The sequence below is a fragment of the Brevundimonas sp. TWP2-3-4b1 genome (genome assembly GCF_049897665.1).
In the GTDB taxonomy this organism is placed as follows: Bacteria; Pseudomonadota; Alphaproteobacteria; order Caulobacterales; family Caulobacteraceae; genus Brevundimonas; species Brevundimonas subvibrioides_B.
The window spans coordinates 1-55,984 of record NZ_JAFCWQ010000014.1 but is presented as its reverse complement, the minus strand read 5'-3'; the positions used below and the strand labels follow the sequence as shown (position 1 = coordinate 55,984).

The 55,984-nt window shown below is 67.9% G+C and carries 54 protein-coding genes (1 of these 54 cut by a window edge); 29 read left to right on the top strand and 25 right to left on the bottom strand.

What is annotated here, in order from left to right; translation table 11 throughout:
• The 3 genes from rsmA to ACP7A5_RS11665 form a co-directional block, all read left to right on the top strand.
• Positions 1–243, top strand: partial view of a 16S rRNA (adenine(1518)-N(6)/adenine(1519)-N(6))-dimethyltransferase RsmA gene (gene rsmA, locus ACP7A5_RS11675; protein WP_426042075.1) — the 3' portion only. It extends 570 nt beyond the left edge of the window; only the last 243 of its 813 coding nucleotides appear in the window; the start codon falls outside the window, past its left edge; the stop codon is at positions 241–243.
• Positions 240–1,370 (top strand): pyridoxal phosphate-dependent aminotransferase, encoded by a 1,131-nt coding sequence (locus ACP7A5_RS11670; protein ID WP_426042074.1) that lies wholly within the window; start codon positions 240–242, stop codon positions 1,368–1,370. The genes rsmA and ACP7A5_RS11670 overlap by 4 nt, the downstream gene beginning before the upstream one ends.
• A 289-nt stretch (positions 1,371–1,659) precedes the next feature.
• Positions 1,660–2,190 (top strand): dihydrofolate reductase family protein, encoded by a 531-nt coding sequence (locus tag ACP7A5_RS11665; RefSeq protein WP_426042073.1) that lies wholly within the window; start codon positions 1,660–1,662, stop codon positions 2,188–2,190.
• 171 nt (positions 2,191–2,361) lie between these two features.
• On the opposite strand, the gene gmk is transcribed toward ACP7A5_RS11665, so the two are convergent.
• The 8 genes from gmk to fabD all read right to left on the bottom strand — a co-directional run bounded on the left by gmk (position 2,362) and on the right by fabD (position 9,007).
• The gene (gene gmk / locus ACP7A5_RS11660) at positions 2,362–3,003 is read right to left on the bottom strand and encodes a guanylate kinase (RefSeq protein ID WP_426042072.1); all 642 of its coding nucleotides are present in this window, start codon (positions 3,001–3,003) and stop codon (positions 2,362–2,364) included.
• Positions 2,993–3,859, bottom strand: coding sequence for a YicC/YloC family endoribonuclease (locus ACP7A5_RS11655; RefSeq protein ID WP_426042104.1), 867 nt, complete (start codon positions 3,857–3,859; stop codon positions 2,993–2,995). The genes gmk and ACP7A5_RS11655 overlap by 11 nt, the downstream gene beginning before the upstream one ends.
• A 29-nt stretch (positions 3,860–3,888) precedes the next feature.
• Positions 3,889–5,067: an endolytic transglycosylase MltG gene (gene mltG, locus ACP7A5_RS11650; protein ID WP_426042103.1), complete on the bottom strand. Its 1,179-nt coding sequence runs from the start codon at positions 5,065–5,067 to the stop codon at positions 3,889–3,891.
• Positions 5,068–5,114: 47 nt separating this feature from the next.
• Complete coding sequence (fabF, locus tag ACP7A5_RS11645) at positions 5,115–6,395, bottom strand: beta-ketoacyl-ACP synthase II (RefSeq protein ID WP_426042071.1); 1,281 nt, start codon at positions 6,393–6,395, stop codon at positions 5,115–5,117.
• A gap of 110 nt (positions 6,396–6,505) precedes the next feature.
• On the bottom strand, positions 6,506–6,745 hold the full coding sequence (locus ACP7A5_RS11640; RefSeq protein WP_013270001.1) for an acyl carrier protein: 240 nt from the start codon (positions 6,743–6,745) through the stop codon (positions 6,506–6,508).
• A gap of 202 nt (positions 6,746–6,947) precedes the next feature.
• Complete coding sequence (locus tag ACP7A5_RS11635; RefSeq protein ID WP_426042070.1) at positions 6,948–7,139, bottom strand: hypothetical protein; 192 nt, start codon at positions 7,137–7,139, stop codon at positions 6,948–6,950.
• Complete coding sequence (gene fabG / locus ACP7A5_RS11630; RefSeq protein ID WP_426042069.1) at positions 7,139–7,879, bottom strand: 3-oxoacyl-[acyl-carrier-protein] reductase; 741 nt, start codon at positions 7,877–7,879, stop codon at positions 7,139–7,141. Before fabG ends, ACP7A5_RS11635 begins: the two co-directional genes overlap by 1 nt.
• A 183-nt stretch (positions 7,880–8,062) precedes the next feature.
• The gene (fabD, locus tag ACP7A5_RS11625; RefSeq protein ID WP_426042068.1) at positions 8,063–9,007 is read right to left on the bottom strand and encodes an ACP S-malonyltransferase; all 945 of its coding nucleotides are present in this window, start codon (positions 9,005–9,007) and stop codon (positions 8,063–8,065) included.
• A gap of 183 nt (positions 9,008–9,190) precedes the next feature.
• On the opposite strand from fabD, the gene ACP7A5_RS11620 reads away from it, so the two are divergent.
• The 7 genes from ACP7A5_RS11620 (at position 9,191) to ACP7A5_RS11590 (ending at position 17,577) form a co-directional block, all read left to right on the top strand.
• Positions 9,191–11,227, top strand: a complete 2,037-nt coding sequence (locus ACP7A5_RS11620; protein WP_426042067.1) for a TonB-dependent receptor plug domain-containing protein — start codon at positions 9,191–9,193, stop codon at positions 11,225–11,227.
• A gap of 187 nt (positions 11,228–11,414) precedes the next feature.
• Complete coding sequence (rpsF, locus tag ACP7A5_RS11615) at positions 11,415–11,798, top strand: 30S ribosomal protein S6 (protein ID WP_303696101.1); 384 nt, start codon at positions 11,415–11,417, stop codon at positions 11,796–11,798.
• Between the two features lie 14 nt (positions 11,799–11,812).
• Complete coding sequence (gene rpsR, locus ACP7A5_RS11610) at positions 11,813–12,100, top strand: 30S ribosomal protein S18 (protein ID WP_303696100.1); 288 nt, start codon at positions 11,813–11,815, stop codon at positions 12,098–12,100.
• A gap of 1 nt (position 12,101) precedes the next feature.
• Positions 12,102–12,686 carry a 50S ribosomal protein L9 gene (gene rplI, locus ACP7A5_RS11605; RefSeq protein WP_426042066.1) on the top strand — a complete coding sequence of 195 codons (585 nt, stop codon included), beginning with the start codon at positions 12,102–12,104 and terminating at the stop codon, positions 12,684–12,686.
• A gap of 303 nt (positions 12,687–12,989) precedes the next feature.
• Entirely contained in the window at positions 12,990–15,452 is a 2,463-nt protein-coding gene (locus ACP7A5_RS11600) for a TonB-dependent receptor plug domain-containing protein (protein WP_426042065.1), read from the top strand.
• 125 nt (positions 15,453–15,577) lie between these two features.
• Positions 15,578–15,958, top strand: a complete 381-nt coding sequence (locus ACP7A5_RS11595; protein WP_426042064.1) for a hypothetical protein — start codon at positions 15,578–15,580, stop codon at positions 15,956–15,958.
• A 122-nt stretch (positions 15,959–16,080) separates the two neighbouring features.
• On the top strand, positions 16,081–17,577 hold the full coding sequence (locus tag ACP7A5_RS11590) for a replicative DNA helicase (RefSeq protein ID WP_426042063.1): 1,497 nt from the start codon (positions 16,081–16,083) through the stop codon (positions 17,575–17,577).
• Between the two features lie 197 nt (positions 17,578–17,774).
• On the opposite strand, the gene dksA is transcribed toward ACP7A5_RS11590, so the two are convergent.
• Both dksA and ACP7A5_RS11580 read right to left on the bottom strand, forming a co-directional pair.
• Entirely contained in the window at positions 17,775–18,209 is a 435-nt protein-coding gene (dksA, locus tag ACP7A5_RS11585; RefSeq protein ID WP_426042102.1) for an RNA polymerase-binding protein DksA, read from the bottom strand.
• 184 nt (positions 18,210–18,393) lie between these two features.
• The gene (locus ACP7A5_RS11580) at positions 18,394–18,819 is read right to left on the bottom strand and encodes a flagellar assembly protein FliX (protein WP_426042062.1); all 426 of its coding nucleotides are present in this window, start codon (positions 18,817–18,819) and stop codon (positions 18,394–18,396) included.
• Positions 18,820–19,052: 233 nt separating this feature from the next.
• Between ACP7A5_RS11580 and ACP7A5_RS11575 the strand changes: the two genes are divergently transcribed.
• The 5 genes from ACP7A5_RS11575 to uvrA all read left to right on the top strand — a co-directional run bounded on the left by ACP7A5_RS11575 (position 19,053) and on the right by uvrA (position 25,727).
• A complete protein-coding gene (locus ACP7A5_RS11575) occupies positions 19,053–20,108 on the top strand; it encodes a flagellar basal body P-ring protein FlgI (protein WP_426042101.1) in 1,056 nt (351 codons plus the stop codon).
• Positions 20,108–20,431: a rod-binding protein gene (locus tag ACP7A5_RS11570; RefSeq protein WP_426042061.1), complete on the top strand. Its 324-nt coding sequence runs from the start codon at positions 20,108–20,110 to the stop codon at positions 20,429–20,431. Before ACP7A5_RS11575 ends, ACP7A5_RS11570 begins: the two co-directional genes overlap by 1 nt.
• Entirely contained in the window at positions 20,428–20,868 is a 441-nt protein-coding gene (locus ACP7A5_RS11565; RefSeq protein WP_426042060.1) for a flagellar basal-body protein FlbY, read from the top strand. Before ACP7A5_RS11570 ends, ACP7A5_RS11565 begins: the two co-directional genes overlap by 4 nt.
• Positions 20,869–20,934: 66 nt before the next feature.
• Positions 20,935–22,539: an EAL domain-containing protein gene (locus ACP7A5_RS11560; RefSeq protein WP_426042059.1), complete on the top strand. Its 1,605-nt coding sequence runs from the start codon at positions 20,935–20,937 to the stop codon at positions 22,537–22,539.
• Positions 22,540–22,781: 242 nt separating this feature from the next.
• Complete coding sequence (gene uvrA / locus ACP7A5_RS11555; protein ID WP_426042058.1) at positions 22,782–25,727, top strand: excinuclease ABC subunit UvrA; 2,946 nt, start codon at positions 22,782–22,784, stop codon at positions 25,725–25,727.
• Here the strand turns inward: uvrA and ACP7A5_RS11550 are convergent.
• The 5 genes from ACP7A5_RS11550 to ACP7A5_RS11530 all read right to left on the bottom strand — a co-directional run bounded on the left by ACP7A5_RS11550 (position 25,724) and on the right by ACP7A5_RS11530 (position 30,952).
• Positions 25,724–27,139 (bottom strand): nitrilase-related carbon-nitrogen hydrolase, encoded by a 1,416-nt coding sequence (locus ACP7A5_RS11550; RefSeq protein ID WP_426042057.1) that lies wholly within the window; start codon positions 27,137–27,139, stop codon positions 25,724–25,726. The two genes, uvrA and ACP7A5_RS11550, sit on opposite strands and share 4 nt — an antisense overlap.
• Before the next feature lie 123 nt (positions 27,140–27,262).
• A complete protein-coding gene (locus ACP7A5_RS11545) occupies positions 27,263–28,198 on the bottom strand; it encodes a CPBP family intramembrane glutamic endopeptidase (protein WP_426042056.1) in 936 nt (311 codons plus the stop codon).
• Between the two features lie 76 nt (positions 28,199–28,274).
• A complete protein-coding gene (locus ACP7A5_RS11540) occupies positions 28,275–29,162 on the bottom strand; it encodes a hypothetical protein (RefSeq protein ID WP_426042055.1) in 888 nt (295 codons plus the stop codon).
• A 19-nt stretch (positions 29,163–29,181) separates the two neighbouring features.
• On the bottom strand, positions 29,182–30,132 hold the full coding sequence (locus tag ACP7A5_RS11535; RefSeq protein ID WP_426042054.1) for a hypothetical protein: 951 nt from the start codon (positions 30,130–30,132) through the stop codon (positions 29,182–29,184).
• Between the two features lie 13 nt (positions 30,133–30,145).
• Positions 30,146–30,952, bottom strand: a complete 807-nt coding sequence (locus tag ACP7A5_RS11530; RefSeq protein ID WP_426042053.1) for a hypothetical protein — start codon at positions 30,950–30,952, stop codon at positions 30,146–30,148.
• Positions 30,953–31,051: 99 nt separating this feature from the next.
• Here ACP7A5_RS11530 and trmFO point away from each other — a divergent pair, with 99 nt between their 5' ends.
• Positions 31,052–32,437: a methylenetetrahydrofolate--tRNA-(uracil(54)-C(5))-methyltransferase (FADH(2)-oxidizing) TrmFO gene (gene trmFO, locus ACP7A5_RS11525; protein ID WP_426042052.1), complete on the top strand. Its 1,386-nt coding sequence runs from the start codon at positions 31,052–31,054 to the stop codon at positions 32,435–32,437.
• A 3-nt stretch (positions 32,438–32,440) separates the two neighbouring features.
• Positions 32,441–33,310 carry an oxygenase MpaB family protein gene (locus ACP7A5_RS11520; protein ID WP_426042051.1) on the top strand — a complete coding sequence of 290 codons (870 nt, stop codon included), beginning with the start codon at positions 32,441–32,443 and terminating at the stop codon, positions 33,308–33,310.
• A gap of 4 nt (positions 33,311–33,314) precedes the next feature.
• Here the strand turns inward: ACP7A5_RS11520 and ACP7A5_RS11515 are convergent, their stop codons facing one another.
• Together ACP7A5_RS11515 and fni are read right to left on the bottom strand one after the other, a co-directional pair.
• Positions 33,315–33,473, bottom strand: a complete 159-nt coding sequence (locus tag ACP7A5_RS11515) for a hypothetical protein (RefSeq protein WP_426042050.1) — start codon at positions 33,471–33,473, stop codon at positions 33,315–33,317.
• A 96-nt stretch (positions 33,474–33,569) separates the two neighbouring features.
• A complete protein-coding gene (gene fni, locus ACP7A5_RS11510; RefSeq protein ID WP_426042049.1) occupies positions 33,570–34,592 on the bottom strand; it encodes a type 2 isopentenyl-diphosphate Delta-isomerase in 1,023 nt (340 codons plus the stop codon).
• A gap of 200 nt (positions 34,593–34,792) precedes the next feature.
• On the opposite strand from fni, the gene ACP7A5_RS11505 reads away from it, so the two are divergent.
• Entirely contained in the window at positions 34,793–35,290 is a 498-nt protein-coding gene (locus ACP7A5_RS11505) for a sterol desaturase family protein (protein WP_426042048.1), read from the top strand.
• Positions 35,287–36,003, top strand: coding sequence for a fatty acid desaturase (locus ACP7A5_RS11500; protein WP_426042047.1), 717 nt, complete (start codon positions 35,287–35,289; stop codon positions 36,001–36,003). The genes ACP7A5_RS11505 and ACP7A5_RS11500 overlap by 4 nt, the downstream gene beginning before the upstream one ends.
• Here ACP7A5_RS11500 and ACP7A5_RS11495 read toward each other — a convergent pair.
• From ACP7A5_RS11495 to ACP7A5_RS11480, 4 genes are all read right to left on the bottom strand, one after another.
• Entirely contained in the window at positions 36,000–36,938 is a 939-nt protein-coding gene (locus tag ACP7A5_RS11495; protein WP_426042046.1) for a phytoene/squalene synthase family protein, read from the bottom strand. The genes ACP7A5_RS11500 and ACP7A5_RS11495 overlap by 4 nt on opposite strands.
• Positions 36,935–38,437 carry a phytoene desaturase gene (locus ACP7A5_RS11490; protein WP_426042045.1) on the bottom strand — a complete coding sequence of 501 codons (1,503 nt, stop codon included), beginning with the start codon at positions 38,435–38,437 and terminating at the stop codon, positions 36,935–36,937. The genes ACP7A5_RS11495 and ACP7A5_RS11490 overlap by 4 nt, the downstream gene beginning before the upstream one ends.
• Positions 38,434–39,600 (bottom strand): lycopene beta-cyclase CrtY, encoded by a 1,167-nt coding sequence (gene crtY, locus ACP7A5_RS11485; RefSeq protein ID WP_426042044.1) that lies wholly within the window; start codon positions 39,598–39,600, stop codon positions 38,434–38,436. Before crtY ends, ACP7A5_RS11490 begins: the two co-directional genes overlap by 4 nt.
• A gap of 180 nt (positions 39,601–39,780) precedes the next feature.
• A complete protein-coding gene (locus ACP7A5_RS11480; RefSeq protein ID WP_426042043.1) occupies positions 39,781–41,652 on the bottom strand; it encodes a PPC domain-containing protein in 1,872 nt (623 codons plus the stop codon).
• A gap of 97 nt (positions 41,653–41,749) precedes the next feature.
• On the opposite strand from ACP7A5_RS11480, the gene ACP7A5_RS11475 reads away from it, so the two are divergent.
• The 5 genes from ACP7A5_RS11475 to ACP7A5_RS11455 all read left to right on the top strand — a co-directional run bounded on the left by ACP7A5_RS11475 (position 41,750) and on the right by ACP7A5_RS11455 (position 45,715).
• Positions 41,750–42,673 (top strand): bifunctional methylenetetrahydrofolate dehydrogenase/methenyltetrahydrofolate cyclohydrolase, encoded by a 924-nt coding sequence (locus ACP7A5_RS11475; RefSeq protein ID WP_426042042.1) that lies wholly within the window; start codon positions 41,750–41,752, stop codon positions 42,671–42,673.
• Positions 42,674–42,741: 68 nt separating this feature from the next.
• Positions 42,742–43,419: a LemA family protein gene (locus ACP7A5_RS11470; protein ID WP_426042041.1), complete on the top strand. Its 678-nt coding sequence runs from the start codon at positions 42,742–42,744 to the stop codon at positions 43,417–43,419.
• The gene (locus ACP7A5_RS11465) at positions 43,416–44,240 is read left to right on the top strand and encodes a TPM domain-containing protein (RefSeq protein ID WP_426042040.1); all 825 of its coding nucleotides are present in this window, start codon (positions 43,416–43,418) and stop codon (positions 44,238–44,240) included. The genes ACP7A5_RS11470 and ACP7A5_RS11465 overlap by 4 nt, the downstream gene beginning before the upstream one ends.
• On the top strand, positions 44,240–44,926 hold the full coding sequence (locus ACP7A5_RS11460; RefSeq protein ID WP_426042039.1) for a TPM domain-containing protein: 687 nt from the start codon (positions 44,240–44,242) through the stop codon (positions 44,924–44,926). The genes ACP7A5_RS11465 and ACP7A5_RS11460 overlap by 1 nt, the downstream gene beginning before the upstream one ends.
• A 51-nt stretch (positions 44,927–44,977) precedes the next feature.
• Complete coding sequence (locus ACP7A5_RS11455) at positions 44,978–45,715, top strand: endonuclease/exonuclease/phosphatase family protein (protein WP_426042038.1); 738 nt, start codon at positions 44,978–44,980, stop codon at positions 45,713–45,715.
• On the opposite strand, the gene ACP7A5_RS11450 is transcribed toward ACP7A5_RS11455, so the two are convergent.
• Positions 45,700–47,163 carry a phospholipase D-like domain-containing protein gene (locus tag ACP7A5_RS11450; RefSeq protein ID WP_426042037.1) on the bottom strand — a complete coding sequence of 488 codons (1,464 nt, stop codon included), beginning with the start codon at positions 47,161–47,163 and terminating at the stop codon, positions 45,700–45,702. The two genes, ACP7A5_RS11455 and ACP7A5_RS11450, sit on opposite strands and share 16 nt — an antisense overlap.
• A gap of 167 nt (positions 47,164–47,330) precedes the next feature.
• Here ACP7A5_RS11450 and ACP7A5_RS11445 point away from each other — a divergent pair, with 167 nt between their 5' ends.
• The 3 genes from ACP7A5_RS11445 (at position 47,331) to ACP7A5_RS11435 (ending at position 50,941) form a co-directional block, all read left to right on the top strand.
• Positions 47,331–47,513 carry a hypothetical protein gene (locus ACP7A5_RS11445; RefSeq protein ID WP_426042036.1) on the top strand — a complete coding sequence of 61 codons (183 nt, stop codon included), beginning with the start codon at positions 47,331–47,333 and terminating at the stop codon, positions 47,511–47,513.
• Positions 47,514–47,661: 148 nt separating this feature from the next.
• A complete protein-coding gene (locus ACP7A5_RS11440) occupies positions 47,662–50,229 on the top strand; it encodes a tipN (protein WP_426042035.1) in 2,568 nt (855 codons plus the stop codon).
• A gap of 115 nt (positions 50,230–50,344) precedes the next feature.
• Complete coding sequence (locus tag ACP7A5_RS11435) at positions 50,345–50,941, top strand: hypothetical protein (protein WP_426042034.1); 597 nt, start codon at positions 50,345–50,347, stop codon at positions 50,939–50,941.
• On the opposite strand, the gene ACP7A5_RS11430 is transcribed toward ACP7A5_RS11435, so the two are convergent.
• Positions 50,938–52,095: an MFS transporter gene (locus tag ACP7A5_RS11430; protein ID WP_426042033.1), complete on the bottom strand. Its 1,158-nt coding sequence runs from the start codon at positions 52,093–52,095 to the stop codon at positions 50,938–50,940. The two genes, ACP7A5_RS11435 and ACP7A5_RS11430, sit on opposite strands and share 4 nt — an antisense overlap.
• A gap of 49 nt (positions 52,096–52,144) precedes the next feature.
• Between ACP7A5_RS11430 and ACP7A5_RS11425 the strand changes: the two genes are divergently transcribed.
• Entirely contained in the window at positions 52,145–52,513 is a 369-nt protein-coding gene (locus ACP7A5_RS11425; RefSeq protein WP_426042032.1) for a DUF423 domain-containing protein, read from the top strand.
• A 28-nt stretch (positions 52,514–52,541) separates the two neighbouring features.
• The gene (gene pip, locus ACP7A5_RS11420) at positions 52,542–53,516 is read left to right on the top strand and encodes a prolyl aminopeptidase (RefSeq protein ID WP_426042031.1); all 975 of its coding nucleotides are present in this window, start codon (positions 52,542–52,544) and stop codon (positions 53,514–53,516) included.
• Positions 53,517–53,678: 162 nt separating this feature from the next.
• Here the strand turns inward: pip and rodA are convergent, their stop codons facing one another.
• Together rodA and ACP7A5_RS11410 are read right to left on the bottom strand one after the other, a co-directional pair.
• Positions 53,679–54,836 carry a rod shape-determining protein RodA gene (gene rodA / locus ACP7A5_RS11415; RefSeq protein ID WP_426042030.1) on the bottom strand — a complete coding sequence of 386 codons (1,158 nt, stop codon included), beginning with the start codon at positions 54,834–54,836 and terminating at the stop codon, positions 53,679–53,681.
• Positions 54,833–55,984, bottom strand: a 1,152-nt coding sequence (locus ACP7A5_RS11410; RefSeq protein WP_426042029.1) for a penicillin-binding transpeptidase domain-containing protein, incomplete at its 5' end; no start/stop codon positions are given. The genes ACP7A5_RS11410 and rodA, both read right to left, overlap by 4 nt.

Genomic DNA, 55,984 nt, shown 5'->3' with positions numbered 1-55,984 from the left:
AAGGTCGCCTCGGCCGTCGTCCATGTCGTGCCTCGCGCCGACCGGCCCGACGTCGCGACCCTGAAGCGGCTGGAGCGGATCACGGCCGCCGCCTTCGGCCAGCGCAGGAAGATGCTGCGCTCCAGCCTGAAACAGCTGGGTGGCGGCGCCCTGTGCGAAGCCGCCGGGATCGACCCGGACGCCCGCGCCGAAGTCATCGACATCGCGGGCTTCCTTCGCCTCGCCGGAGCCCTCCAGTCGTGAGTGAGATCGAACCCTTCCGCGCCATCGCCATCAGCCGTCTGGCCCATGCCCTGAAGGCCGAGGGGCGGTCGGTGATCCACATGGAGTTCGGCCAGCCCTCGACCGGCGCCCCGCCCGCCGCCATCGCCGAGGCGCACCGCGTGCTCGACGCCGACAGCATGGGCTATTGGGAAAGCGCGCCGCTGAAGGCCCGCATCGCCCGGCTGTACGACGAGCGATATGGGGTCAGCGTCTCGCCCGACCAGCTGCTGCTGACCAACGGGGCCTCGCCGGCCCTGGTCCTGGGTCTGTCGTCGCGGTTCGCGCCCGGCGACCGGATCGCCATGGCCCGGCCCGGCTATGTCGCCTACCGCAACACGGTGAAGGCCCTGCGGATGGTCCCGGTGGAGATCGCCTGCGGACCCGACGAACACTACCAGCTGACCGCCGCCGCGCTTGATGCGCTGGAGCCTGCGCCCGCCGGGGTGATCATCGCCAGCCCGGCCAACCCGACGGGATCGGTGATCGCGGCCGAGGAACTGACCGCCATCGCCGAGGTCTGTGCGCGCAAGGGGATCCAGATCCTGTCCGACGAGATCTACCACGGCCTCAGCTACGTCGGGCCCCAGCCGTCGCTGCTGCAGTTCGCGCCCGGGGCCATGGTGATCAACAGCTTCTCCAAATACTGGAGCATGGCCGGGTGGCGGCTGGGCTGGCTGCTGGTCCCGCACGACCATATCGAGCGGGCCCGCGCCTACATCGGCAACCTGTTCCTGACCCCGCCGTCGCTGAGCCAGCACGCGGGCCTGGTCGCGATGGACCAGCACGCGGTGCTAGAGGGCCATATCGAGACCTATGCCCGCAACCGCGCCCTGATGCTGGAGGCCCTGCCGGCTCTGGGCCTGAAGTCGATCGCCCCGCCCGACGGCGCCTTCTACATCTGGGCCGACATCGGCCACCTGACCGACGACAGCGTGGCCTTCTGCGAGCAGCTTCTGAGAGACACCGGCGTGGCCACGGCGCCCGGCGTGGACTTCGATCCCGTCGACGGCCACCGCTTCATGCGCTCCAGCTTCGCCGTCTCGACGCCGGAGATCGAGGAGGCCCTGCGCCGCGTCACGCCGTGGTTCGAGGACCGGTCCGCCTGACGGCGAATTGCACTCCGAAAAAAACACAGTGCAAAAGTGCAAATCATTTAGTTACAATATGTTGTCTCACGTTTCTTACTTGCACAGTGCAAGAAATCTGGACTCTCCGCTCCTCTCGACGCCGCCTGCCCGCCCCATCCTGTCAAAGACCAAGGCCTGAGATGGCGAGGCGGACCGACGAGAGCAAGCTGTTGGTGTGAATTATTTCCTAGTTCGGCCGTGCCGCAGGCGCCGGCATGGACTCCGGTAAGCCTCGGGCTAATCTTTCGCCGCGCAGGGAGAGGGCGAGATGGCGAAGCTGATCTATGGTTTGAACCAGTCCCTGGACGGTTACGTGGACCACGAGCGCTTCGAGCCCGACGCCGTCCTGTTCCGCCACTTCATCGAGCACATGACCCGGGTGACGGGCAGCCTCTACGGCGGCCGGATGTACGAGATCATGCGCTACTGGGACGAGAATCAGCCCGGGTGGGACGATGCCGAGCGGGACTACGCCGGGGCCTGGCGCGACACCCCGAAATGGGTCGCGTCCCGGTCGCACACGTCGGTCGGTCCGAACGCGACGCTGCTGAAGGGCGACCTGGAGACGGCGATCCGCACGCTGAAGGCGGAACAGGACGGAGAGATCGCGGTCGCCGGACCGGCCCTGGCCGCGATCCTGATGCCGATGGGGCTGATCGACGCGTATCAGATCTATCTGCACCCGGTCGTGCTGGGCGACGGCACGCCCTTCTTCAAGGACGCCCGGCCGCCGCTGCGGCTCGTGGGAAACCAACCGATCGGCGAGTCGGTGGTCCGGCTGACCTACGTCCCGGCCTGATGGGGAAGGCTTCAGTCGCAGCCTTTTTCACCGTGCACCCCGGCGAAGGCCGGGGTCCAGATCACAGACCTGGTCGCCGGGATTTCGCACCGAGCATGGCAGGCAGGTCGGAGTTCGCCATCTGGACCCCGGCCTTCGCCGGGGTGCACGGAAAGAGAAAGGCGAGAGGCCCTAGACGGCCTCGGCCAGCAGGGCCGACTGGTAGTCGGCGACCCAGATGTTGCGGAACCGGCGGCTGCGTTCGGAGTGATAGATGTGGGCCAGCTCCGCATAGGAGCGGTCGAAGTCGTCGTTGACGAAGACGTAGTCGAAATCCGTGCAGTGCTCGATCTCGCCCTTGGCGTTGGCGATGCGGCGCTCGATGACGTCGTCGGCGTCCTGCGACCGGGTCACCAGACGGCGCTTCAGCTCTTCAAGGCTGGGCGGCAGGATGAAGACCCTCACGGCGTCTTCCGGGCACTTCGTCGCGATATCGCGCGCGCCCTGCCAGTCAATGTCGAACAGCACGTCACGACCTTCGGCGAGGGCCTTGTCGATCGGCGCGCGCGGGCTGCCGTAGCGCGAGCCGTGGACGTCGGCCCATTCCAGGAAGGCGTCGGCGTCGATCAGGCTCTGGAAGTCTTCCGGCGAGACGAAGTGATAGTCGCGGTCGGCCACCTCGCCCGGGCGGATGCCGCGCGTGGTCATCGAGACCGACAGCTCCAGCCCGCCATGGTCGGCCATCAGCCGCCGGCACAGCGACGTCTTGCCGGCCCCCGAGGGGCTGGCGACGATCAGGAGGACGCCCCGACGGGGCGTGCGTTCATTCGACATTCTGTACTTGCTCTCGAAGCTGTTCGATGACCGCTTTCAGGTCCAGGCCTGTGGCGGTCAGCGCGGTCGTAGCCGATTTCGAACAGAGGGTGTTCGCCTCGCGCATGAACTCCTGCATCAGGAAGTCCAATTTGCGGCCCGAGGGCGGTTGATCCAGCAGGGCGCGAGCGGAGGCGACGTGTGCGGTCAGCCGGTCCAGTTCTTCGCGCACGTCCGCTTTCGTCGCGAGCGCGGCGGCCTCCAGCACGATCCGGTCTTCAAGCCCCGGCGCGTCGAGCGCCAGTTCGGCCATGCGGCGGGCGAAGCGTTCGCGGACGGCTTCCGTCTGGGCGGCGGCCCCGGTCTCGGCCGTGGCGACGAGGCTCTCGATGCGGGAGACGAAGTCCTCGATCACGGGCCGCAACTGGGCGCCCTCGCGCTCGCGGGAGATCTTCAGCGCATCGAGCGCCTGTTCGACGGTGGCGGCCATGGCGGCCTCGATCGGGGCGCGCGCCTCGGGATCTTCAGCCTCCTCGTCGATATCCAGCACACCGCGCAGGGCCAGCAGGCCGTCGGCGGACGGCGGCGTCGCCCCCTCCTCCGCCAGCTGGTTGGCGAGCTGAAAATATCGGGCCAGAACGGCCTCGTTGACCTTGAAGGCCGAGGCGTCGCCCTGCGCGCGGCGCGCCTGGATGCCGATCGTGACCTGGCCCCGGCTCAGACGCGCCTGACCGGCCGCCTTGGCGAGCCGCTCGAGGTTGTCGAAGCCATTCGGGCCCCGGAAGCGGACCTCCAGATTGCGACCGTTGACCGAGCGCGCCTCGACCGACCAGGTCCAGCCGTCGAGGGCGCCGTCGGCCCGGCCGAAGCCGGTCATTCCGGACAGGATGGGGCCTGACGACACGCTCACGGTCCGTTCGCCGGAACCGGCGGTGTGGTCGCAGGGGGCGTGGGACGCAGGGTCCGCGACGGCGTCACCGTTCCGGGCGCCTGCATGGTGATCACGGCCTCGCCGGTCACGGTGGGCGGGGCCACCGCCGCGCCTTCCGGCGCGCCCTGTCCGGGCGGCGGGGCGCCGGGAACCGCGCCGGGCGGCAGGGTCTCGGCCGGCGGGGCCTTGCCCGCCTCGATCGCCCGCCAGCGCGACACGTTCATCAGATGCTCTTCATAGGTCCGGGCGAAGGCGTGGCCGCCCGTCCCGTCAGCGACGAAGAACAGGTCCTGCGTCGCCGGCGGATTGAGCACCGCCTCCAGCGCCTGACGCCCTGGATTGGCGATCGGCGTCGGCGGCAGGCCGTCGATCAGATAGGTGTTCCAGCCCGTGTCGCGCTGCAGCTCCGACAGACGGATGCCGCGTCCCAGCGGACGGCCTTTGGTGATGCCGTAGATGATGGTGGGGTCGCTCTCCAGACGCATGCCGAGACGCAGCCGGTTCGAAAACACGGCCGCCACGCGGGGCCGCTCGCGGGCCAGCCCGGTCTCCTTCTCCACAACAGACGCCAGGATCACGGCCTCCTCGGGGGTGCGGACCACCGTATTCGGGCTGCGGGTGGCCCAGAGGCGGGCGAGGTTGTCGGCGGCGTCGCGCTGCATGCGCGCGATCACCGAGGCCCGCGTCTCGCCGCGCGAGACCTCATAGGTGTCGGCCCACAGGGAGCCTTCCTCAGGCACTTCGTCGATGGTCCCGGTCAGGATCGCCTCGGCATTCAGGATGTCCACCGCCTGAGCCGAGGACCAGCCCTCGGGGATGGTCACGAAATGGCGCACCACCCGCCCGTCGGTCAGCAGGCCGATGACGGCCTTCAGCGAGGCGCGGGCCGGCACTTCGTACTCGCCGGCGCGCAGTCGACGATCCGCCCCGGTCAGGGTGGCGGCGGCCTTGAACATGTCGACGGACCGGATCACGCCGGCGCGCTTCAGCGTCGCGGCGATGGCCGAGACGCCCGACCCGGACGGGAGGGTGACCACCGTCGTGTCGCCTTCGCGCGCCGTCGGTCCGGGCGCGTAATAGACGCTCCACCCCCAGCCCAGAGCCGCGATCAGGAACAGGCTGAAGGTCGCGGACGCCGCCAGCAGCGCCGCCATCAGACCCGGCCGTTGCCGCTTCGGCGCCCCCCCGGCGTTCGCCACGGTCAGGCCACCTTGCGGAAGATGATGGAGGCGTTGGTGCCGCCGAATCCGAAGCTGTTGGACATGGCCACATCGATCTCCATCGGCTTGCCCCTGTGTGGCACGAGATCGATGGCGGTTTCGTGTTCCGGGTCATCGAGGTTGATCGTCGGCGGCGCGATCTGGTCGCGGATGGCCAGGATGCTGAACACCGCCTCGATGGCCCCGGCGGCGCCGAGCAGGTGGCCGGTCATCGACTTGGTCGAGGACATGGCCATGTCCTTGGCGTGATCGCCGACCAGCCGCTCGACCGCGCGCAGCTCGATCCAGTCGGCCATGGTCGAGGTGCCGTGGGCATTGACGTAGTCGATGTCCTCGACCGCGATCCCGGCCCGTTTCACCGCCGCCTTCATGGCGCGATAGGCGCCGTCGCCGTCCTCGGACGGGGCGGTGATGTGCCAGGCGTCGCCCGACATGCCGTAGCCGATGACCTCGGCGTAGATCTTCGCGCCGCGCGCCCTGGCGTGTTCGTATTCCTCGAGGATGACGACCCCGGCGCCCTCGCCCATGACGAAGCCTGCATGACCCCGGTCATAGGGGCGCGAGGCCTTCTCCGGCGTGTCGTTATAGGCGGTGCAGAGGGCCTTGCAGGCGAGGAAGCCGGCGATACCGAGCGGCACGATGGAGCTCTCGGCCCCGCCCGCCACCATCACATCGGCATCGTCCAGCATGATCATCCGCGCCGCGTCGCCAATAGCGTGCACGCCGGAGGCGCAGGCCGTCACGACGGCGTGGTTCGGCCCCTTCAGGCCGTGGCGGATCGAAATCTGGCCGCTGGCCAGGTTGATCAGGGCCGAGGGGATGAAGAAGGGGCTGACCCGGCGCGGACCGGATTCGGCCAGGATCGCCGCGCTTTCGGCGATGGGACCCAGGCCGCCTATGCCGGCCCCCATGATGACGCCGGTGCGTTCCTTGTCCTCGTCCGTGTCGGGATGCCAATTGGCGTCGTTCAGAGCTTCGTCGGCCGCTGCGATGCCGAACAGGATGAAGTCGTCGACCCGCTTCCGTTCCTTGGGCGTCATGATCGCGTCGGGATCAAAGCTGCCGGGGATGTCGGGCCCGCCCCCGCCGCGACCGTCCACGCTCGGAACCTCGCCCGCGATGGTGCAGCCGAAGCCCTCGGTATCGAAGGCCGTGATCTGTCGGATGCCGGAACGGCCCTCGAGGATGCCTTTCCAGCTCAAATCGACCCCGTTGCCCAGGGGCGTGACAAGGCCGAGACCGGTAACGACGACGCGACGCATGATGTCGGGCTCCAGCTCCGCGAATCCTGAATCAGAAACAGTAATGGCCGCCGGGCCTCTCCGCTAGGAGGGCCGGGCGGCCATTGACTGCCGGCTGAGCCGACCGAGGCTTAGGCCGCGGTCTTCTCGTCGATGAACTTCACCGCGTCGCCGACGGTCTGAATGTGTTCGGCGGCGTCGTCGGGGATCTCGATATCGAACTCTTCTTCGAAGGCCATGACCAATTCGACGTTGTCGAGCGAGTCAGCGCCCAGGTCGTCGATGAAGCTGGCCTTTTCGGTGACCTTGTCCGGATCGGCGTCCAGGTGGTCGATGACGATCTTGCGGACGCGTTCCAGGGTGTCGGACATGTGTGTCTCTGCCTTCTAGAGCCGCCGGAGCGGCGTATGGTGGTCTTGCCGTCTCACGACGGCTCCGCTTGCGCAAGAGGCAACGCCTCACTGGCCCAACCGGTTGCCCGGCCTTTAGCACACCCCTCGGCGAGGGAAATAGGTGTGAACTCTCATTGATGGGCGATCGCGCGGTCGCGCGACCTGAGCCCGAGGGCTTTGATCAGCGGCGGAGGTTGACCCACCACGCCAGGGCGCTGCCCGCCACGGCCATAGGCGCGCCGTATGCCGCCCAGATGATCTGGCCGGTCATGAAACTGCCCGGCAGGATGTTCAGTCCCTGCAACACCCAGATGACGCCGACCAGCAGCAGCGGACCGCTGAGGATGGTGGCGAGGTAGCGCAGCGCGATCATCAGATCATCGCCATGCCGCCGTTCACGTGCAGCGTCTGCCCCGTGACATAGGCGGCTTCGTCGGACGACAGATAGACGGCGGCGGCGGCGATCTCGTCGCCCGTGCCCAGACGCCCGGCCGGGATGTTGCGCAGGATGCCCTCACGCTGCTGCTCGTTCAGCACGTCGGTCATCGGCGAGGTGATGAAGCCCGGGGCGATGCAGTTCACAGTGATGCCGCGGCTGCCGACCTCCTGGGCCAGGGATTTGGAAAAGCCGATCATCCCGGCCTTGGACGCCGCATAGTTGGTCTGGCCGGCGTTTCCGGTGACGCCGACCACAGAGGTGATGCCGATGATCCGGCCCGAACGGCGCTTCATCATCCCCTTCATGACGGCGCGCGACAGGCGGAAATAACTCTCCAGATTGACGGTGAGGACGGACTGGAAATCCTCATCCTTCATCCGCATCAGCAGGCCGTCCCTGGTGATGCCCGCGTTGGCGACCAGGATATCGAGAGGAGCACCCGCCACGGCCTCCGCCGCCGCCACGAGGCCATCGACCGAGGTCGGTTCCGACAGGTTCGCGGCCGAGAAGGTCGCACGGTCCCCAAGCTCCGCCGCCAGTTGCGCCAGAGCGGCCTCGCGCGTGCCGGACAGCACGACGGTGGCCCCCTGCGCGTGCAGGGCGCGGGCCACGGCTCCGCCAATACCGCCCGTAGCGCCGGTGACGAGGGCGGTCTTGCCTGTGAGGTCGAACATTTGAGTCTCCCTGTCCCTTCTCCCCCTGCGGGAGAAGGTGGCCCGGAGGGCCGGATGAGGGGTCACGCGGACCTCTCCGTTTGGGTTTCGAGGGATCACTGGAAAGACCAGCGTGACCCCTCATTCGTCAGCCCCCGATCAAGTCGGAGGGCTGCCACCTTCTCCCGCAAGGGGAGAAGGAAATCAAAGCGACTTCGCGAAAGCCTCGATGTCTTCGGGGCTGTTGAGCGCCAGGCTCTCGGCGTCCGGCGCGATGCGCTTGGCCATGCCGGTCAGGACCTTGCCGGAGCCGATCTCGACGAAACGGGTCACGCCCCCTTCGGTCGCCATCCACTCCATAGACTCGCGCCAACGGACGCGACCGGTGACCTGTTCGACCAGCAGGCGACGGATCGCAGCGGCGTCGGTTTCAGGCCGGGCGGTGATGTTGGCCACGAGCGGCACGACGGGAGAGACCAGCGAGGCCGCCGCCAGGGCGGTCGCCATCTCGTCGGCGGCGGGCTGCATCAGCGGACAGTGGAAGGGCGCCGAGACGTTCAGCGGGATGGCCCGCGCGCCCAGTTCCTTGGCCTTTTCGATGGCGCGATCGACGGCGGCCTTCTCGCCCGAGATGACGACATTTCCGTTGTTGTTGTCGTTGGCGACGACGCAGACCCCGACCTCGGCGCCCGCCGCAGCGGCGGCTTCGGCCAATGCGAGGTCGGTTTTCGGCCCGATGAGGGAGGCCATGGCCCCCTGCCCCACGGGCACGGCGCGCTGCATGGCCTGGCCGCGCAGTTTCAACAGGCGGGCGGTGTCGGTCAGCGACAGGGCGCCCGCCGCCGCCAAGGCCGAATATTCGCCCAGCGAATGGCCGGCGACGAAGGCGGCGCGATCCACGGAGACGCCGAACTCCTTGTCCAGCACCCGCATGACGGCCAGGGACACGGCCATCAGGGCCGGCTGGGCGTTCTCGGTCAGGGTCAGCTGGTCCTCGGGTCCGTTGCGCATCAGGCCGGACAGATCCTGTCCCAGGGCCTGATCGATCTCGGCGAACACGTCCCGCGCCGATCCGAAGGCGTCGGCCAGCGCCGCCCCCATGCCGACCGCCTGGCTGCCTTGTCCGGGGAACAGGAGGGCGAGGGTCATCGATAGGGTCCGTGGTCAGTGTGAGAAGTGCGGAGGGGTAGGCCAACCGGTCCACCGGCTCAAGACCGACGACAACCTGCAAGCGTCGCCGTTGATCGGACACAATCGCCATCAACCTAGAGTTCAGGCTGAGATTCCTGGGGGCGTTGCATGACTGTTGGACGAAAGAGCGCGTGCGCGCTGGTGGGTGCAGCCGTCCTGGCCTTTACCCCTGGCGTCCCGAGCACCGCCCAGGCTCAGGCCGCCGCAGCCACCGCCGATCCCAACGTCACCGCCTATCCAGCAGCCTTCTTCACCGAGTTCCGGCCCATCACGGCCCTGGACATGACCGGGCGCATTCCGGGTTTCCAGTTTGACGGTGGCACGTCGGGCCGAGGCTTCGCCGGAACCGTCGGCAACATCCTGATCGACGGCGAACGCCCGCCGGTCCGCAGCGATTCCCTTCAGTCCATCCTGTCTCGTATACCGGCCGCCCAGGTCGTTCGCATCGACATCGTTCGAGCGGGCGCCGGCGGTATCGACATGCAGGGCAAGGCGGTCGTGGCCAACGTGATCCGCAGCCCTGACGGCGGCGTGTCCGGCTCCGTTTCCGCCAGCGTTACGAACAACACCCAAGGCCGCCTCCAGCCCAATCTGAACCTGCAAGCCCGCCGCCAGTGGGACGGCCGATCGCTGGAAGCCTCGCTCAGCGCCTATCAGGGATCGGGCGACGACGAGGGCATCCGCGAGCGTCGATCGCCGACCGGCGAACTGTTGCTGCTCGCCCGTAGTCAGGGTGTCTTCGACTTCCACGGCGTCTCGGGCACGACCGTCTACGAAGGGCCGTTCGCCGGCGGGCGCATCCGCCTGAACGGCCTCATCGACGTCAATGGCAGCGGCTATGAGGGCAGCGACCTGCTGATCGTCCCATCCGGTCGTGAAACCTCCCTGTCGGACAGCGCCCAGACCAAGGGGGAGATCGGTCTGCGCTGGACCCGCAGCCTGCCCCTTGGCATGACGCTGGAGGTTCTCGGCTCGCAACAGCTGATCGACAACGACAGCACAGGTTCCTACGAGACCCCCGAATTCACCTCCGCCACGGTCAGCGATGGCAGGCGTGGGGAAAGCATCGGTTCGGGCTCTCTGAAATTCGCCTCGCTCGCCACTCCCTACGGCTCGATCGACTTCGAAGCCGGGTCCGAGATCGCCTTCAACTTCGTCGAGAGCGGCACGGCCTATCGGTTCGACGGCTTGCCCCTGCTGCTTCCGGGCGACGACACGCGGGTCGAGGAACTGCGCAGCGAGAGCTTTGTCTCCGGCGTCTGGACGCCGCGCGATAATCTCAGCGTCACCGGCGCGCTCCGGTACGAACGGTCCCGCATCACCGCGACCGGCAGCGCGGGCGCGGCCGAAACCGACCTCAACTTCCTGAAGCCCCGCCTGAACATCGCCTGGACGCCCGCCGCCGGGCACCAGTTGGCCTTCAAGCTGGAACGCAATGTCGATCAGCTCTCCTTCGGCGCGTTCCAGGCCTCCGCCGCCTTCTCGACCGGCGTCTTCGGGCGCGGAAACCCGGACATCCGTCCGGCCCAGATCTGGCTGACCCAGGCGCGCTATGAGCGGGTTTTCGGTCGCCAAGGGTCCTTCGTCGCCGAACTGACGCACGAGGCCTTCGACGACCTCCTGGGCCAGGTCGTCATTCTGGAAACCCCGCCCGGCGAGACCATGCCGCGTCTGTACAACATCACCCGAAACGTCGGCACGGCGAGGCGCGAGACGGCCAAATTCACCGGTCGCCTGCCGCTGGACAGCTACGGCATGGGCGGCGGGGTCGCCTCGGCGTCGCTTCAGCTTCGCCAGTCCGAGACGGTGGACCCCGTCACGTTCGTGGATCGCCGCCTATCCAACGAACAGCCCGTGGTCGTGAGCCTGGGACTTGGCCAGAATCTGGTCAGCCAGCGCATCAACTGGAGCCTCAACGCGTCCAGCGGCCAGTCCACGCGCAACTACGGTCCGCGCGCCCTGGTGCGGTCCCGCAGCCAGCCCAGCTTCAGCGCGGGCCTGAGTTGGCGACCCGATGATCGTCTCAGTCTCAGCGGCGGGCTGAACGTGTCCGGCGGTTCGGAGGGCGCGTTCATCTTCTTTGCCACGCCCCGCGATCGTGGCGTGCCCGTCTATTCCGAAACCTCGCGCTCCGAAGGCACGATCAGCGCCTATGTCAGCGCGCGCAGGAGCTTCTGAGCCACGCAGGCCTTCGTCCTTGCCCGATCGCCCCTTTTCCCCTATACGCGCCCGCTTTCCAGGGCTTCGGTCCTGTCGCGGAACACCAAAGGGTTCGGGAAGTCATCCCGGCCGCCGCTGCAGGATCCATCGTGGTTCGGACTTACCCGGTCCGTCCGCGCCGACGCCCTACAAGGGAGACTGCACTATGGCTCTTTACGAGCACACGGTCATGTCGCGCCAGGATATCAGCGCGCAACAGGCCGAAGCCCTCAACGACACCATCAAGGACCTCATCGTGGCCGGCGGCGGATCCGTCGCCAAGATCGAGTACTGGGGCCTGCGCAACCTGACCTACCGGGTCAAGAAGAACCGCAAGGCTCACTATTCCCTGCTGGCCATCGACTGCCCGCCCCCCGCCATGGCCGAAGTCGAGCGTCAGCTCGGCATCAACGAGGACGTGCTGCGCTGGCTGACGGTCAAGGTCGAGGAACTCGATCTGGAACTGTCGCCCCTGCTGGCCCGCCGCGAGCGTGAGCGCGAGCGTGACCGCGAGCGTACGCCGCGTGAAGACGCCGAAGTGGCCGCGTAAGGAGATCTGGACCCATGACTGACACCACCTCCCCCTCCGCCAACGTTCCCGGCACCCCTGCCGGCTCGGGCGGCTCCGGCCGTCGTCCCTTCTATCGTCGTCGCAAGGTCTGCCCGTTCTCGGGCGAAGGCGCGCCGAAGATCGACTACAAGGACGTCAAGCTGCTGCAGCGCTACATTTCCGAACGCGGCAAGATCGTGCCTTCGCGCATCACCGCCGTGTCCCAGATCAAGCAGCGCGAACTGGCCAAGGCCATCAAGCGCGCCCGCTATCTGGCCCTCCTGCCTTACGTGGTGAAATAAGATGAAGGTCGTTCTGCTCGAACGCGTCGAGAACCTCGGCGCCATCGGCGACGTCGTCACTGTCAAGGACGGTTTCGCCCGTAACTTCCTCCTGCCCCGCGAGAAGGCGCTCCGCGCCACCTCGAAGAACCTGGAGAAGTTCGAACTGGACCGCGTCGCCATCGAGGCGCGCAACGAACGCAACAAGACCGACGCCGGCGCGATCGCCTCGAAGATCGACGGCCAGGTCTATGTGATGATCCGTCAGGCCGGCGAAACCGGCCAGCTGTACGGTTCGGTCGGCGGCCGCGACGTCATGGAGGCCATCCAGGCCGAGGGCGGCAAGGTCGAACGTTCGCAGATCGTGCTCAACACCCCGATCAAGACCCTGGGGATGCACGTCGTGCCGGTTCGCCTGCACGCCGAGGTCTCCGCCACGGTCACGATCAACGTCGCGCGCTCGGCTGATGAAGCCGAACGTCAGGCCAAGGGCGAGGACGTGATCAAGTCGGCCTACGAGGAGGACCGCACCGCGGCCGCCGAACAGGCTCGCGACATGGTCGAGGGCGGCGCCGGTCAACAGGACGGTCTCGGCTCCGAGGCCTGATCCTGAAGATCGGTTCGTCGAGCCGATAGAGACGCTAAAGGGCGTGTCCTCCGGGCACGCCCTTTTTGCTGCAAGCGAACCGAACTATGTCAAAATTGCAACGAGGGCAGTCGCTTGCATTAACACACGCTTGACCACGCAGCCCGACGCACCCAGCTTGCATTATAGGGGGCGTCCGCGCTGGTCCGCGCAATATTCTTGCGTAGCCGGTCGGCCGATAACCACGCGGCGGTCAACGCCGGACATCCGACCACATCTTGCGCGCCACGCGTCCCGCGTCGGCCCCATCTCGTCAGGCTCGTCATGCACCTCAGAATTTCCCGCTCCGTCCTTCTCGGCTTCAGCTCCGCGACGACCCTGCTCGCCTGCCCGATCGCGGCGATGGCCCAGACGGCGCCTCAGGACGCGACTGCGGTCGACGAGATCATCGTCACCGGCACGCGCACCGTGGGCCGCACGCGTCTCGACTCGGTCGCCCCGGTCGATGTGATCTCCGGCGAGGTCCTGACGCGCCAGGGTGCCGGCACCGAGCTGGCTGCGGCGCTCGCCGCCACCGCCCCGGCCATCAACTTCCCCCGTCCCGCCATCTCGGACGGTTCGGACCACGTCCGCCCGGCGACGCTGCGGGGCCTCGCCCCCGACCAGACCCTGGTCCTGATCAACGGCCAGCGCGGCCACGTCGCCGCCCTGGTCAACGTCAACGGCAACCTCGGTCGCGGATCGACCGCGTTCGATCTGAACACCATCCCGGCGATCACCCTCGGCAGCGTCGAAGTCCTGCGTGACGGCGCCTCGGCCCAGTACGGCGCCGACGCCATCGCCGGCGTCATCAACCTGCGTCTTCGCGAGGCCAACTCCGGCGGCGGCCTGACGGCCGTCTACGGCGTCTATGACACCAAGTTCGATACCGCCCGCGGCTCGCACGACCGCCATGACGGCGAGCAGGTCTCCCTCGCAGGCTGGATCGGCCTGCCTCTGGGCGAAGACGGCTTCCTGACCATCTCCGGTGAAGTGCAGGAACGTGATCCCACCAACCGCTCCGACTTCGCTGCTCCGGGGAGCGTCTCCAACGGCTCGTCCACCACGGTCATCGGCCGATTCGGCGATCCGAAGACGAGCGCCCAGTCAATCTGGTTCAACGCCGGCAACACCCTGGCCAATGGCTGGGAAGCCTACGCCTTCGGCGGCTACCAGCACCGCGATTCCGAGGCCGCCGCCACGGCCCGCGCCTTCAACAACGCCAACAACGTCCTGGCCATCTACCCGACCGGCTTCCTGCCGGTGATCGCCGCCGGGATCGACGACTACAACCTGTTCGGCGGCTTCAAGGGCGAGGCCGCCGGCATCGATTGGGACTTCTCGGTCGGCTACGGCAGCAACGAGTTGGACTACAACGTTCTCAACACCGTCAACGCCTCCTACGGCGCAGCGTCCAAGACCTCGTTCGACGCCGGCGGTCTGGCCTATGACCAGGTGACCCTCTCGATCGACGGTGTGAAGCAGGTCGAGGCCAACCTGTTCGAACCGCTGAACGTCGCGTTCGGCGTCGAATATCGCCGCGAGTCGTTTGACGTGCACGCCGGTGAGCCGCAGTCCTACAACAAGGGCCCGCTCAACGCAGGCGCAGGCGCCCAGGGCTTCCCGGGCTTCCAGCCGTCCAACGTCGTCAATGAAGAGCGTAGCAACGTCAGCGCCTACATCGACCTCGAAGGCCGTCTGTCCGAGTCGGTCACCATCGGCGCCGCCGCACGTTACGAGGATTATTCCGACTTCGGCGACACCCTGACCGGCAAGCTGTCAGCCCGCTGGGACGCCAACGAGCATTTCGCCCTGCGCGGCGCGATCTCGACCGGCTTCAAGGCTCCGGCCCTGCAGCAGCAGTTCTTCAGCTACGTCGCCACCAACCTGGTCACCACTGTGGTCGGCGGCGTGCCCGTCACTTCCCTGGTCCAGGCCGGCTCGTTCCGGGTCAACGACCCGGTCGCCATCGCCCTCGGCTCGGCGCCGCTGCAGCCGGAACACTCGGCCAATTTCTCGGCCGGCTTCGTTCTGCGGAACGGCGGGTTCGAGCTGACGGTCGACGCCTACCGGATCGATATCGAGGACCGGATCATCTACTCCGAGACGCTCGGCCTGACCCGTCCCAGCCAGTCGGCGGCGACCACCAGCGCCACCCTGGCCCTGCTGGCGCCCTTCGGCGTGACCGGCGCACGCTTCTTCCTGAACGGCGTCAACACCTCGACCAACGGCGTGGACGTCGTGGCCCGCTACCGCACCAACCAGGACTTCGGTCAGTTCACCTTCACGGGCGCCGCGAACTTCAACGCGACCGAGATCACGGACCTGGCCTCGATTCCCTCGACCGTCGCCATTCCAACCTCGCCGGGCTATCTGTTCGACCGCGCCAACCAGCTATCGTTCACGGACGGCACGCCGAAGCGCAAGGTCGTCGGCAGCGTCGACTGGAGTCTGGGTGACTTCTCGGCCACGGCGCGCGCGACCTATTACGGCAGCGTCCTGATCGCCAACAACACATCGACCCTGGACTATCAGGCCGGCGACGCGACCCTGATCGATCTGGAAGGCCGCTACACCTTCCCGATGGGCGTCACGGCCGCCGTAGGTGTCAACAACCTGACGGACGAGTATCCGAACTTCACGCCGTCCGCGAACAACGGCGGCACGGGTTCAGTGGGCTTCCCCGGCTTCTCGCCCTACGGCTTCAACGGCCGCTTCCTGTTCGCCCGCGTGAGCTACAACTTTTAGCGGCCTCTCCACAACGAGGGCTGGAACGGCGCGGGGAGCGATCCTCGCGCCGTTTGTCGTTGGGACGTCATGATTTGGCCACTACCGCACGGCGAACTGCAGAGCTCAAACTGGAGGGGGTCCGCATGAAATCCGTCGTCGCCGCCGCGTTTGTGGCGTGCACCCTGCTGTGCGCCGGTTCGGTGAACGCGCAGGCCAGAAACCTCGACGTCTTCGTCACCGAAGCCAATCGTGTGCCGCTGAACCCGACCTCGGCCCTGCGCTCCGACGCACGCCGGCTGATGGGGGAGGCCAACACCGCCTTCAGGACTGTCGCTGCCGAGGTGCGCACCGCTCGCGAGGCAGGACGCACGCCGCCATTCTGTCCCCCCGAAAGCATTTCGGTGAACCCGCGGCAGCTGCTGGCCCATCTCAACTCCATCCCCCAGACGCGCCGCGTCCGCATGACACCGACCGACGGCATCCGCGCCTGGATGGTCTCGCGCTATCCCTGCCCCGCCGTCTGATCGCCGCCTGAACTGATCCGTCTAGGGATTTTCCAGCGGTCCACAGTCGGTCCCAAACCATCCCCGTTGACGGGTGCGTCCGGGCCTGTCGCAGGGGCGTGGGACGGGTAAGCGTTAACCCGATGAACGCTTTCTCTCCCTTTGCCCCCTCCGATCCATTTGGGGCCGTCGCGATTCCGTCGCTGCCTCATAACCTTGAGGCCGAACAGGCGCTGCTGGGCGCCCTGATGTTCGACAACGCCATCTTCGAGCGGCTCAGCGATCGCCTGCGCGGCCAGCACTTCTACGAGCCCTTCCACCAGCGGCTCTACGACGCGATCGAGGACCATATCCGCCAGGGCATGCTGGCCGAGCCGACCATCCTGATGGAACGGTTCAAACAGGACCCGGCCTTCGCCGAGTTCGGCGGCCTGCGCTATCTGGCCGACCTGATGGACCGCGCCCCCCTGGGCGCCAACGCGCCGGACTATGCCCGTGTGGTCTATGATCTGGCCCTGCGCCGCGACCTGATCCGCGTCGGCGGCGACATCGTCAGGGACGCCCCCAACCCCGAGACCGCCGCCATCGACCAGATCGAGCAGGCGGAACTGACCCTGTATTCGCTGGCCGAGACCGGCGCGCCCTCGTCCGGGTTTGTCAGCTTCTCGACCGCCCTCGCCGGCGCCGTCCAGATGGCGGGCGAGGCCTATCAGCGGGACGGCAAGCTGGCCGGTCTGGCGACCCATCTGGACGATCTGGATTCGAAGCTCGGCGGCATGCACCCGTCCGACCTGCTGATCCTCGCGGGCCGTCCGTCGATGGGCAAGACGGCGCTGGCGACCAACATCGCCTTCAACGTGGCCCGCAACTACCGCTGGGAGCCGACGCCGGACGGCCGCAAGACGGTCTCCGGCGGCGTGGTCGCCTTCTTCTCGCTGGAAATGAGCGCCGAACAGTTGGCCATGCGGATTCTGGCCGATGCCTCCGGCGTGTCCTCCGACCGCCTGCGCAAGGGCGAGATCGACGCCTCCGACTTCGGCAAGGTGCGCGACGCCGCCATCGAGATCGGTGAAAGCCCCCTCTACATCGACGCCACCGGCGGTCTGGCCATCTCCAAACTGGCCGCCCGCGCACGGCGCCTGAAGCGGATGGAGCAGGGCCTCGACCTGATCATCGTCGATTACCTCCAGCTCATCACCGTCGGCGACGGCAATGCGCAGAAGAACCGGGTGCAGGAGGTGTCCGAGATCACCGGCGGCCTGAAGGCCCTGGCCAAGGAGCTGAACCTGCCGATCATCGCCCTGTCGCAGCTGTCGCGTCAGGTCGAGAACCGCGAGGACAAGCGGCCACAGCTGTCAGACCTGCGCGAGTCGGGCTCGATCGAGCAAGACGCCGACTGCGTCATGTTCGTCTATCGCGAAAGCTACTATCTGGGCCGCACCGAGCCGCGCGAAGGCACGGAAGAGCACCTGAAATGGCAGGAGGACATGGACCTTCTGGAACACCAGGCGGAGGTCGTCATCGGCAAGCAGCGCCACGGCCCGATCGGCATCGTGAAACTGAGCTTCGACGCCGACACCACCCGCTTCGGCAATCTGGCCCGCAGCGGCTATGGCAACTTCAGCGACATTCCGGAGTAGGTGTTCGTTCCCTCTCCCCCTTGCGGGAGAGGGAAATCGCGCACGGCGGCGAAGCCGTCGTTCTGGCGCGATCGGGTGAGGGGTGACACCGGCGGCCGGGTGTTTCGGCACAGACGATTGGTGAGGTCAGCGTGACCCCTCATCCGACTTCGCTTCGCTCAGCCACCTTCTCCCGCAGGGGGAGAAGGAAGAGGCGGTCACTCGTCCCGGTGAACGCGTTCGCGGCGCTCATGGCGTTCCTGGGCTTCAACGGACATCGTCGCGGTCGGACGGGCTTCCAGCCGCCCGAGACCGATCGGTTCGCCCGTCTCCTCGCAATAGCCGTAGGAGCCGTCCTCGATCCGACGCAGGGCATCCTCGATCTTGGAGATCAGCTTGCGCTGTCGGTCGCGGGTGCGGAGTTCCAGCGCGCGGTCCGAGGCCGACGAGGCCCGATCCAGCAGATCCGGATGGTTCTCCGTCTCGGCCTTCAGGTTGACCACGGTGCCTTTGGATTCGCGCAGGATGTCATCCCGCCACGCCATGAGCTTGTGCTTGAAATAGGCGAGCTGACGTTCATTCATGAACGGCTCGTCGTCGGAAGGTCGGTAGGCGACCGGTTCGTCAGACACGATCGAGGCCAATGCGGTCATCATCGCACTCACACTCTAGAACAACGCCCCCCATGGCGCTTGCAGGCGTATAGGCAGGCTGGAGAGTCGCGGCAACCGTGTTCGCGCGTCCGTGATCGCGGCAATGCTTCGTTCGCCCCGGCACCGTGACATTCCGTCCTCACCTTGTCCCCGGAACAGGGGAATAGGGCCCGTTTTCCGCAGTTTATGCTGCATTGCGGCGAACTTCGGCCTTGGCCAGCTCAACTGCAGCGCGCAGGTCGATCTGTTCGAGCAGGCCTGTCAGGCCCGCGTCCTCGTCCTCCGGACGTTCCTCGCGCAGGGTCCGCCCCAGGCGTTCGAGCGCGCCTTCCCCGGCCTCACCCGACAGCATGGCGATCTTCAACTCGTCGAGCCGGTCCAGCAGGGTCCCGCCGCGACGGATGGCGCGACGACGGCGCTCCGTCGCCGTTTCGACGCCCTGAAGCGCCATCAGGGCCGAGAGATCGGCGACCGCGGACGCCGGAACCGCCGCCTGCGACGCACTGACCGGGGCCGCGCCTGACGCCTGGGGCATGGAAAAGCCGCCGGCCGAGCGCACCGGACGCTGGCCGCCGGTTGGGGCGGCGCCGGACGGGCCGTTGACCTTCATGAGCGGAGACTCCGGGACATTCCGCACCATCGTCGGGCGACCGTCACTGTTTGGTTAACGGCAAGGCAGGATTTGCCGGGCCAGGCGGGCGTCGGCCAGACAGATTCGTTGATTTAAAACGGCTTTCTTCGCGGCACGATCTTCGCAACGCCTATCCCCGAACCCTCGTGGAAAGCCGGCCAGTGCAAAAGTTTCTCACCGCCTTCCTGATCCCCTTCGCCCTCGGCGCCGTGATGGCCGCCCCTGCGTCGGCCCAGTCGCGGATCAAGGACATCGCCTCGATCGAGGGCGTCCGGACCAACCAACTGGTCGGCTACGGACTCGTCGTCGGCCTGAACGGCACGGGCGACAGCCTGCGCAACTGCCCCTTCACCCGCCAGTCGCTGGAAGGCATGACCGAGCGCCTTGGCGTCAATATTCGCGGGACCAACGCAAACTCCAAGAACCTGGCGGCCGTCATGGTGACGGCCGAACTGCCGCCCTTCGCCACGCCCGGCTCGCGGGTGGATATCTCGGTCTCCAGCCTGTGCGACGCCAAGAGCCTGCTCGGCGGCACGCTTCTGGTTACCAGCCTCCAGGGGGCTGACAGCCAGGTCTATGCCGTGGGTCAGGGCTCGGTGCAGACCGGTGCAGTGTCGGGCTCGGGCGGTTCGGGCTCGTCGGTGACACGCGGCGTGCCGACCGCCGGCCGCATCGCCTCGGGCGCCACGGTCGAACGCGAAACCGGCTTCCAGCTCGACAGTCTCACCGAAGTGCGCCTGACCCTGCGCAATCCCGACTTCACGACGGCCCAGCGCGTGGCCGCCGCCATCAACGCCACCTACCCTTCGACCGCCCTGGCCGAGAATGGCTCCGTCGTCGCCCTGCGTGCGCCCGCCCAACTCGGCATGGCCGCCTTCATCAGCCGCGTCGAGAACATGCCGGTCGCGGTCGACACCCCGGCCCGGGTGATCATCGACGAGGTCAACGGCGTGATCGTCATGGGCGAGAACGTCCGCATCTCCACCGTCGCCATCGCCCAGGGCAACCTGACCATCTCGGTCCAGGAAAATCCGCAGGTCAGCCAGCCGGCCCCCTTCAGCCAGGGCGAGACCACGGTCGTCCCGCAGTCCGATGTCACGGTCGAGGAAGAACTGGGCCGCGAGATCCGGCTGGTGAACGGCGCGACCTCGCTGTCGACCCTGGTCAACGGGCTGAACGCGCTCGGCGTCTCGCCCCGCGACATGATCTCCATCCTTCAGGCCATCAAGGCGGCGGGCGCCCTGCAGGCCGACATCGAGGTTCTGTGATGAGTGACCTGGCCGTCTCCCCCTCCCTGCTGACCTCGGCAATGGCCGCACCGACTGCGGAAACGCCGCGCATGCGCGAGACGGCCGAGAAGTTCGAGGCCTCCTTCCTGTCGCAGATGCTCAAGCCGATGTTCGAGGGTATCGACACCAACGGCCCGTTCGGCGGCGGCGAGGCCGAGGGCACCTGGCGCAGCTTCATGATCGACGAAATGGCCAAACAGACCGTCCGCGCCGGAGGCATAGGCCTGGCCGACACCGTCGTGTCCGAGATGATCCGCATGCAGACCGAACAGACCCAGGCCCAGCCCGGAGCGGTCGCATGAGCCACGATCCGACCACCGCCACGGCCTATCTGCGCAGACTCACGGCGCTGACCGACCGATTGACCGCCCGGCTCGAGCAGGAGACCGACGCCTTCGCCACCCGTCGCGCGGCCGATGTCACGGCAGGTCTGGCCGAGACCCAGGAGCTGGCCAACCAGTATCGCAAGGAATCCGGGCACCTCAAGGCCAACAAGGCGATCCTGGCCTCCGCGCCGGCGAGCGAACGCATGGCCCTGATCAAGGCGACGGAGGCGTTCGAGGCGGTGCTCGCCATCCACGGCCGCACGGTCGAGGCGGCGCGCACGATCTCGGAAGGCCTGGTCCGCACCATCGCCCAGGAGGTCGCAGGCGCGCGAGCCATGGGAACCGGCTACGGCGCGTCCGGCAAGGCCAACGGCGGCGACAGCCGCGCCGTGACCCTGAACCGAACGGCCTGAACCGCTACGCGCCGTTAAAGATAACTCTGAGGCGAAGTTTAAGGAGTCCGTGCCCAGAGTGATCAAATGACGATCCGCACGCGCCTTCTGGGTTTCGCCTTCGCGGCCTCCGACCTGCTGCTAGAGCTCGACGCCAAGGGCTCGACCGTGTTCGGGCTTGGATCGGGGCCGTCGATCGACCTTTCGGCCGAAAGCTTCTGCGGCATTGTCCTGTCGCACAGGGTGGCGCCGGCGAGCGTGGAACCGCTGAAGACTCTGCTCAAGGCCTTGCGTCCCGGCGAGCGCTCGGTGCCGATCGAGATGCTCTTCCTCGCCGGCACAGGCCGGATGCGGCGAGCGACGGCGCGGTTCTTCCTGCTGCCGGATCTGGCGCCCAACGTCTCCTGTTCGGTGACCTGGGAAGGCCCAGCTTACCGCCTGCATGATCCGGCCGCCGCACCGGCGCTGGCCCCGGAGGCCTTCCTGAACCGCGCCCGCGAAGTCTTGGCGCCGCCCGCCGAGCCGCGCGAACTGGCCCTCGCCTTCCTCAATGTCGAGGGGCTGGCCGCCGCCCAGGGGACCGGCGAGGCCGGCGATCGGCTGAACGCCCGCGTCGAGGCCGCCCTGCAGGCCGCCTCTGTTGACGGCAGCACGGCCGGCAAGCTCGGCCCCGAACGTTTCGCCCTGGTTCGGGACCGCAGCGAAGAAGCCGATCTGGCCGGAGAAATGGAAGAGATCGGCCGCAGCGAAGGCTTCGCGCTGTCGGCGCGATCCATGCAGACTGACCTGACCGCCGGCGGTGAATCGCTCAGCGCGCTTCGGGCCCTGCGCGTCGCGGTAGAAGGCTGCCTGAAGGACGGCGGGGCCGCCCAGCCGGAGCTCAGCTTCACCGCCGCCCTGTCGCAGACCCTGAACGACGCCCACGCCTTCCAGGTCATGGTCCAGGAACGACGGTTCGAGCTGCACTACCAGCCGATCGTCGATCTAAAGACCGGCGCCGTTCACCATTTTGAGGCCCTGTCCCGCTTCAAGGGCACGGACAGCCCGGCGGGCGCCATCCGCATGGCCGAGGAAATGGCTCTGATCGACAACTTCGACATCGCGGTGGCCGAAAAGGCCTTGAGCCGGTTGCGCCAGAAGGGCGCGGGGCTGCTGAAATTCGCCATCAATGTCTCAGGCGCCTCGCTGGCCGACGACCACTATGTGCAGGCTCTGCTACGAATGACCGCGTCGAGGCCGGAAGAGCGCAAGCGCCTGATCGTCGAGGTCACGGAATCCGCCGCCCTGTCGGACCTCGATGCCGCCAACCGTCGCCTGGGCGGACTCCGCGCTGCCGGCATCAAGGTCTGCATCGACGATTTCGGAGCAGGCGCGGCCTCCTATGACTACCTCCGCCGCCTGTCGGTCGATACGGTCAAGATCGACGGGACCTTCGTCAGTGGGCTGGAAACCGACCCACGCGCGCGGACTCTGATCAGCCATCTCGTCGAACTCTGCCGTTCGCTCAAGGTTGAGACCATCGCCGAGATGATCGAGACCGAGGACGTGGCGGAAATCCTGCGCGAGGTCGGTGTGGATCAGGGCCAGGGCTGGCTGTTCGGCAAGGCGGAGGCCGAGCCGCGCACCGTGCTGGCCTATGGCGAGCCGGCCGCCTCTGTCCGACGCGTGGGCGCCGTTTCCGGCTGGGGCTGACAGAACGCCGCGAAGCGTGACAGGTCAGGCGCAGACGACTGGTCCACCGGCGGTGTCGAGGACGTCCCCTGCGTCGTCACCCAGAACACCGGCGCCGCGCTGCTGGGTGACAGCATCTGGCGGCAGCGCCTTGATGTTCCCATATTGTTCTTGCTGATATCCCCGGATCAGTTCCCATATAGCGTTGTCGCACCGGACCTCGTCCGGCGCTCCCGCGTTCCCGGCCCCCGTTTCCTGGCAGCATGACCGAAAAGCATAACTTCATCCGCGTGCGCGGCGCCCGCGAGCACAATCTCAAGGGCGTGGACGTCGACATCCCGCGCGAGAAGCTGGTCGTCATGACCGGCCTGTCGGGGTCAGGCAAATCCTCGCTCGCCTTCGACACCATCTATGCCGAGGGCCAGCGCCGCTATGTCGAGAGCCTGAGCGCCTACGCCCGCCAGTTCCTGGAGCTGATGGGCAAGCCGGACGTCGACCTGATCGAGGGCCTGTCGCCGGCGATCTCGATCGAACAGAAGACGACGTCGAAGAACCCGCGCTCGACCGTCGGTACGGTGACCGAGATCCACGACTATATGCGTCTGCTGTGGGCGCGCGTCGGCGTGCCCTACTCGCCCGCGACCGGCCTGCCGATCGAGAGCCAGACCATCTCCATGATGGTCGACAAACTGGGCGCCCTGCCCGAGGGCGAGCGGCTGCTGCTGCTGGCCCCGGTCATCAGGGGTCGTAAAGGCGAATACAAAAAGGAGATGGCCGAGTGGCAGCGCTCGGGCTTCCAGCGCCTGAAGATCGACGGGGCCTTCTACGCCATCGAGGACGCGCCGACGCTCGACAAGAAGTTTAAGCACGACATCGACATCGTCGTGGACCGGATCGTCACCAAGGCGGGCCTTGAGGCGCGCTACGCCGACAGTCTGCAGACCGCCCTGGGCCTGGCCGACGGCATCGCCGTAGCCGAATGGGCCAATGCCGAGGAAGGCCAGGAACCGCGCCGGATCACCTTCTCCGAGAAGTTCGCCTGCCCCGTCTCCGGCTTTACCATCGCCGAGATCGAGCCGCGGCTGTTCTCGTTCAACAATCCGTTCGGCGCCTGTCCGGTCTGCGACGGCCTGGGGGTCAAGCTGGCCTTCGACGCCGACCTGGTCATCCCGGACCGCGACAAGACCCTGCACAAGGGCGCGGTCGCCCCGTGGTCGCGCGGCCCGTCGCCGCTCTACACCCAGACCCTGCAGGCGCTGGCGCTCCACTACGGCTTCTCGATGGACAAGCCGTGGCGCGAGTTGCCCGAGAAGGCCCAGTCCGTGATCCTGAACGGCACGGGCTCGGAGAAGATCAAGTTCGTCTATGACGACAACGCCCGGAAATACGAGGTCTCCAAGCCGTTCGAGGGGGTCGTGCCCAACCTCGACCGCCGCTGGCGCGAGACCGACAGCGCCTGGGTGCGCGAGGAGCTGGGCCGGTTCCAGTCCGAGACCCCGTGCGACGCCTGCGGCGGCAAGCGTCTGAAGCCCGAGGCCCTGGCGGTGAAGATCGCCGGCAACGACATCGCCGAGATCTCCATGCTGTCGATCAGGAAGGCCTACGACTGGGTCAGCGCCCTGCCCGACCAGCTGACCGACAAGCAGATGGAGATCGGCCGCCGCATCCTGAAAGAAATCAGCGACCGGCTGCGCTTCCTGAACAATGTCGGCCTCGACTATCTCAGCCTGTCGCGGTCGTCCGGCACCCTGTCCGGCGGCGAGAGCCAGCGCATCCGCCTGGCCTCCCAGATCGGTTCGGGCCTGACCGGCGTGCTGTACGTGCTGGACGAGCCGTCGATCGGCCTGCACCAGCGCGACAACAGCCGTCTGCTGGAGAGCCTTCGCGGCCTGCGCGATCTCGGCAACTCCGTCCTCGTCGTCGAACACGACGAGGAGGCGATCATGACCGCCGACTATGTCATCGACATGGGTCCGGCCGCCGGCGTCCACGGCGGCGAGATCTGCGCCGAGGGCACGCCCGATGAGGTCATGGCCAATCCGAAGTCCCTGACCGGCAAATACCTGACCGGCGAGCGTGAGATCGAACTGCCGCCGCAAGGCCGCCGCCCGGTCGACCGCAAGAAGATGCTCAGGATCTCGGGCGCGACCGGCAACAATCTGAAAGCGGTCACGGGCGAAATCCCCGTGGGCCTGTTCACCTGCGTCACCGGGGTGTCGGGCGGCGGCAAGTCGACCTTTACGATCGAGACCCTCTACAAGGCCGCCGCGCGCCGGCTTCACAACGCCTCCGACGCCCCGGCTCCCTTCGACCGGATCGAGGGGCTGGAGCATTTCGACAAGGTCATCGACATCGACCAGTCGCCGATCGGCCGCACCCCGCGCTCGAACCCGGCCACATACACCGGCGCCTTCGGGCCGATCCGCGACTGGTACGCCGGCCTGCCGGAATCCAAGGCGCGCGGCTATGGGCCCGGGCGGTTCAGCTTCAACGTCAAGGGCGGGCGCTGCGAGGCCTGTCAGGGCGACGGGCTGATCAAGATCGAGATGCATTTCCTGCCCGACGTCTACGTCACCTGCGACGTCTGCAAGGGCAGGCGCTACAACCGAGAGACCCTGGAAATCGTCTTCAAGGGCAAGAGCATATCCGACGTGCTGGACATGACGGTCGAGGAGGCCGGCCAGTTCTTCAAGGCCGTGCCGCCGATCCGCGACAAGATGCTGACCCTGTCACGCGTCGGCCTCGGCTACGTCCAAGTCGGACAGTCGGCAACGACCCTGTCGGGCGGCGAGGCCCAGCGGGTCAAGCTGTCCAAGGAGCTGTCGAAACGGGCGACCGGCAAGACCCTCTACATCCTCGATGAACCCACCACAGGCCTGCATTTCGAAGACATCCGCAAACTGCTGGAGGTGCTCCAGGAACTGGTCGAGGCCGGCAACACGATCGTGGTGATCGAACACAATCTCGATGTCATCAAGATCGCCGACTACCTGCTCGACTTCGGGCCCGAGGGCGGCGACGGCGGCGGCGAGATCGTCGCGGTCGGCACCCCCGAACAGGTCGCGGCCAACGAGGCGAGCTGGACCGGCAAATACCTCAAGGAGGTGCTGGACCGGCACGAGACCCGCCGCAAGGCGCGGGTCACGGCCCTGTCGGGCGATCCCACGGCTTCGGCCGCAAAGCCGGTACGAGTGAAGACGCGAGCCTAGACGGTCCGGGATCGGGTGCGTCGCGGCCACGGCAAAATCATGCCCGCCACGAACGCGAGGCACAACCATCCGAACAGGTCACCGATCTGGCCGTAGAGGGTGGGACGACGCGGCTCGACGGCCAGCGTCGCCAGCAGGCTCTGCCCTGCCCCGGCGGCACTCTCGGCCTCGGCCACGATACGCCCGTGGGGATCGCTGACGGACAACAGACCCTCCTTGCTGGTCCGCACCACGGCAAAGCCCTGTTCGACGCCCCGCATCGCCGTCATGCGGGCCCCCATCCACTGGTCGATGTGGCCAAAGTCCCAGGCCGGCACCAGCATGACGGCCGCATCCCGCTGGCCGTAGGCCCGCGCCAGACGGGCGAAATGCATGTCCTTGCAGATGGCCAGGCCGTAGCGCGCGCCGCCGACCGGAGTGACCGCATAGTCAGTACCGGCGCTGTATCCTTCAACCCGCTCTGGAGGAGCCATGAACTGCTTGCGATAGGCTGCCACCTCCCGTCCGTCGGGGGCGTAGAGATAGGCCATATTGCGGATACCGTCGGGATGGGTGATCGCCAGGCCGGCCTCCAGCCAGACGCCCTGATCCCGGGCGGCCCCGGCCAGGGCGGCGCGCCATAGGCCGATCTGTCCCGGATCCCCGACCGCGATCTTCTCGGGCAGGACGATGACCTCGGCGCCGGCCTTCGCCAGCGTTTCAACACCGGTCAAATACCGTTTCCGGATGAGTGCGACATAGGTCGCGGTCGCCCGTGGTCCGATGTCGGCGTCGACCGCCATCAGCCCGAAGACGACGGTTTGGCCCGTCACGGGTTGCGCCAGCCGGACAACGCCGTAGCCCGTCGCCGCAAGACCCAGAACCGCGGCCGCTGCGTAGGCCATCCGCCCGCGCCACAAGCCGTCGCCCGAGTCCGCGAGCGTGAAGGCCGTCGCCACGGCCGCGGCGGGCAAGGAGACCAGGAAGGCGACGGCCGCGACGCCTCCGATGGCCGCGATCTGCAGGACCAAGGGGTGGTCCCCCTGCGAATAACCGATCAGGCCCCAGTCCCCGTCCGGCGCCAGAGCCGCCATGACGGTATGGATGGCCGCCCAAGCGGCAGGATAAGTAAAAAGCGCCCAGGCGCTGCGGCGCAACAGGACGGCGCGACGGGTCGCCCCGGCCGCGAGCGTCCACAACAGGGCGATCCCGGTCACCAGCACGATCGCCAGCTGCGGCGACCGGGTGACGATGGTGAAATTGTGCAGGTTCGCCCCGGCGCCGATCAGGGCCGCGCCAAAGGTCATCCACCGCGCGTCGGCGGCGCTGGACTTCAGCGCCAGCCACAACAACAGCGCCGGCGCCGTCCAGGCCAGCCACCACAGGGGTTCCGGCCCGGCCGCGCCGCGCAGCAACAGGCCGGTAGCCACCATGGCGAAGATCCGCCCGGCGACCCGGACTGCTCTGCGGCCTCGGAACCCCGACTCCTTGCCCGCGGATATCATGGACAGCCCCTCAGGAGACCCCGGCCAAGGTCCGGTCCGGCGGCTGGATCTTCAAGCCTGCAGCCCCGCGCCTGCCGCCGTTTCCACACCATGCTCCCTAGTCCGGCCGCGCACCATCAGCACGATCACACCCGCAAGCAGCACCGCCGTCGTCACCACGCTGGCCTCGGGTCCGAAGGTCGCGCCGGTCAGCCACCAGGGCGCCCCCGCGGTCGCTGTCAGGTCGACGAACAGGGGGGTGACGTCGAGGACGTGACCCGATACCTCCAGCCCGAAACCCAGACCCAGCAACCAGTTCCAGGCCGCGTGCCAGCCGCACACGCCCCATAGCGAGCCCTCGCGCGCCGCATAGAGGCCGATGAAGGTGCCGAACAGGACGGTGTTCACGACGCCCAGCGCCAGCTCCGGCGTCGGGTCCGTGTTGCCGGCATGGGCCAGGCCGAACAGGACGGCGTTGACGATCAGGGCGATGACCAGGCCGTGGCGCGAGGCGATCAGCTGCATCAGCCAGCCCCGGAACACGATCTCCTCGGCCGAGCCCTGGACGATAAAACCCAGCAACAGGGCGCCGATGGGCAGGAGCGCCGCGACCGCGCCGGCCTTGGCGAACACGCCGCCGCTTTCGATGCGATAGCCGCCGGCAACCCAGATCACGGCGATCGTCGCCAGCAGGAAACCCAACCCGATCGCATAGCCGCGCAGGAAGCGCTTCAGGCCATGCTGGTTGAAGCCGATGGTCGACAGCGGCCGCCGCTCGAACAGGACGACCCAGGCGATCAGTAGCGCCGCCGTCAGGCCGAAGAAGACGACCAGCTGATAGAGCTCGCTGGACCACCCCATCCGGGAATTCAGCCCCGTGAGCTTGGCGATCAGGACAGCGATCAGCGGCCCGCCAATCAGGAAGACTGCGGCGAGAACCACCGCGGCCACGCTCCATGTGCGTCGATGACGCGCCAGCCTCGGCGCGTAGAGTTCAATTCCGGCCATCTCGGGTCCCCCGCCCTGTTTCCGTGACGCTATCCGCCCGGTCGCACCGCGCCAAGTTACCCTTGCGACAGAAGGCCTAGTCCTGCGGCAGACCCTTCAGGTCACGATAGGCGGCCGAAAACGGCGCATAGACCACCGCGATCTGGAGCGCAGAAAAGATGGCGTTGACCACACCCCAGCCGATCAGACCGGCTCCGGCGGCCTGCAGGATCTGCGCCGTCGATTGGCCGTCCATCGTCGCCAGTTGCTGAATACCGCCGGTCGCCAGCGTGATGGGCAGGGCGATGATCGTGCCCAGCAGGGTGACAAGGATCGACATGATGAAGGCGATGACCGCCATGCCCAGCAGCGGCAAGGTGTGGCCCTTGGTCATGGCGAAGGATGCGAACGGCGCGATCCGCTTTTCGGCTACGGTCAGAGGGATGGCCATGCTGAGGCGGATCGCCAGCCAGAAGAGGACAACGCAGGCGCCGAGGCCGACCAGGACTCCGACGAGGATGCCGACGCCTGCATTGGCCTGCGCGGCCAGTCCGGCCAGCACTCCCACGACCCCGAACAGGACGATGGAGACGGCGAAGAAGACGATGCCCAGGATCACCGAGACGGCGAGCACCCGCAACTCATCGCCACCCAGGCGCATGTAGCCGAAGCCCTTCTCGGCGGGAAACAGGACCGCGCGCGCGACGGCGGCGTTCAGCACGGCGCCGATCACGAGCCCAAGCGGCAGGGCGAGGGCCATGAAGCCCAGATAGGTCTGGCCCAGGGCTTCCAGCTCCTGCGCGCTGGGCTGCGCGCCCTCGAGGCTCTCGGTCGTCGACATCAGGGTCGCCAGCGAGCCGCCGAACAACCCGAAGAAGGCGGCGAAGAAGATCAGATAGGCCAGACTCCAGAACACAATCGCCAGCGGATGGCGGCGCACCACGCGAAAGCCTTCGAAGGCTGCCTCGGTCGCTGAAAAGGTCATCGATTCCCTCCGTGAATCCCTATTGGGATGGTTGTAGCGTATCGACGGGCGGCGCGTCTTCGACGATCGGGGCCGGCGCGGGAATGCCGTCCAGAAGTTGGCGCGCAGCCACCACGCCGGGGGCGGCATACAGGGCCATTACCCAGCCGAACCCGAGCGACATCGGAATCACGGTCCCCAGCGCCGGTAGCAGCATCGGCCGGAGCAAAGGCTCCAGGTCCGCGACACTGTCGATATCGTGCGGCCAGACCAGGCCCTGACCGAAGAACCCGGCCGCCAGGATCGCGCCGACCGCGGCGTAGATCAGGATCGTGCTGATCATGTAGATGATCCAGATCACCAGGTTCAGGCCCAGCAGCTTCCGCATCTGGCCCCGCGCGATCATCCAGCCCTCCGTGAAGGCGAACCGCTTCAGGATCAGGCTGGCCGGCGCGATCAGCGACACCCTCAACCACCCCCAGACCGACAGTGCGAACACCAGCAGGCCATAGGCGATGAGCACGCCGATATCCGTGGCATGGCCCTGGCTCCACAGCGCCAGGCCGATGCCGACCCCGATCAGAACCATGACGATCAGGACGATGTACCAGATGAAGAAGACCGCAATCAGCGTCACGGCGACCCGGACCTCGTCCATGCCCAGACGCAGGAACAGGAACGGATCGCCACGGTCCGGCGAGAGGGTGGCACGGGCCGCCGCCGTCCAGGTCAGCAGCATGACCAGGTACATGGCGATGTTCATGCCGTTGACCGTCGCCTGCAGCCGGATCGACTCCGTCAGATAGGTGTCGAACGCCGCCTCTCTGTCAGGAGCGCCGATCATCGAGCCCAGGGCGGGGATCATCAGGCCGTAAAAGGCCGCGACCAGCGCCGCCATTATCAGGCCCCAGACGAACAGGCTCAGCGGCCGCCGGCGCAGCAGCGCGAACGGCGCGCCGACGGCGTCGTTGAATGAAAAGCCCGGCTTCATCGCGTCATCTCCATCACTTCGGCTCGTCGGGCGACCAGTATTCCAACTGTCGATAGGCGGCGCCGAGGAAGCCGATCGTCAGCGGCAGTTGCAGCCCCACCAGGCCCACGACCCAAACGACCTGACCCGCCACGCCGGTCAGCATCCCGGTCCCGATCAGCGTCAGCAGCACGATCTTGGGCAGGGCCGTCGCGATCAGCCCTGCCAGCAGCGGCCAGAAGCTGCCGTAGGCGATGCCCATCGAGTTCAGCGAGACCATCTGGCGGCGCCCCAGGGTGGCGGGCACGAACAGCGACAGCCGCACGAGGAGCAGCAGCGGGATGGCCACCGCCCCGGCGGCGAGCACCGTCAGTACGCCGAGCTTCCACGGCGCGCCCACGGCGGCCCAGTCGCGGGCCTGGATGGCCGGGACGTTCAACTCCGCCATGCCGAAGATCGCCAGGACGACCAGGGCCAGGATCGAGACGATCATGGACAGGAACAGCAGACACAGCAGCAGGGCGCCGACCAGACGCGCCTCGGGCGGCTTCGCCTGCAGACCCAGCGGCCCCAGACCCAGCGCACGCGCCTCGGTCACGTCGTCACGGATCGACAGCCGGGCCAATGCTCCGACCGCGACCAGGGCGGAGGCCCCGGCCGCCAGCGCCCATGCCCACCGCATCCAACCCTCGATGGGCCAGACGACAGGCAGCAACCAGAGCACCGCACACAGACCCAACGCCCCGGCCGCACCCGACCACAGCCGAGGCAGAGCGCGCACCGTCGTCCCCAGCGCGGCCTGAAGGTTCAGGCGCCGGCCTCCGACATCCTTGTTGCTCATCAAGCCCCCTCGCCGAGCGTTCGGCCGATCATAGCGAGCGATACCACAAGCCGACCAGACGCCTGCTGACGAACACCATTCCCGTGTCTAAGAAGCCGCATGACCGACCTCTCCCCCATTCACGTGATCGGCGGCGGCCTCGCCGGATCCGAAGCCGCCTGGCAGATCGCCTCGGCGGGCGTCCCCGTCGTCCTGCACGAAATGCGCGGCGTGCCGGGCGTCAAGACGGACGCCCACCATACCGACGGTCTGGCCGAACTGGTGTGCTCAAACTCCTTCCGCTCCGACGACTGGGAGCACAACGCCGTGGGCCTGCTGCACGCCGAGATGCGGGCGCTCGGTTCGATCATCATGTCCTGCGGCGATGCGCATCAGGTACCCGCCGGCGGCGCCCTGGCCGTCGACCGCGACGGATTCTCCCAGGCCGTGACCGCCAAGTTGGAGGCCCATCCGCTGGTCACGATCCAGCGCGAGGAGATCGCCGGCCTGCCGCCCGAAGAGTGGGACAGCGTCATCGTCGCCACCGGCCCCCTGACCTCCCCGGCCCTGGCCGAGGCCATCCTGAAACTGACCGGCGAGGAGAGCCTCAGCTTCTTCGACGCCATCGCCCCCATCGTCCACGCCGAGTCGATCGACTTCGACATCGCCTGGCGTCAGTCGCGCTACGACAAGGAGGGCCCGGGCGGAGACGCCGCCGCCTACGTCAACTGCCCGATGAACAAGGAACAGTACGAGGCCTTCGTCGACGCCCTGATCGACGGCCCCAAGGCCGAGTTCAAGGAATGGGAGAATGTCCCTTATTTCGACGGCTGTCTGCCCATCGAGGTCATGGCCGAACGCGGCCGCGAGACCCTGCGCCACGGCCCGATGAAGCCGGTCGGCCTGACCAACCCGCGCGATCCTCTGGTCAAGGCCCACGCCATCGTCCAGCTGCGTCAGGACAATGCGCTCGGCACATTGTTCAACATCGTCGGCTTCCAGACCAAGCTGAAGCACGGCGCCCAGGCCGAGACCTTCCGCATGATCCCGGGCCTGCAGAACGCCCAGTTCGCGCGCCTCGGCGGCCTGCACCGCAACACCTATCTGAACAGCCCGCAGTTGCTGGACCGCCAATTGCGGATGAAGTCGATGCCGCGCCTGCGCTTCGCCGGTCAGGTCACGGGCGTGGAAGGCTATGTCGAGAGCGCCGCGACGGGCCTGCTGGCCGGTCGTCTCGCCGCCGCCGAACGGTTGGGCAAGTCGCTGGATGCGCCCGAGGCGCATACCGCCCTCGGCGCCCTGGTCGAACACATCACCGGCGGCCATCTGGCGGGCTCGAAGTTCCAGCCGATGAATATCAACTATGGACTTCTGCCCCCGCTCGAGGCGCCCAAGATCGACGAGGCCGGGGTCAAGATCCCGATGAAGGAACGCGGCCGGGCCAAGAAGCGGCTGATGAGCATCCGGGCCCTGCGCGCGCTGGAAGCCTGGCGGGACGCGGCCTGATCAATGCTGGATCCGGTCAAGATCGCGATCCGGCGCCGGATCAATGAGCTGTTCAACGACTATGAGCGCGGCGAGCGGCCGGCCCTGCGCCGCGCCGACGCCCTGTTCCCGACCGACGCCGTGGCCTGGCGGGTCAACGGCGACATCATCACCATGATGATCGGCGGGGTGTCGGGCCTGCTGCTGCAGATGCTGCATCCGGCGGTGCTGGCGGGCGTCTGGGATCACTCAGACTTCCGCGCCGACATGCACGGCCGCCTGCGGCGGACGGCCAAGTTCATCGCCGTCACGACCTTTGACCATGCCTCAGCCGGTCAGGCGGCCATCCACCGGGTCAAGGGCATCCATCGCAAGCTCGGCGGGACCCTGCCCGACGGAACACCCTATCGCGTCGACGACCGGGCCCTGCTGGCCTGGGTCCATGTGACGGAGATCTCGAGCTTCCTCGACGCCTGGGTCCGCTATGGCGATCCGGACATGTCGGCCGCGGACCAGGACGCCTATTTCGACGAGATGGCGCGCATCGGTCTGGCCCTCGGCGCCGACCCCGTGCCTCGCGATCGCGCCTCGGCCAAGGCGCTGATCCAGTCGATGCGGCCGCAGTTGAAGGCCGACGCCCGCACGCGCGAGGTCGCCGCGCTCGTCATGGGTCAGAGGATCGGCGGCCCGGCCGAGGGCGTCGCTGCCGGTCTGGTCATGGCCGCCGGCGCGGACCTGTTGCCGGACTGGGCGCGCGCCATGCACGGTCTGCCCGCCGCATTGCCGGCCCAGCGGTTCGGGGCCCGGTCTCTGGCCCGCACCCTGGACTGGGTCTACCAGGGCTCGCCCAACCGCAAGGTCTGGCCCGACGAGGTCGGCGTCTGGCCGGAGTAGCCGCCTAGGCCAGCCAGAACCAGGCGCAAAGGGCGAATTGCGCCGCAGTGGTCAGCACAAGCCCGGCGACAAGCACCACCTCGACCCGGTCCGGCCGCCGAACGGGCGCGCCTTCAGATCGAGGCACGGCGACCGGCGCGCTTGGAAAGGGATGAACGCTCAACGACTCGGCTCCGATGACCTCCGGATGCTACACGATTCTCGATCCGACCTGGACGTGTTGAGCCGGGCAATCTCACGCTGATCGGCGCCGGGGCCTCTACAGAAGCGGCGCCCGCCGCAGGTCATGAAGGTTGGCCGACCCTGTGCAGAAGCACGCCGTGCGCAGTTGGCGGATGACGACCTGGAAATGCTCGACCACCGCGTCGGCCGAGACCGTCGCGGCCTGTAGCACGCCCGCCGCCTGACCCACGAGGTCGGCGCCCAGCCGGATGGCCTTTGCCGCATCGAGGCCGTCCCGGACGCCGCCCGATCCGATGAGGACGATGTCCGGACAGGCGGCGCGAACCTGGGCGATCGCCACGGCGGTCGGAATGCCCCAGTCGGCGAACGCAAGGGCGTGGGTCTTGTCGGCGGGGTCGGTGGCGCGTTCCCCTTCGATCAGCCCCCAGTTGGCACCGCCCGCCCCGGCGACATCCAGCGCCGCGACGCCCATGTCGGACAGCCGCCGCGCGGTCGCGGCAGACAGGCCCGCCCCCGTCTCCTTGACCACCACCGGCGCCTCCAGCCGCCGCACCAGCGCCTCCAATGCCGCGCCCACGCCCCACCAGTCGCGGTCGCCCTCGGGCTGACAGGTTTCCTGGAGTGAATTCAGGTGTACGATCAGCGCGTCGGCGCCGATCATCTCGATCACCCGGCGCGCCTCGTCTACACCGAACCCCCGGGTCAGCTGGGCCGCGCCGATATTGGCCAGAATCGGCGTATCCGGCGCGCGACGGCGCAGGGATTGATCCAGACCGCCGCCACCGCTGCCCTCCAGCGCCGCCCGCTGCGAGCCAACCGCCATGGCGATACCGAGCGCCTGCGCCGCCTCGGCCAGATGGGCGTTGATCGCCCCGGCCCGCGCGGGTCCGCCGGTCATCGAGCTGATCAGCAGCGGCGCCTTCAGCCGTCGCCCCAGGAAATCGGCGCCGAGGTCGATCTTGGCGTGGTCCAGATCCGGCAGAGCCTCGTGCACGAAGCGGATCGCGTCGAAGCCCGCGTCCCGCGCATGCCGGCCTCCGCCCGCAAGGACGACGTCCAGATGCTGGTCCTTGCGGTCTCGGATCGCGTCGTCGGTCATGCTGTCTGCTTAGAGCATGATCGTTTGAGACAGAACCGCTTCGCGGTTCTGTCGAAGGCGTGAATCATGCTCTCGCTCATATCTGGAACCTGATTCACCGCATCGGCGGAATCGCGTAGCGATTCCTCCTCAACCGATCAGGCTCCAGCGGCACGAGGCCACGGTTGGAACAGCGCCCGCGCAGGCGTAGTCTTACGCCTATGCTCCCCATGTGGTTCACCCTGCTGACCCTGGCCGTCTTCTTCCTGATGGAGGGCGTGGCCTGGTGGACGCATCGCTACGTCATGCACGGTCCGCTGGGGTGGGGCTGGCACCGTGATCACCACGAGCCGCACCACAAGACCTTCGAGAAGAACGATCTCTATGGCGTCGTCGGCGCCGTCGTCGGGACGAGCCTGTTCGTCATCGCCTGGCTGACCGGCCTTTGGTGGGTCCGGGCCATCGCCCTGGGGGTGACCCTGTACGGCGCCGTCTACGCCTTCGTTCACGACGGTCTGGTGCACCAGCGCTGGCCGTTCCACTGGATGCCGAGGAACGGCTACGCCCGCCGTCTGGTCCAGGCGCACAAGCTGCATCACGCCGTCCAGACCCGCGAGGGCGCCGTCTCGTTCGGCTTTGTCTTCGCCCTCGACCCTCACCGCCTTAGCGCCATCCTCAAGGCCCGCCGCGCCGCACGCGCCGCCCAGGCCACGGAGTGACCGCCGCTCGCCAGACCGTGATCGGACTGTCCCTCGCCGCTCTGATCGTCGGCGGCTGGCTGACGCTGCACATCTGGGGCGTCTTCTTCCAGCCGCTGACCTGGCCGGTCGTCGCCGTAGCGCCGCTGATCATCCTGACCCAGAGCTGGCTCGGCGCGGGCATGTTCATCGTCGCCCACGACGCCATGCACGGCTCGCTGGCGCCCGGCCGTCCGCGCCTGAACGCGGTCGTGGGCCAGTTCTGTGTCGGCGCCTATGCCGCCTTCTCGTACCGCAAGCTGAACGGTAGCCATCACCAGCACCATCGGACGCCGGGCCAGGCCGAGGACCCCGACTTCCATGCCGCCCGGCCCGAGGCTTTCGGCCCGTGGTTCTACGGCTTCTTCACCCGCTATTTCGGCTGGCGCGAGTTCGCCGTCGTGACCGCGGTGCTGGTCGCCTATCTGCTGATCGGCGCCCGTGTCGCCAACCTGATCCTGTTCTGGGCGCTCCCGGCGATCCTCAGCGCGATACAGTTGTTCTTCTTCGGCACCTGGTTGCCGCACAGGCATGACCCGACCGCCGAACCGTTCGCCGACCGCCACAATGCGCGGACCATCCCGATGCCCTGGATCGCGTCACTGCTGACCAGTTTCCACTTCGGTCTGCACCACGAGCACCACCTGTCCCCGACAACGCCGTGGTGGCGGCTACCGGAGCTGCGGCGGCGCTAGACCCGCGTCCACAATGCCGGTCTGGGCGGCGGCGCCTTGCCGCGATCGAGCGTCTGGGTCCAGACGGCGATCAGGGCTCCGCGTCCGAACAGCCACAGCTTCATCGCCTTGCCGACCGAGACCCGCCTGACCCAAACGCCCGGCCCGCGTCGGATGACCTTGCGGCCGATTTCGCGATAGACGCCGCGCGCCGCTGCGATCGCCATGGACGAGCGAAACGGCAGCCCGCGCAGCCCGTCCCGCGCACTGTCGTAATAGGGCTCGGCCACAGCGAGCAGCCGCCGGGTCACCGCATGGACGACGGGTCGGTTCGCCGGGTCCGCCACGGCCTCCGCCGTCGGCTCCAGCCCGGCCTCCACCAGCCAGTCTGACGGCAGATAGACCCGCCCGTCCTCCGCATCCTCGATCACATCGCGCGAGATATTGGTCAACTGGAAGGCCAGACCCAGATCCTGCGCCCGACGCAGGACCTCGGGGTCGGTCACCCCCATGACCCGCGCCATCATCACCCCGACGACCCCGGCGACGTGCCAGCAGTAGGCCATGACATCGTCCAGCGTCTGGTACTGCCGATGCTCCACGTCCATGGCGAAGCCGTCGATCAGATCCATCGCCCAGCGCTCCGGCAGACGGTGGCGGATGGCGACGCGCTGGAAGGCGGCAAAGGTCGGGTCAGGCATGGGTTCGCCGGTCATGGCGCGCCGGGTCATGTCGTAGAGGCGGGCCAGACGTCGCTGCTGCTCCTCGACCGACAATTCCTCGTGGCCGAAGCCGTGGTCCTGTCCGTCGATCTCGTCGTCACAGGCCCGACACCAGGCGTAAAGCAACCACGCGTCCTCGCGCACGGCCGGCTCGAACAGCCGCGAGGCGGAGCGGAAGCTCCTGGACCCCTTGGTGATCGAGGCCTTGGAGGCGGCGAGGACGGCGTCGGTCATTGGCTCTGCGCGGCCTGTTCCAGCATCAGCCCCGCCGTGGCCTTGGCCGAGCCGACCACGCCGGGGATGCCCGCCCCGGGATGGGTGCCGGCCCCGACAACATACAGGTTCGAGATGACATCGTCGCGATTGTGCGGCCGGAACCAGGCGCTCTGCGTCAGAATGGGCTCCAGCGAGAAGGCCGAGCCGAGGTGGGCGTTGAGGTCTTCCTTGAAATCGGCAGGCGTCCAGATGCGCGTCGTCACCAGATCGCGGCGCAGGTTCGGGATGTACCGTTCCTCCAGGTAGTCGATGATCTTCTCGCGATACTCAGGCCCCCTGGTCTCCCAATCGATGTCGGCGGCGCCGAGGTGCGGGACGGGCGACAGGACGTAGTGGCTGCTCATCCCTTCGGGCGCCATCGACGGGTCAGTGGCGCAGGGCGCGTGCAGATAGAGGGAAAAGTCCTCGGGCAGGGTCGGGCCGGAGAAGATTTCCGAGATCAGTTCGCGATAGCGCGGACCGAAGCAGATCGTGTGATGCGCCAGCTGCGGCTGGGGCTTTGACGTGCCGAAGTGCAGCACGAACAGCGACATCGAGAACCGCTTGGATTTCAGCGATTTCGCCTTCGCCTTTCCGCGCGGGGTCCGGCCCAGAAGCTTGTCGTAGGTGTGGACGACGTCGGCGTTCGACGCGACCATGTCGGCAAGGATCGTCTCGCCGGTGTCGAGGGTCACGCCGGTCGCCCGGTTGCCTTCGGTCTCGATGCGCTCGACGGAGGTGTTCAGGCGGACGGTCCCGCCCAGATCCTCGAACCCCTTCACCAGCCCGGCGATCAGGGCCCCGGTGCCGCCGCGCGCGAACCAGACGCCACCGCGCCGCTCCAGCGCGTGGATCAGGGCATAGACGGAGCTGGTCTTGAACGGATCGCCGCCGACCAGCAGCGTATGGAAGCTGAAGGCCTGCTGCAGATGCGGGTCCTCGATGTAGCGGGCGACCATGGCATGGACGCTGTTCCAGCTTTCCAGCCGGGCCAGCTCCGGCGCCGCCTTGATCATCGACCAGAAGGACTGGAACGGCACGGCGCCCAGTTTGAGGTATCCCTCCTGGTACAGCGCCTCGGAATAGGCGTGGAACTTGTTGTAGCCCTCGACATCGGCCGGGTTGAAGGCCGCGATCTGGCGCTCCATCGCGGCCTGGTCGTCGTTGTAATCGAACGACGCCCCGTCCTCCCAGCACAGCCGATAGAAGGGATCGACCGGCAGAAGTTCGGCATAGTCGGACAATGACCGGCCCGTGCCTTCGAACAGGTCGGTCAGACAGTCGGGGTCGGTGATGACCGTGGGACCGGCGTCGAAGGTGAAGCCCTGTTCCTTCCAGACGTAGGCGCGGCCGCCGGGCTTGTCGCGCTTCTCGATCAGGGTTGTCTGCACGCCCGCGCGCTGGAGGCGGATGGCCAGGGCGATGCCTCCGAAGCCGGCGCCGATCACTACCGCGCGCCTGGCCGTCACGTCTCTCATGCCGCTTTTCCTCGCCCGGATTCCCGGAGTTGCCTCAGCGCCCGACCGACGGGCACGGGGGGTTTTCCTGCCAGGATGCGGACCTTGTCCAGCGCCGTACTGGCGCCTGCGTAGAAACGCCTCACCAGGGGTTCCGGCAAGCCGTAGAAGCGTCGCAGCACCTTCCACCGTTCCCTTGGCTCCGCCGCCCGGAACAGCATTCGATCGAGCAGCCGATAATAGGCGCGCCTGGCCCACAGCGATTTCGAATATCCCTCAATCAGTGTCCGCAGAGCGGCCGATGACAGGTCGTCGGCCGCGGCCACCAGTCGCGCTACGGCGACCGCATCCGGCAGGGAGTATCCCGTTGTCGGGTGGAACAGCGCTCCGGCCAGGCCCGCGCGCGCCACCGGCGGTCCCTCGGCCCAGAAGGCGTCGATGTCGCCGTCCAGCGCGATGGGCAGGACGCCCTCCTCCTCGCCGACCACGGCCTCGACGGTCCAGCCACGCGAGCGGATGTAAGCGTCGATTCGCCGGTTCAGCAGGGCCCGGTCCAGCATCGGCCCATCGACATAATAGGTGTCCTCGACCAGCACGGTCCGCTCATCGAACGGCAGAAGATAGACGAACCGGTAGGCGTCGCCCTGACCCACCGTGGCGTCCATGATCGTCGGACGCGTCAGGCCGTGCGGCTGGGACAGCCGTACCGTCCGGCCGACGAACAGCTGCCAGCCCAGGTCCAGATGCGGCGTCGGCGCGGGGCCCCGCGCGTCGATCACCCCGGTCGCCCGCAGCACCCGCCCGTCCGACAAGGTCACACCGTCCGGTTGGACCTCGACCGCCCCGCCCTTGATCAGGCGGTCACCCAGCAGCGGCGCGACGATCGCGTGCAGTCGATCCGACGTCAGGCTGTTGTACGGCGTCTGCAGAACCCGGCTCAGCCCCGGAAAAAAGACCTCATATCCGTCCGGCCAGCGGTGCGGCGTCGCGGGCTCCAGCCAGGCGCGATCACTGGCCGGGATGTCGCCATCGAAGAAGGACCAGGTGTGCTCGCCACCCAGCCGCCCGTCCCGTTCGACCACCGCGACGCGCAAGTCCGGCCGGTCGAGCGCCAGTCGCCAGGCGATCAGGCTGGAGGCCAGACCGCCGCCGACGAGGATCAGATCATGCTCGAGCGCAGCCATGTCCGGTCCTTAAACGAAAGAGGCCCCGACGCGAACGCATCGAGGCCTCCCTGAAAATGCAGTCTCTGCGTAATCCGCAGAAATCTGCGTCGCCATCGTCACCGAAATCGCCGGCTGGCAGCTGGCTTTGCGTAGTCGAAATCGCCGCCAACTCACCGATTGGCGGCGAACGGCAATCGACTACTCCTTGGGTTCGATCGTCAGCGCGTAGGCGCCCGACTGGCCCGAGGAGAAGCTGCGGGCGCGGATGACGTAATCGCCCTCTTCCTCGATCGCCCAATCGACCTTGGCATGCGTGTCCGACAGGCTGTCGTCGTCCGAGACCACCGAAGTGAAGACGCCGGCCTCATCCTCGCGGCCGATATCGATGAATGCGTCGAACTCGTTGGAAACCATGGTCAAACGCAGCTTGTCGCCGGCCTTCACCGAGATCTTGTAGGCATCGTAGAAGCTGCCGTCCTCGGCCAGGGCGTCGTCCTCGCCCAGCGTGCCGCGCGCCGTGGCGCCGACCAGAATGCTGCCCGGAAGGGGCTGCGGACCGCGATCCAGCAGTTCCAGCGAATACAGGCCGTCGGCGTCCGCATAGAGCGGCGAGGCGCGGACGATGAACTCCCCGTCGGACGGCAGGATGTAGTTCAGGCGCGAGTCCGTGCCTTCGCCCAGACCGTCGTCGTCCGAGGCCATGGCGTAGAAGTCGCCCTCGGGGCTGCCGACCTGAAGGTAGGTGTCGAAGTCGCCTGAGCGCATGATCAGCTGGATGCGGTTTCCGGCCGTTCCACTGAAGGTATAGGCGTCGAAACCACGGCTCTCGTCGTCGCGTGGATCTTCGGCGAGGATCTCGCGCTGCACCGTCGCGCCCCACGACAAGGCGACCGGCGCCGGCAGCGGCGGCGCCTCCTCGAACGTGAGGGTGTAGGCGCCCTCGCCTTCACCGGTGAAGGCGCGGGCCTCGATCGTGTACTGGCCGTCAGACGGGATGGTGTAGGTCAGGCGGGAGTTGGTGCCCTCGCCCGCGCCATCGTCGTCCGAATCCAGCGCATAACGACCGCCGGCATCGTCGGAATTCTCCGAGAACAGCTCGAGATAGGTGTCGAACGCGTCCGAGTTCATGGTCGCGACGATCCGCTGGCCCGTCGTTCCGGTGAAGGCGTAGGCGTCGGCGCGCGTGCCGAAGGCGTTGCCGCCGTCGCCGGCGGCCAGCGAAGCCTCGACCGTCTCGCCGACGGCGATCGGACGCGCCACCAGCGGCGGCGGGGCCTCGGCCAGGGCCAGTTCGTAGTCGCCGTCGGCCGAACCATCCAGGGGCGCGGCGCGGATCACGTACTCGCCGTTCGAGGGGGCGGTGAAGATCAGATAGGAGTTCAGGCCGCCGGCGCCGGAGTCGTCGTTCTGGGCCAGTTCCTCAAACGCACCGCCGCGGCCCATGCGGCCCACACGCACGATCGGATCGAAGTCATCGCTCTCGAGCGTGATGGCGAACCGCTCGCCCTGACGCGCCCGGAAGCTGTAGCCGTTGTAGGTGTACTCCCCGTACTGCCCGTCCTCTTCGCTCGGGCTGCGGTCGCTGATCGCGCCGTCGACGTCGTCGCCCAGTCGGATGGTGGTCGGGCGCGGCGCCCGGGGCGCGGGCCCGCGATCGGTCACCTGGATGGTGTAGTCGCCACCTTCCAGGCCGCCCAGGGTGCGGGCGCGGATGATGTAGGTTCCGTTGTCGGCCGAGAAGCGCAGGCGCGAGTTGGTGCCCTCGCCCAAGCCGTCGTCGTCCATGGCGATCGCCTCGCCCGGATCCGAGCCTTCATAGGCTTCCAGATAGGTGTCGAAGGCGTCCGACCGCATCGTGACTTCCAGTCGCTGGCCGTCGCGGGCCTGGATCGACCAGGTGTCGTAGAGGTACTGGCCGAGCTCCTCGCTATCGACCTTGGTGTCCTCTGCGGTCAGCTGACCGTTGACCGTCTGGCCGACGCGCAGCGGCGTGGCGTCCTGGGCCGCGGCCTGTCCGGCGGCGAACAGCGCGATCATACTGACGGTCATGATGAAGGTAGAGCGGCGCATCGGAAGTCCCCTGTTCTGTGGAGGCTACATAGACGCTGAACCGTGACGCCTGTAAATCGCCCGAACCTTATCGAATTCTGACGAAAGAGGGCCTCCCATGGCCGGACCTGACACGCGCGCGGCGATCATCGACGGCAAGGCCTTCGCCGCCGGTCTGGTGGAGCGGGTCGCCGCCGCCTCGGCGCGGCTGGAGGCGACCCACGGGCTCAAGCCGGGCCTGGCCGTGGTCATCGTCGGCGAGGATCCCGCCAGCCAGATCTACGTCCGTAACAAGGGCGAGACGACCGCCCGCGCCGGGATGCGCTCCGATACCTACCGCCTGGCTGACACGACCAGCCAGGCCGAACTGCTGGCCCTCGTCGGGACGCTGAACGCTGACGCCGGCATCCACGGCATCCTGGTCCAGCTGCCCCTGCCCGCGCGGATCGATTCCTCGGCGGTGCTGGGCGCGATCGACCCGGACAAGGATGTGGATGGGTTCCATGTCGTCAACGCCGGGCGACTGGCGGTCGGCCTGCCCGGCCTCGTGCCCTGCACCCCCCTGGGTTCGACCATGCTGCTGAAGCATCAGCTCGGCGACCTGTCGGGCCTGAACGCCGTCATCGTCGGGCGTTCGAACATCGTGGGCAAGCCGATGGCCCAGTTGCTGCTGGCCGAGAATTGCACCGTCACCATCGCCCACTCGCGCAGCCGCGACCTGCCGGCCCTTTGCCGCGCCGCCGACATCCTGGTCGCCGCAGTGGGCCGGCCGGAGATGATCCGGGGCGACTGGATCAAGCCGGGCGCGACCGTGATTGACGTCGGCATCAACCGCGTCCCCTCCGCCGACCCGGTCAAGGCGGCCGAGGGCAGGACACGGGTTGTCGGCGACGTCGCCTTTGCTGAGGCCGTCACGGTCGCCGGGGCGATCACGCCGGTCCCGGGCGGCGTCGGCCCGATGACCATCGCCTGCCTCCTGGCCAACACCTATAACGCCGCCTGCCGCGCGGCCGGGATCGAGCCGGAACGTCTGGACGCTTGAAGCGGCGTCACGAACCGCTGATAGTCCCGGGGTGACCTGCGGCGATCGGCCGTCGGATGGAGGGGTTCATGGCTCGCAGCGCATCTCGTCTCGTCGGTTCAGTCGCCATCCTTCTCGCCGCCCAGAGCGTGGCGGCTTGTGGCTACAACACCATCCCGACCAAGCAGGAGCGCGCCCAGGCGGCGTGGGCCGACGTCCAGAGCCAGTATCAGCGGCGCGCCGACCTGATTCCGAATCTCGTCGCCACCGTCCAGGGCTCAGCGATCCAGGAGCGCACGACCCTGACCCAGGTGATCGAGGCCCGCGCCCGGGCCACAGCGGTCCAGATTACGCCCGAAACTCTCAGCGATCCCGCCGCCTTCCAGGCCTTCCAGGCGGCGCAGGGCCAGTTGACCAGCGCCCTGTCGCGCCTGCTGGTAACGGTCGAGGCCTATCCTCAACTGCAGGCCAACCAGAACTTCCTCCAGCTCCAGTCGCAGCTCGAAGGCACCGAGAACCGCATCACCATCGCGCGGCGCGACTACAACGAGGCGGTTCGCGACTACAATACGAGTCTGCGCACCTTCCCGACCGTGATCTGGGCCAAGACCGCCTTCGCGGGTGAGGAGCCGATGCAGTTGTTCACCGCGACGACCGAGGCCCAGAGCGCGCCCCAGGTTCAGTTCAATCTCGACGGCCAGACACCGGTCGCGACCGGCGGCGCGGCCGCCGCCGTCGCCCCCGGTTCGACGCCGCCCGCCCGGTGAGCCCGATCAAGCCGGTTCGGCCGACACACTCTATTCTGGCCATCCTCATCGCTGGTCTGGCGGTTCTGTTCGCGCTCGTCCCGCACGCCTTCGCGGCCGACCCGACCTTCCCCGCCCTGTCCGGTCGTGTCGTCGATCAGGCCCAGCTGCTGACGCCCGACACAGAGGCTGCGATCACCGCCAAATTGACCCGGCTGGAGACGGACACGGGCGACCAGTTCGTCGTCGTGACCCTCGACAGCCTCCAGGACTATGAGATCGAGGACTACGGCTACCGCCTCGGGCGCGCCTGGGGCATCGGCAATGCGGAGAATGACAGCGGCGTGCTGCTGATCGTGGCGCCCAATGAACGCAAGGTCCGGCTGGAGGTCGGCTACGGCCTTGAGCCCGTTCTGACCGACGCCCTGTCCAACCAGATCATCCAGACCGACATCCTGCCGCCGTTCCGCGACGGCGGCTATGCCTTGGGCATCGAGGCCGGGGTAGACGCCGTCATCGGCCAGTTGCGCCTGGACCCCGCAGAGGCCGCCGCCCGCGCCGCCGAGGCCGCGCCCAGCGAGGCCGAAGCGCCGATCTTCCCAGGCATCGTCATAGCCCTGATTTTCATCTTTTTCTTCCTGAGCTTGCTGCGCGGAATCGGGCGGCGGGGACGCAAACGCGGCGCGCGGCGTAGCGGAATCGATCCGATCCTCGTGTGGGGGGCGGCGGAAATCCTGTCCAATGTCTCGCGGGGGTCTTCGGAAAGTTCGGGGGGCGGCTTCGGCGGGTTCTCCGGCGGCGGCGGCAGCTTCGGCGGCGGGGGGGCCTCGGGCGGATGGTGATGCGACTGAACTCCGGCGAACACGCGCGCGTCGCGAGCGCCATCGCGGCGGCGGAGGCGCGTACTTCCGGCGAAATCTTCTGCGTCCTGGCGGGACGGGTGTCGAGCTATCGCGATATCAGCCTGGCCTGGGCGGCGGCGGCGGCCCTGCTCCTGCCGCTGATGCTGATCCCGTTCGGGTTCGAGCCCGCCTGGTTCCCGCGTCTGGCCGACAACTGGGAAGCCGGGCATCTGTCGGCCCTGCATCTGACCATCGGTCGGGCCATCGGGGTCTATGCGGTGGTGCAGGCCGCTGTGTTCCTGGCGGTCTATGTCCTGTTGCGGATCCCCGTCCTGACCCGGCTGACAACCCCGCGCGGGGTGCGCCGCGACCGGACGCGCCAGGCGGCCATGCATCAGTTCCTCGCCCACGGCCTGCATGTCACCGAGCATCGCACGGGCGTGCTGATCTTCGCCGCCATGGCCGATCGACAGGTCGAGGTCATCGCCGACAAGGGCATCTATTCGCGTGTCGATCAGGCGATCTGGGCCGATGCTGTCCAGGTTCTGACCGAGGGGCTACGCGACCGACGCGCTGCCGAAGGCTTCGAACGGGCCATCGCCCTGGTGGGTGGCGTCCTGGCCGAACACTTCCCGCCGAGGCCGCGCAATCCGAACGAAGTCCCCGATCGACTGGTCGAAATCTGACGCTGCGCGCGGTCTCGCTTTTGGCGGGAAATTGGCCTAGCCGGTGCCGCCATGCGGCTAGTCACCTATAACGTCCATCGCTGTGTCGGGGTCGACAAGCGACTGGATGTCGAACGCATCGCCGGCGTCATCGCCGAGCTCGAACCCGACATCGTCTGCCTGCAGGAACTTGACGTCGGCCGCGCCCGGACCGGGGGGGTCGATCAGGCGCGCGCGATCGCCGGCCGCCTGTCGATGGCCGTCCGCTTCCATGCCGCCATGCGGGTCGAGGCCGAGGAATACGGCGACGCCATTCTGACGGGGCATCCGGAAACCCTGGTGCACGTCGGTGCCCTTCCTACCGTGCGCGGCGTGCCGGGACTGGAGCCGCGCGGCGCCCTGTGGGTGCGCGTCAACATTGAGGGCTTAGACATCAACGTCCTGACCACCCACCTTGGGCTGGTCCCGCGCGAGCAGCGGCTCCAGGCGGCGGCCCTCGTCGGCAAGGACTGGCTCGGCCATCCGGACTGCAAAGGCCCGACGCTGCTGGCCGGCGACTTCAACGCGACCTCGATCACCCGCCCCTATCAGACGCTGGCGCGGAACCATGCCGACTGTCAGCGCCAGCTGGGTCTGCGTCCGACCATCAAGACCTTCCCGTCCGGCTTCCCCGCGATCCGCATCGACCACGTCTTCGTCAGCCCGGAGATCAGAATCACCGGCGTCCACGCGCCCTTCTCGCCCCTGTCGCGGATGGCCTCGGACCATCTGCCCCTGGTGGTCGATTTCGAGATTCAGCCCGTCGGCTGAAGCCGCTGCGAGCGGTTGCGCCGCTTCCATGGCCGCCAGGCGTCCCGTGGCGAGGTCGGGTCCCCCAACTGGAACTCGGCGATCGTGCGCTGGATCATCGACGGCGGCGTCGCGCCCAATTGCGACATCCGGCTGCTGTCGAACTTCTGGATGGCCTCGCCAGTCGAGCCGCAGACGGCCTCGGCCGCCCCGAATTCGTCAGCGGTCACGCCGATGAAGTGACCGATAGTCCGATGCCGAAAATGCCGGATGGCCTCGCGGCCCGCCTCATCCTCCGGCGCGATGGCGATATCGCACTCGGTGTCGAAACCGAGCGACCGGTTGTTCAGATTGGTCGAGCCGATCCGCAGCAGGACGTCGTCCACCACGGTCACCTTGGCGTGGACGATGATCCGCTCGCCGTTCTTCGTATTGGGGCTGAAGGCGAAGAAGCGGTTGTGCCGGTCAGCGCTTTCCAGCCGGAACAGGACCTCGGCCCTTGCCGTGTCCATGGTCATGCTGTCGAACCAGCTCGGGCTGCGTCCCGTCGAGACCAGCACAATCTCCGGCCCGTCTGGTTCGCCCAGCCGCTCGGCCAGGGCGTTGGCGACGATCGGCGAGGTGAAATACTGGTTCTCCATATAGATCCGCTTCCGTGCGCCCCGGATGGCCTCGAGGTGCAGTCTCTCGTTCTCGCGGACCTCGTGACGACCGCCGAAGCCGGGCTCGGTCCGGGCGATCCCGACCGGCGTGTCGTGGAAGTCCACCGCCAGACCCTCGGGCCAGGGATCGCCATCGACCGTTTCCGGCACCGTCCGCTCCCAGGTCGCCTTGAACCAGCGCTCGCGCGCCAGATCGCCCAGAGCACGCGCCGCCGCTCCGTCCATGACGCACATGGTCTCGTGCCGCGGCGGCGAGATGATCCCCGATGGCTGGCAGCGTCTCGGATCATCGTCCGCATGGGCCTCGGAATCCCAGCGATCGACCGAGATGTCCCCGCCGCCGCAAAAGGCCACGGCGTCGTCGATGATGATCGCCTTCTGATGATGGCAGGCGCCGATGGGGCCCGGCGTATCCAGCCGGAACTCGACCATCCGTTTCCTGAACCAGGCCTGGGCCTTGTGCGGATAGAAGCCCTGCGATGCCGCGATCAGCAGCGGCGACTTCCAGATCAGCAGCCGGACGTCGAGTTCCGGCCGGGTCTTGACCATCATCCGCAGCAGATGGCCGATCTCGGCCTGTTTGTCGCCGGGCCGGGTCTCGGGGTCGAGCCGGGTCCGCGGGTCGAACTGCCAGCCCAGAATCACCACCGAACGCCGCGCCTTGGACAGAGCCGAGGCCAGGGCTTCGAAATAGGCGCCGTTCTCCATGAGGATCGACAGCCGGTCCGCCCGCTCGACCCGCCAGCAGGTCTCGCCGGGCGCCAACAGGGCGGCTGTGTCCAGCAACGGGCCTTGGGCGGCGTCCATATCGGTGTCCCTGCCGGCGTCGGTGATCGAGCGTCCGGCTCGGAGAGACGCCCGGACCCGTCTTCCGTTCCATGCCCGCGCCCCGCCGGTCAATGGCGCCGCCAGGCTGGATTGTCCGGTTCGCCGAAATCAGGCATAAGGACAGCCGGAATGGGGGAGTGCCGATCGTGCAGGCGTTGATCGAGTTGCTGGCCGGCTTCATCGCCCTGCTCGCCACGGCGGCCCTGGCTCAGTTCGGCGTGGACCTGAACGCCGCTCCCCGCCCTGATCGCGAAGTCCATCGCGTCAGCGATTGCCCCGAGGCGCCGACCAAGGCGCTCATAACGGCGCCACGCTCGAACGAGTGCTAGTCGCGCCGCCCGGCCGAAATCGGCCGGGTACAGACCCCTGATCCATTTTTTGACGCAACGGCGGGTCGATACCCACGCAAAATGGTCTAGGGTTGCGGCTGCGCATGACTCCTGCGTCACGCGCCAGCCCACCTGAGATCCGCGCCCCATGAAGTCCCGCTCCCGGCCGCCGTTGACCTTGTCCGACCCCGAACCGGCGCCCCTGGGCGACGCGACGGCCGAACTCGAGGACGCCGCCACTCCCGAACTCATCGCCAAGCCCCAGGCCGCCCCCGAACGTCCGATGTCGGAGCGTCGTCGCCGTCGCCTGCTGGAGCAGGAGCGGAGCGCCGCGGATCTCGAATTTCCCTCGCCCGCCGAGCCCGAACCCACAGCCGCTGTCGCGCCTCCGATCCGGTCCGAAGAGGCTGAACCGGCGATCGAACCCCTGGCCTTCTCGACCAGCGCCGGCACCCCGCCCGCCACCCAGGCTTCGCCTCCCGCGCCCACCGCAGCGGCGATTGCCTTGAGCCCCGCCGAGGTGCGGTCCGGCCCTTCCTATCTGATCGCCGGGATTGCCGCGGCCCTGTGGATGGGCGGCGTCGCGTCCTGGGCGGCCTATGAGGTCGGTTCCGGCGCGGTCTCGCCCGATCCCCTGCGCCTGGCCATCTACGCCCTGATCGCCCTCGCGCCCGCAGGCCTGGCCATCATGCTCGCCCATGCCGTTCGTCAGGGCGCCGGCCTGGCCTCCGAAACCCGGCGCGCCCGCGAACTGGCCGAGGCGCTCGTCGCGCCGACGGCGCTCGCGGCCCAGCAGACCGGACATGTCCTGTCGGCCCTGCGCAACGATATCGACCAGGCCGCCCTCGCCGCCGAACGGGCCCGCAACGACATGGCCCTGCTGCGTGAGGCTCTCTCGCTGGAGACCAGCCGCCTGAACGAGGCCGCCGAGGCCGCCGGTCGCACGGCGCGCCGCCTGACCGAGTCCCTCGGCCGCGAGCGCGACGAGATGACAGCCCTCGGCAGCCGCCTGGACGGACAGGCGTCGGGCGTGCTCGACGCGGTGGAGCGCCAGTCGCGCCTGATCGTCGATGCGTCTGATCTCGCCCAGACCCAGCTTCGCGAAGCCGAGGCCGCCCTCGCCGCCCGCGCCGCCGACCTCGCCGCCGCCGCCGGAGAGGCGCAGGATGCCGCCCGTATGGCCGCCGACGACCTGGCCCGCCAGACGTTGCGCCTCGAGAACGCCGGCACCGGCGTCGCCGAACAGATCCAGTCCGTCGAAGAGGGGCTGGGCCAGCAGCGCGCCGCCCTGGTCACCGCCGCCTACGCCCTGCGCACTGATCAGGAAGACTTCTCCGCCCAGGTCGAGAGCCAGCGCGCCCAGCTGACCGAACAGCTGTCTGCGGCCCGCACCGCCACCGGCGACCTCGGCGAAACCTCCACCAAGGCGTCCGAGGGGCTGCGCGACCTCGTCGAGGCTGCAACCGACCAGTTCCGCGCCCTGGTCGACCTGTCCCAGCGCGAGGCCGACGGCTTCGACGCCGCCACCAAACAGTCGCTGGACCGTTTCGAGGCCCTGGCCGCCGAGGCCCGCGACACCCTGATCGAGGAAACCCGCCGAACGCTCGCGGTGCTCAAGGCTACGGCCGAGGAAAGCCGGCAGGCCGCCGATGGAGCCACGGGCCAGGCCCAGATCCGCGCCGACCGGCTGGGCGAGGCTCTCTTCGACGCCGCCCAGAAGGCGGATGCCGCAGCCGACGCGCGCGTCGAGGGCGCTCGCAGGATCGTCGGCGAGACTGTCGATCTGGTGGACCAGGCCGGCGAGCGGGCCATCGAGAAACTGGAGTCCACCCTGTCCCGCATGACCCAGGCCCTGGCCGAGGTCGATGCCGCCATCGGCGATCTGGACGACCGCGCCTCCCGCCTGCCCGAGGAAGCCCGCGCCCGCGCCGAATCCGTCCGCATCACCGTCGAGGAAGGCCTGGCCGCCCTCGGCGCCGCGTCACGCAAGGCCGCCGAGGACACCGAGGCCCTGGACGCCGGCTTCCAGGAGCGGGTCCGACGCAACTACGACATGCTGACCGAGGCCGTCCGCCTGATGGGGGTCGTGTCCGGCGACGGCGGAGCCCCCCTGCGTCGGCGCGACATTCTGGCTGAACCCGCCGCGCCTGCGGGCGAACGGCCGCTCCGCCCGACTGCCACCGAGCCTGAACGCGAACGCGGCTTCGGCCTGCGCGGTCGCCTGAAGCTGGGGCCCGCCGCCGACGATCCGGGCGCGCGCGGCGCACCGCCGCCGAAGGATCGGCTCGACTGGAGCGACCTGGTCGATGACGGCCCGGGCGAGCCCCCGCTCGATCTCGACACCCCCGTCATGCCCGCCGACGAGGATGCCCTGACCGACCGGATCACCGCCGCCATTCGACGTATGGGCGTCGATCCGAACGCCCTCCTGCCCAGGTCGCGGGTCGAAGAGGCAGCGTCCGCCTTCGCCGGGCGCGATCCCGACCGGGCGCGCCAGATCGTCCGGCGCGTCGCCCCGGCCGCCGTCCGCAGCGTCTCTCGCCGGGTGATGAGCGATGCTGAGTTGCGCAGCGATGCCGAACGCTATGTCCGCGCCTTCGCGGGCCGGCTGAACGACGAGGCGCGAGGCGGTGCGGCAGCCGTGCTGTCCACGCTGGCCACCGACGCCGGCCGCGCCTTCATGCTGCTGGACGCGGCGGTCGGCGACCTCGCCTGAAACACGAATCGACCGGCCGAACCATCCCGATCGCCGCTTTTGGCTTGACGGGATCATCCGCTTGCGGACACCGTCCGGCCGCTGTCATGACGTTGTCACGCACCTAGCAGGGTCCATGCTCGACACCATCGCCGAGAACCAGCCCGACCGCAGGCCTGCGATCCTCGTATGCGTCTATGAGAGCGCTGATCCCCTCTGGACCGCCATCGATGAGGAAGCCGCCAGCTGGACGCCGCCCGGAACCCGCCTTCGTCCGGTCGGTCCCGATGATCCCGCCGCCCTCGCGGCCCTGATCACCGGTCATCTCGAGGATGCCGATTGCCGCGCCGTGCTACTGGTGGGACGGACGCGCAAAAGCAATGGCTTCCGCGTCCAGATGCGCGCCGAGAATCGCGCCCTCGAAGGCGGCAAGAAGATCTCGCAGACTGGCCCCGCCCTGGCTCGCGCCACCGCCCCCGCCGCGGAAATGGTCCGTGCGCTGGTCGACGCCGGCCTCGCCGCCGACGCGACCTCGGACAGCGAGGAGGACGCCGGCTCCTACCTGCTCTATCGCGTGCTGGCCGCCCTGCCCGACAATGCCGACGCCCCGTCGGTCGGACTGCTGCGGGTTCCGGCCTCGCTCAACGTTGATCAACTGCGTCTCGGCGTCCAGACGGCCGCCGCCGCCATGGCGCGACACCTGTCGCCCCTGCCTCGCGCCCGCGTCAACTAGACCGCCGCGACCCGGCGTAGCCGCCACTGCAGCAGAAGACCGATCGCGGCCAGTCCGGTCATGGCGAGATAGCCCAGCACGCCGATTCGATCGTACAGGGGCCCGGCGGCCAGGGTCGCCAATCCTAGCAGAATGCCGGCCGCCATAACGGAGTTCAGGGTCTGGGCCGCCGTGTGGCCACCTGGCGGCGCGAGCTTTTCGATGATCTGCACGCCCGCCAGATAGGTCGCCGCGAACGTCAGGGCATGCAACGCCTGCAGGGGCCACAGCATCCACAGCGGCGGGGAGAAGGCCAGGGCCGTCCAGCGGATCACGGCCGCCACGCCCCCCAGCGTCAGGATCACGCCCGGGCCGATCCCGCGCCGCTTCCGCCATGGCTCGATCCACCACATGAAGGCGATCTCGACCACGACGGACATCGCCCACAACAGGCCGGTCATGGTCTCGCTGATCCCCTGCGCCTTCCACGCAATAGCGGAGAAGCCGTAGTAGAAGCCGTGCGTCGCCTGCACCGTCCCGACGGCCAGGACGGCGGTCATGAAGACCGGATCGACGGCCAGCCGCGCCAGCCCGGCCAGCCGTTCACGACCGGCGATCCTGGGTCCCTCCGTCACCGGGTCGCTGGGCAGGAGGGTGGCGGCCGTCAGGGCGACGAGGGCCCCGGCGACGGCGATCCAGACGATGACCCAGTCCGCCGAGCCACGCGTCAGGATCGCGCCCATCAGAACATTGGCCGCGACGAAGGCGGCGGACCCGCAACCCCGGGGCCAGGCAAAATCGAAGCCGTGCCGCCGCGCGACCTGCAGCGACAGCACGTCACTGAGCGGGATCAATCCGGCCATCGCCGTCGCCGCGACGAACCAGAGGAACCCCTGCAGCCAGACCCCCTCGGTCAGGCCGGCGCCCGCGTAGCCCAGACCCAGGATCAGTCCCAGGATCGCGATGGGAGAGCGGCGCCGCCGGAATCCGTCCGCCCACACCGCGATGGCCGGTCCGGTGATCAGCCGGGCCAGCATGGGAGCCGCCAGCAGCACGCCGATCTCGGCTCCCGAGAATCCCTGCGCGCGGAACCACAATCCCGCGAAGGGCAGGCTCACGCCGTTGGCGCCGAAGAGCAACACATACTGCAGCGCCATGCGGCGAGACGGAGTCATCGCGCATCCGATAGCAGACGGCGACAGATCCGTGGGCTAGGTTCGGCCCATGAGTCTGAATCGTCACCTGGCCGTGTTCGCGGCGTTCAACGGCGCGATGGCGGTGGCTGTGGGGGCGTTCGCCGCCCACGGAGCGGGACCGCAGATCAAGTCCCTGTTGACCACCGGCGCCTCCTACCAGTTGGCTCACGCCCTGCTGGCGCTCATCTGCGCCGTCGCGCCGATCGGTCGGCTGGGGGCCGTGGCCGGGTGGCTGGGCTCTTTCGGCGGCTTGATCTTCTGCCTGGCCCTGGCCTTCCTCGGCCTGCTCAGCCTGCCCGCGCTCGGCGCCGTCGCTCCGATAGGCGGGGTTCTGATGATCGCCGGCTGGCTTGTACTTGCCTTCGCCGCGTTTCGGTCACAATCAGTAACCGCCTGACCCCCTACCTGAAAGCTCCGACCAACGAATGGCCTTCCCTGTGACCGAGACGCCCCGACGCGAGTTGTATCCCGAGCTCGAGCCCTTCGCGTCCGGCTGGATGCAGACCGACAGCGTCCACGAGATCTATTACGAGGAATGCGGCAATCCGCAGGGGCGGCCGGTCCTGGTGCTGCACGGCGGTCCCGGCGGGGCCATCAACGCCGGCATGCGCCGCTATTTCGACCCGGCCATCTATCGCATCGTCCTGTTCGATCAGCGCGGCTGCGGCGAGTCGCGGCCGAACGCGTCTCTCGACGACAACACCACCTGGACCCTGATCGACGACATCGAACGCCTGCGTGAACGCTGCGGCATCGACAAGTGGGCGGTCTTCGGCGGGTCCTGGGGTTCGACCCTTTCGATGGCCTATGCCATCACCCATCCAGAGCGGGTCGACGCCCTGATCCTGCGCGGCATATTCCTGCTGACGAAGAAGGAATTGCACTGGTTCTACCAGGACGGCGCCTCAATGATCTTCCCGGACGCCTGGGAGCGGTTCGTCGCCCCCATCCCCGAGGACGAGCGCCACGACCTGATGGGCGCCTACTACAAGCGCCTGACTGGCGACGACCGCGCCGAGCGCGAACGCTGCGCCATCGCCTGGTCCAGCTGGGAAGGCGAGACCGTCAGCGTCGAAGGCCCCGCGGCCCGCCCCGACAAGTTCGCCGAACCGGACTTCGCCGTCGCTTTCGCCCGCATCGAATGCTGGTATTTCGTCAACGGCGGCTTCTTCCCCGAGGAAGGCTGGCTGCTGAAAAACATCGGCCGAATCCGCCATATCCCGACCTGGATCGCCCAGGGCCGATTCGACGTGGTCACGCCGATCGCCAGCGCCTGGGCCCTGCATCGCGCCTTCCCCGAGGCGAAGCTGGACATCGTCCCCGACGCCGGTCACGCCTCGACCGAGCCCGGCATCATCGACAGCCTGGTGCGCGGCACGGACTGGGCCGCATCGCCTTAGGCGGAACCCGAGGCTGTCGCCGGGCGTAAGGCCCGGATGGCGGTGAAGCTGAAGGTTTTCACTTGGTCCGACGGGTTTCACGCCTTCACGGTGGCGGCTTCCTCACGCCCGAAGCCCTGATGTCGAAGCGGAAGACCGCGCGCACCGCTGCCGGCTGATCGATCAGATCAGGCCATTGCCCTTGGGGAGCTCCACATACCGGTGAACCCGGGTCGACAGCACAAGGCCAAAGCCGATCATCACGGTCATCATCGACGAGCCGCCGTAGGACAACAGCGGCATCGGCACCCCGACCACCGGCGCCAATCCCATCACCATCGCTCCGTTGACCAGGACGAAGAGGGCAAAAAACGCTGTCATCCCGGCCGACGAGATACGGCCGAAATGGCTGTGCGACAGCGACGAAATTCGCAGGGCAATCAGGATGATCGCCAGATAGCAGGCCAACAGAGTGAACGATCCGACGAAGCCGAATTCCTCCGACACGGTCGAGAAGATGAAGTCCGTCTGGCGCTCCGGCAGGAACTCCAGCTGGCTCTGGCTCCCCAGGCCATAGCCTCTTCCCAGCAGGCCGCCGGACCCGAGGGCGATCTTGGATTGAATGATGTTATAGCCGGTGCCCGAAGGATCGGATTCAGGACTCAGGAAAGTCAGAACCCGGTTGCGCTGGTACTCGTGCATGCCGAACATGACGAACGGCGGCACGATGGCGACGACGGCCGCAGCGCCCGCAGCGATGACCCGCCAACTCAGACCGGCGAGGAACATCACCGCGGCCCCCGTCAGGCCGATGACCATGGCAGAGCCCAGATCGGGCTGTTTGGCCACCAGGATGAACGGCAGGCCGATCATTCCAGCGGGAAACACAAGCTTCCACGACCAGCGCGCGTCCTGGGCAGAGTGACTGTGGTACCAGCGGGCCAACGCCAGAACGAGACCCAGCTTCATGAACTCCGCAGGCTGGATACGAATGAAGCCGAGGTTCAGCCAATTCTTGGCCCCGCCGGCTGTATAGCCCAGCGGGGTGAACTCGATCAGCAGCACCATGAGGATCAGCACGCCATACAAGGGGTAGGCCGCGCCGAACCACCATTTCGGGTGCACCAAAGCCAGTCCCAGCATCATCGTGAGCAGAGCGCCAAACCGGATCAGGTGCTTGGCCGCCCAGGGGTCCCAGTGCCCGCCAGCGATCGAATACAGCATGGCTGTGCCGATCCCGGCGATCACGCAAAGCAGGGTCGTCAATCGCCAGTCGATCTGGGTCAGTTTGACCGACAGTCGCTCGCGCTCGCCGGGACGGGTCAGGGCCGAGGATGTCATTGCGGACCCGAGAGATAGGGGCGCGGTCCGCTGGTCGGGCGAGGCGTCGCCGGAACGCTGGGCGCAGGCGGAGCGATAGCCGATTCAGGCGCGGCGCCGATCTCGCCCTCGTCAATCTGCGGGCCGGTGGCTTCCGGCGGCGGCGGCCGGGTGATGCGTTCGCGCATCTCCGGATCCTTCAGCAGCACGGTTCGCATGACCTCCCGGGCACGCGGGGCCCCGGCGGTGCCCCCGCCCCGGCCTCCGTGTTCGATGATGACCACCACGGCGTAGCGCGGCGCATCGACCGGCGCGAAGGCGATGAACAGGTTGTGGTCCTTCTGCGACCAGACGTTCGAGCGACGGCTGCCGGAACCATAGTTGCGCGTCTGGGCCGTGCCGGTCTTGCCGGCCATCTGGATGTCGCCGAGGCCGAGCTGGGACTGGCGATAGGCGGTGCCGGACCGATCGTTGGCCACGGCGATCATGCCGCCCCGGACGATGTCCAGATGCTCGACGCTGAACGGCAGGTCCGGGACCTCGGCGCCGCTGGGGCGGTCAACGCCGCCGACCGACTTGATCAGGCGCGGCTGGATCGCCTTGCGGCCGTTGGCCAGACGCGCGGTGTAGACGGCCAGCTGCAGGGCGTTGACCGTGACCGCCCCCTGGCCGATGGCGACCGAGGTGGTCTCGCCCGGATGCCAGACGGGGTCGCGCGGGAAGGTCCGGCGCTTCCACTCCGTGGAGGGCAGCAGTCCCTTGCGCTGGTTGTCGACGCCGATATCGAACTCGTGCTCGAAGCCCAGCTTCATCGCCGTGTCGCGGATCAGATCGACGCCCGCGCGATTGCACATGGTGTAGAAATAGATGTCGCAGGAGTTCTTGATCGCGTTGTGCATGTCTTGCGAGCCATGACGGCCCCAGCAACGCTGACCGGTACGAAAGACGCCGCTGCAGTTCACGCGGTCGGCAGGATCAACGCCCGCCGCCAGCAAGGCCAGGGCCGTCGCGGGCTTGAAGGTCGATCCGGGCGGGAAGGTGCCGTTGATCGTCTTGTCCAGCAGCGGCTTGCGTTCGTAGTCGGACAGCGCGCGATAGGTGCGGGTCGGAACACCCGAGACGAACAGGTTCGGGTCGAACGACGGCGCCGACATCATGCACAGGATGTC

Coding starts and splice junctions, on each gene's coding strand:
- ACP7A5_RS11550 (WP_426042057.1), bottom strand. CDS start 27,139: ATGGTGGCTACCGGCCTGTTGCTGCGCGGCGCGGCCGGGCCGGAACCC.
- ACP7A5_RS11530 (WP_426042053.1), bottom strand. CDS start 30,952: ATGAGCAACAAGGATGTCGGAGGCCGGCGCCTGAACCTTCAGGCCGCG.
- crtY (WP_426042044.1), bottom strand. CDS start 39,600: ATGGCTGCGCTCGAGCATGATCTGATCCTCGTCGGCGGCGGTCTGGCC.
- ACP7A5_RS11430 (WP_426042033.1), bottom strand. CDS start 52,095: ATGACTCCGTCTCGCCGCATGGCGCTGCAGTATGTGTTGCTCTTCGGC.
- ACP7A5_RS11455 (WP_426042038.1), top strand. CDS start 44,978: ATGCGGCTAGTCACCTATAACGTCCATCGCTGTGTCGGGGTCGACAAG.
- trmFO (WP_426042052.1), top strand. CDS start 31,052: ATGACCGACCTCTCCCCCATTCACGTGATCGGCGGCGGCCTCGCCGGA.
- ACP7A5_RS11480 (WP_426042043.1), bottom strand. CDS start 41,652: ATGCGCCGCTCTACCTTCATCATGACCGTCAGTATGATCGCGCTGTTC.
- ACP7A5_RS11520 (WP_426042051.1), top strand. CDS start 32,441: ATGCTGGATCCGGTCAAGATCGCGATCCGGCGCCGGATCAATGAGCTG.
- ACP7A5_RS11635 (WP_426042070.1), bottom strand. CDS start 7,139: ATGATCGCGCTGCGCTACCTCGCCACCATCCTCAGCGGTCCGCTGCTG.
- fni (WP_426042049.1), bottom strand. CDS start 34,592: ATGACCGACGACGCGATCCGAGACCGCAAGGACCAGCATCTGGACGTC.
- ACP7A5_RS11440 (WP_426042035.1), top strand. CDS start 47,662: ATGAAGTCCCGCTCCCGGCCGCCGTTGACCTTGTCCGACCCCGAACCG.
- fabG (WP_426042069.1), bottom strand. CDS start 7,879: ATGTTCGACCTCACAGGCAAGACCGCCCTCGTCACCGGCGCTACGGGC.
- mltG (WP_426042103.1), bottom strand. CDS start 5,067: ATGGCGGCGCTGCTGGCGGCGTCCGCGACCTTCAGCCTGTTCCTGATC.
- dksA (WP_426042102.1), bottom strand. CDS start 18,209: ATGACCGCATTGGCCTCGATCGTGTCTGACGAACCGGTCGCCTACCGA.
- ACP7A5_RS11590 (WP_426042063.1), top strand. CDS start 16,081: ATGAACGCTTTCTCTCCCTTTGCCCCCTCCGATCCATTTGGGGCCGTC.
- fabF (WP_426042071.1), bottom strand. CDS start 6,395: ATGCGTCGCGTCGTCGTTACCGGTCTCGGCCTTGTCACGCCCCTGGGC.
- ACP7A5_RS11595 (WP_426042064.1), top strand. CDS start 15,578: ATGAAATCCGTCGTCGCCGCCGCGTTTGTGGCGTGCACCCTGCTGTGC.
- pip (WP_426042031.1), top strand. CDS start 52,542: ATGGCCTTCCCTGTGACCGAGACGCCCCGACGCGAGTTGTATCCCGAG.
- ACP7A5_RS11575 (WP_426042101.1), top strand. CDS start 19,053: ATGGCCGCCCCTGCGTCGGCCCAGTCGCGGATCAAGGACATCGCCTCG.
- ACP7A5_RS11540 (WP_426042055.1), bottom strand. CDS start 29,162: ATGACCTTTTCAGCGACCGAGGCAGCCTTCGAAGGCTTTCGCGTGGTG.
- ACP7A5_RS11545 (WP_426042056.1), bottom strand. CDS start 28,198: ATGGCCGGAATTGAACTCTACGCGCCGAGGCTGGCGCGTCATCGACGC.
- rplI (WP_426042066.1), top strand. CDS start 12,102: ATGAAGGTCGTTCTGCTCGAACGCGTCGAGAACCTCGGCGCCATCGGC.
- rpsF (WP_303696101.1), top strand. CDS start 11,415: ATGGCTCTTTACGAGCACACGGTCATGTCGCGCCAGGATATCAGCGCG.
- ACP7A5_RS11655 (WP_426042104.1), bottom strand. CDS start 3,859: ATGACCGGCTTCGGCCGGGCCGACGGCGCCCTCGACGGCTGGACCTGG.
- fabD (WP_426042068.1), bottom strand. CDS start 9,007: ATGACCCTCGCCCTCCTGTTCCCCGGACAAGGCAGCCAGGCGGTCGGC.
- ACP7A5_RS11470 (WP_426042041.1), top strand. CDS start 42,742: ATGGCTCGCAGCGCATCTCGTCTCGTCGGTTCAGTCGCCATCCTTCTC.
- ACP7A5_RS11665 (WP_426042073.1), top strand. CDS start 1,660: ATGGCGAAGCTGATCTATGGTTTGAACCAGTCCCTGGACGGTTACGTG.
- ACP7A5_RS11565 (WP_426042060.1), top strand. CDS start 20,428: ATGAGCCACGATCCGACCACCGCCACGGCCTATCTGCGCAGACTCACG.
- ACP7A5_RS11560 (WP_426042059.1), top strand. CDS start 20,935: ATGACGATCCGCACGCGCCTTCTGGGTTTCGCCTTCGCGGCCTCCGAC.
- ACP7A5_RS11490 (WP_426042045.1), bottom strand. CDS start 38,437: ATGAGAGACGTGACGGCCAGGCGCGCGGTAGTGATCGGCGCCGGCTTC.
- ACP7A5_RS11505 (WP_426042048.1), top strand. CDS start 34,793: ATGCTCCCCATGTGGTTCACCCTGCTGACCCTGGCCGTCTTCTTCCTG.
- ACP7A5_RS11495 (WP_426042046.1), bottom strand. CDS start 36,938: ATGACCGACGCCGTCCTCGCCGCCTCCAAGGCCTCGATCACCAAGGGG.
- gmk (WP_426042072.1), bottom strand. CDS start 3,003: ATGTCGAATGAACGCACGCCCCGTCGGGGCGTCCTCCTGATCGTCGCC.
- rodA (WP_426042030.1), bottom strand. CDS start 54,836: ATGACATCCTCGGCCCTGACCCGTCCCGGCGAGCGCGAGCGACTGTCG.
- ACP7A5_RS11475 (WP_426042042.1), top strand. CDS start 41,750: ATGGCCGGACCTGACACGCGCGCGGCGATCATCGACGGCAAGGCCTTC.
- ACP7A5_RS11580 (WP_426042062.1), bottom strand. CDS start 18,819: ATGAAGGTCAACGGCCCGTCCGGCGCCGCCCCAACCGGCGGCCAGCGT.
- ACP7A5_RS11460 (WP_426042039.1), top strand. CDS start 44,240: ATGCGACTGAACTCCGGCGAACACGCGCGCGTCGCGAGCGCCATCGCG.
- ACP7A5_RS11570 (WP_426042061.1), top strand. CDS start 20,108: ATGAGTGACCTGGCCGTCTCCCCCTCCCTGCTGACCTCGGCAATGGCC.
- ACP7A5_RS11435 (WP_426042034.1), top strand. CDS start 50,345: ATGCTCGACACCATCGCCGAGAACCAGCCCGACCGCAGGCCTGCGATC.
- ACP7A5_RS11425 (WP_426042032.1), top strand. CDS start 52,145: ATGAGTCTGAATCGTCACCTGGCCGTGTTCGCGGCGTTCAACGGCGCG.
- ACP7A5_RS11640 (WP_013270001.1), bottom strand. CDS start 6,745: ATGTCCGACACCCTGGAACGCGTCCGCAAGATCGTCATCGACCACCTG.
- uvrA (WP_426042058.1), top strand. CDS start 22,782: ATGACCGAAAAGCATAACTTCATCCGCGTGCGCGGCGCCCGCGAGCAC.
- ACP7A5_RS11450 (WP_426042037.1), bottom strand. CDS start 47,163: ATGGACGCCGCCCAAGGCCCGTTGCTGGACACAGCCGCCCTGTTGGCG.
- ACP7A5_RS11535 (WP_426042054.1), bottom strand. CDS start 30,132: ATGAAGCCGGGCTTTTCATTCAACGACGCCGTCGGCGCGCCGTTCGCG.
- rpsR (WP_303696100.1), top strand. CDS start 11,813: ATGACTGACACCACCTCCCCCTCCGCCAACGTTCCCGGCACCCCTGCC.
- ACP7A5_RS11600 (WP_426042065.1), top strand. CDS start 12,990: ATGCACCTCAGAATTTCCCGCTCCGTCCTTCTCGGCTTCAGCTCCGCG.